The sequence below is a fragment of the uncultured Thermosynechococcus sp. genome (assembly GCF_937958135.1).
Classification (GTDB): Bacteria; Cyanobacteriota; Cyanobacteriia; order Thermosynechococcales; family Thermosynechococcaceae; genus Thermosynechococcus.
In genome coordinates this window covers 1-56,987 of record NZ_CALGOG010000002.1, presented here as the reverse complement: position 1 = coordinate 56,987, position 56,987 = coordinate 1, and the positions used below count along the sequence as shown (strand labels likewise).

The window sequence follows — 56,987 nt, the reverse complement described above, 5'->3', positions numbered from 1 at the left end:
CGAATATTATAACCTTTAGTCGCTTCTAATGTCACTTAGTCACCTGCACAAAGTACCGGCGCCCCGCCGCTTCACCACCCCCCACGCCTGCGGCTATGGGCGGAGCACTGCGACGGATTTTGGTAGCAAACTAGAAAAATAAGGGACAATAGCGAGATACAGCCCTTTTGTATCCATCAATGTCTTGCTGGCAAGTTGATCTTTACCGTCGGCCATTGCGTACCCCCAGCGGTCTTGATCTGTGGGAACTGGTGATTTGCAACCCCGAAGACGATTTTTACTATACGACTTTTTGTCCGGAGCCACTGGTGAGCAGTACATGGCTGGTGACAGAGTTCAAAGGTTGTGGTCAGCCTTTACCGGAGCGAATCCAAGTTTTTCGCCCCCAGAGTTTAGGCTTAGTGGAACTGGCCTGCCAAGAACTGCAGATTCCCCTTGAAGCCACGCGCCGCACTCCTGCCCTCAAGCACTACCTGCGTCGGCGCGCTCAGGAGTATCCAAGCCTGAAAACCTATACGGGGGAAGCCTATGATCCCTTGGCGATTGAGCAGCCCCCCCCACTGCCGCTGCCCGAGGATATTTGGGGAGAGTCCTGGCAATTTGCAGCAATTACCCCCCCCGACTTGGAACAATTAATGCAATATCCGCTGCGGATTCTTGCCTTTGACATGGCCATGTTGCCAGAAGCTCTGGGGCTGACCTCAGAGACCCTGATTCCAGGGATTGTTCTCTACGGCGGTCGCAAGTCCCTCAAGCTTGCCCGTTGGCTTCAAGAGCAGGTGCCCTATCGCTTGGAGTTTGTGCCGGGGCAGCCCTGTGGGGTAGTGTTGCACAGTGGCTTGCGCGATCGCTGGGTTTTTTTGACCTTTGAGAATGCCGAAATGGCCAAAGCAGGAGAACTGTTTCGCGATCGCCTGCGCTCTAGCCAAGGTCTGCACTTTCTGCTCATTCAACCGACCCCCAGTGACGTCACCTACACTGCCCTGTGGTTACTCCAACCCTTGGAATAACTAGCGTCTTAGCTTTAGCTGTTCCTGTTCTAAACGTTCTTGGAGAGCACGGGTTTCATCTAAAACTGTTTCAATGCCTTCAATGTGGGTCTGGCGCACAAAATTAATTTTGACTTCCTCCAGCCACACCACCAGCAGGTCTTGAATTACCTTGCCGATCTCTTCCTCTTGGAGTTCAGCGCTGAGGGTTTGGCCAAATTTTTGGGCCAGTTGACTCACCAGTAATACTCCTTCACGGTGGGAATTACCTTGGTTTTTGCTGGCTTGCTCCAACAGTAGAAAGAGGCGATCGCTCATCTGCTTGGCAAGGGATTGGCGCCAGTGGATGGATAAAGCCTCAAGGGGCGGCATTTCTAGTAAGCGCCGATAGGGGGATGCTTGCCGCAGTAGTTGATCCAAACTGTAGGCTACCAAGGTTTCCACTTCCGGTCGCAGTTGGGGGAGCACACGGTAAATCACCACTTGCCCAACCAAGGCCGCCAACTCCCCTAGTTCGTCTATGTTGTTGAGATGCTGACCGTCTCGGGGGAACCAGCGACTGAATTGGCCGCGACGAATTGCTTTTTGCAGTTGGCTGAGGACTTGCAGGACCACCACTTCCGAAACATCGGTGGCGATCGCTGCTACTAAGCCTTGAGAAGCCTGCCGTTCAAGGCTATCCAAACAAATAATATCCGCTTGATCAAGGCGAATCGTGACCGGGATCAGCCGCAGCCATGCCCAGGTCGGTGCCAACCACCAAAACGGGAAAAAGAGTAAGACATCGTACCAACGCCAGACCATGGCATCTCGCCAACGCACACCGCGATATTGCCGACTCAGCCAGAACGTCCGCCCCAAGAACTCCACAAAAAAGAGGAGATTAAAGGGAACATCGAGGGTACCAAAGCGGTTGATAAAGTCACCATCCTCCCCATAGGCACGCCAGTAGTTGGTCGCCAGCAGGGGGAGAACTTGTCCCTCAAACCATGTGAGGTTCGCCTGCCACGCTTGGGCATTAATGTACTCCCCACTCCAAAAGCGCGCAAAGGACTGTTTTGCGGAGGCATCGCGACGGCCAAAAACCTTCTGCCGCATTAGGTTCTTAATTTGTTCGAGGGTGCCCGTCTTATTGGCCAAGGCAAAGGGGTCAGTGTCCACCATCGTTGTGCTTTGCTGGCGCAACTGAGCCAACAGCTCTTGAGTGGCTGGGGCGTCCACACCTTGCTCAGCGATCGTTTGCCGTAGCTTGGCGACGGTTGCAATGTAGGCTTGGGTGGTGCGGTGGGGTTCAATGCCCTTGATGGGATCGTAGAGGGAAGTAATGGGTAAGGGTTGAGGCAAATAGATGATCCGCTGAATTAGGGGAATACGCACCTTACCCAACAGCCAAAAATCCCGCAGGGGAATATAGGTAAGGTCAAAAAGCACCAAGAGGAAATTGAGGCTGGCGATCGCCACCATGATCCGTTCATAGGTTCGATTGAGGGGCTTGTCAAACATTACCCCCCCAAACGGAGGCGAACGTAGCCCGCCTGTTCAATCAGTAATTGGCCTTGATCGCTCAGCAATAAATTGGCATAGGCTCGGCCGGCTTGGGCATCCAGCGTGTTATCGTCCTTGGCAATCACAAAGAGACGGCGGGTAATGGGGTACGTCCCATCTTGAAATGCTCTGTGGTTGAGAACATTGCGCTGCCCTGGGCATTGGCTGGGATCAACATAGGGTTCGCGATAAGGGGGGATGTACTGATTGGGCTGCCGCCCCAAAGGTAAAGGGCGAATTGTACACTGACCAACAATTTCCGGCGCCGATCCATAGTAGATTCCTCCCAAGGTAGTGGACACACGCCGTAGGCCATCGGTGGTATCGCGCACAAGAGTGACATTGGCACCTAAGGGCTGGCCGCCTAAGACTTCCTGGATAAAATACTCCACGGTGCCGCCGTCCTCAGGGCGACGGGAAAATGCCGCAATCGCCAGATTCGGACCTCCCAGTTGGCTCCAATTGGTCAGCTTGCCGGTAAAGATGTCCACCACCTGCTGCACCGTCAATCCGGGGATGTTGAGGCGGGGGTGAACCGCGATCGCCAGTCCGTCAATGGCTACCGGAATTTCCACCAACTTTAGTCCTTTAGCCGCTGCTTCCTGTCGCTCTTGGGAATTTAGAGGCCGCGAGGATTGGGCAAATGCCAACTGACCGTTCAGCAACATGCGGATACCACTTCCCGAACCGGGGGTGCCGCTTGGCGGGTTCGTATAGCGCAACTGAAAATTCGGCCAAACCCGTAGGAAAACGGGATCGACCACCCCTCGAATTGGTGCCCACGTGGTGCTACCACCATAGGCAAATATGCCGTTGGGAACTCCCTTGACCTCGTTAAATGTTTTGGCTGCTGGCTCAGCAGCAACCTCAGGACTAGCAGTGGATGTTGGCGGCGAGGGCTGCGAGCCAATATTATTTAGAAACTGGGGCAAGAGGTTCTGACGACCCAGTAACCGCATCACTAACACCCCACCTACCCCCAGCAGCCCCAATGTAAAAACTAAGGAAACGAACAGGGCAAAAACATTAGAATTGCTGCGTGCCATAGATAACCTTTGGGAATGATCTCGCCCCTAGCCTACCGCAACTTGAGGCTCCCAAGAACAGCATCTAGGTGCCATAGTGCAGGGTTTTGACCCACTTGAGCCGCTTAGCCCGTAACGCCATGCGCAGCGTGGTCGTACTCACCACCGGTAGCCAATGGAGCATATAGAGCGTCCCCCGTAAACTTTGCCAAAAGAGTTGCCAGATGCTCACTGATTGCGTCTGGGGAATGCCTCGCCACATGCCCACCAGTGAAATTGTAAAGCTCAGCGTTGTAAGGGGAAGAAGCAAGGGGCTGCGGTGGCGCAGCACAGCCATCAGCAAATCGGGAATGGTTGCCGTGGGAATAGCATACTTAATCAAAAACCAGCAGAAAACATCCCAGCTTTTTTGCCAGCCTAAGCGATTGCGCAGTAGGGGCTGCCAGTAGTCGAGATAACTTTGGTAGCCTCCCTCGCTCCAGCGATTGCGTTGGTGCCACAGAGCCATCAATGTGGTTACCCCCTCCTCCTGCACCGCTGGATGCATGAGCAGATCAATCTCCCAACCGTGGAGATGCAGCTTTAGGCTAAGGTCTAGATCATCGGTGATGGTTTCTTCATTCCAGCCGCCACAGCGCTCTAGGGCTTGCCGCCGCACAAATTGGCCATTGCCCCGCAGTTCCCCCATGCCGCCACAGGCAATCCGCTGCTGTTGATAGTAGGCATCGAGGATCATTTCTGCGGCTTGGCCTTGGGTCAGCACGTTGACGTCGGCATTACTGATGGCTTTACGCACTTGGACAGCGCCGACACTGGCCACTTGAAAGCGGTTGACCACCTGTTGCAATAAATCTTGGGGTACTGTGGCATCGGCATCAAAGACGCCGATGATCTCCCCCCGTGTCAGGGGTAGGACTTGATTGAGGGCACCGGATTTGCCGCCCCCCGCCCCGGGCAGTCGTCGCAGCACCTTTAGTTGGGGATACTGTTGTTGAAGTTCTTTCAAGATGTTGGGAGTGCGATCGCTACTGTTATCGTCAATGATCCACACTTCATAGCAGGGATAATCCAAGCAGCAGAGATTCTTGACAAGGCGACCAATGACCGCTTCTTCATCTTTTGCCGCCACCACCAACGACACCATGGGCTGCAGCTTTTCCACCGTCTCTGCGGCGGGGAGAGTTTGTGGCCTAACCCGCCAGTAGCGCAGCGTTTGCACACTCATCAACAGCGTTAAAACATAAATGAGCCAAATGCCGCCCACAATTAGGTGAAGGGCGATTGTACTGCCCCAAATCAGAGATAGCGCTAGGAAAGCCTTGCGGCGGCGACCCTCAGAACGCGGTTGTAATGGAGGACTTTCTGGGGCGTCAACCCACTCCGACAGCAGTTCGTCGAGGGGATCGGCTTCGTTGTAGAAACTGTTTTCGGGCCAGGAATTCTCCGGCATAGGTCACCTGATTGAGAAACCAGTACTTATCCACTCCCATAAAGAAGCTGGGAATGAGATAACACCACACTGTGCAGCCTTCGCAGACGGAGAGTCGGCCTTGGGAGCGGCGATACTCCTCCACCACCTCAGAGGACTTGTACAGTTCGTACAGGCGGCCATTGATGGGGACTCTCTTCTGCGCAAAGTGGTAGCACGGTAGCAGCAACTCATCATTGGGGGAGATGGCAATGACGGCATCCACCGCCTTGCAACGGGGATTTCGGGGATTGTTTCCCCCCGCGCGGATGAGGGCTAATGCTGCTTTATTGTAACCAACATTGTTATACTTCTTCGCGTTTTGTTCAATGCTGTCGGCAATTTCAGGGGTGGGGTTCTTCTTGTTGTTGTAGTTTTCATGGGCAGTGAAAGCGGGGTTCAACCAAACCCGTACCCCTAGACTTTGGGCAAACTCCGCCACCTCACCAATTCGTTCGTAATTTTGGGCGGTGACGGTATGGTTCAGCACCGGATACTCACCCAGCTCAAGGGCAATTTTGACGGACTCCACCAGCGTGTCAAAAATTTTCACGCCCCGCGACTGATCATGGGTGGCGGCATCAGGCCCATCGAGGGAGAAATTCAAGAAATCCACCAAGCCCTGAATTTCTCTAGCACGACGAGGATAGAGAATCGTGTTTGTCGTCATGCTGGTCATGAAACCGAGGCGCTTGGCTTCACGGTAGATGGCCGGAGCATCGGCACGCAGCAGTGGTTCGCCCCCTGTAAAGTCCACATATTTCACCCCCAAACGTTTCAAATCGCGGAGATTGGTTTGGATGGCGCTAAAATCAGCTTCTTTGCCCGGCTCCAATGCCCAAATGTCGCAAAAGTGGCAACGGGCGTTACAGCGGTAGGTCAGGTAGTAGTTAGCAACCAGTGGACTCATTGAGAATCTTCCTTCATGAATTCAAGCAAGGCCAAGATGAGTGGGCAAAAGTAGTAAATAAGTTTATGCAAGCAATTGAAAAGTTTCTAGATAAAACTTCATCGGAGTTTGAGTTGCTCAACAGTCTAGCACTCCGCGGAGCTAGGGAATGGAGATCTCTCCCTTGAACAAGTTGCAAGTTTAGCAATGCTTATTATTGATAAATATTTTTTATATCAAAAATGGATTGCTATTTGCTTAGGTTATCCTTTACCGTGAGGGCATGCCTAATAGTGAGGACAGCTCCATGAATCAACTCCTTGGCCAACGCCTGCTCAGTTCTTTAACGACCAAAATCCGTCAGTGGCTACTGACTTATCCGATTACAACGCCAGCGATCGCCCACCGCATCTGCCGATTGATTCCCGCCCAATGCCCCTTTGCCCGCACCTTCTTCCTATTTGGTCGTCCGGTTCTCACCATTCCCCCCCTCTGTAAACTCAATCCCTTTTACGAAGAGGTCATGATGCTGCGGTTTCGTGCCCTCACCTACCTCAGCGATGTTTGCCAAGAGGACATCGGCCAATACAGCTCTTTTCTAAAAACCATGGGATAGGTAAAGGGATGCAATCCTCCGCCATAGTAACGTTCACGGTTTCGAGCGTGTCCTATCTCTGTGCAAAGGGCTGTAGGTCTAGGCAGCGAGGAACTGGCAGTTGCTATACGATTAAAATGTATAGCTCTGTATCCATGGTACCCGTCGCATGCTGAAAGCCCTATTTGGCGATCCCAATCAGCGCAAGATTAAAAAGTATCAACCCCTTGTGGTGGAGATCAACCTGCTGGAGGAGCAAATTCAGCAGCTAAGCGATAGTGAGCTACAGGCAAAGACGGCCGAGTTTCGGCAGCGACTCGACAATGGTGAGACCCTCGATGACCTGCTGCCAGAGGCCTTTGCCGTGGTGCGCGAAGCCTCACGCCGGGTCTTGGGGATGCGCCACTTTGATGTCCAGCTCATCGGTGGCATGATTCTCCACGAGGGTCAGATTGCCGAAATGAAAACGGGGGAAGGAAAAACCCTGGTGGCCACGCTCCCGGCTTATCTCAACGCCTTGACGGGCAAAGGGGTACACATTGTTACCGTCAACGACTATCTGGCACGGCGGGATGCGGAATGGATGGGGCAGGTGCATCGCTTTTTGGGTCTAACAGTCGGGCTGATTCAGCAGCAAATGGCACCCCAAGAGCGGCAGAAAAGCTATGCCTGCGATATTACCTATGCCACCAACAGCGAAATCGGCTTTGACTACCTGCGGGACAATATGGCCACCTCCATGGCTGAGGTGGTACAGCGACCCTTTAACTACTGCATTATTGACGAGGTGGATTCAGTCCTGATTGATGAAGCCCGCACGCCCCTGATTATTTCGGGTCAAGTGGAGCGTCCCACCGAGAAGTATCTCAAGGCGGCGGAGGTCGCCCGTCTCCTAAAAAAAGACGAGCACTACGAGGTGGATGAAAAAGCCCGCAATGTGCTGATGACCGATGAGGGGTTTATCGAGGCAGAGAAGTTGCTAGGTGTCAGCGATCTCTATGACCCCCAAGACCCTTGGGCGCACTACATTTTCAATGCCATTAAGGCAAAAGAACTCTTTCAGCGGGATGTGAACTACATTGTCCGCAATGGCGAAGTGGTGATTGTGGATGAATTCACGGGACGGGTCATGGTGGGTCGCCGCTGGAGTGATGGCCTGCATCAGGCAATCGAAGCCAAAGAAGGCCTCGAAATTCAAAATGAGTCCCAAACCCTCGCCACGATTACCTACCAAAATCTCTTTTTGCTCTATCCGAAGTTGGCGGGGATGACAGGGACGGCCAAGACCGAAGAGGCAGAATTCGAGAAAATCTACAAGCTAGAAGTGACGGTGGTGCCCACGAATCGCCCCAGTCAACGGCGAGATTTTCCCGATGTGGTTTATAAAACAGAGCGGGGTAAATGGTTGGCGGTAGCTGCTGAATGCGCCGAGGTGCACGCCACAGGGCGGCCAGTGTTGGTGGGGACTACCAGTGTGGAGAAGTCCGAGCTATTGTCACAACTGCTGCGGGAGCAGGGAATTCCCCACAACCTGCTCAATGCCAAGCCGGAAAATGTGGAACGGGAAGCGGAAATCATTGCCCAAGCAGGGCGCAAGGGGGCGGTGACCATCTCAACGAACATGGCAGGCCGCGGTACCGACATTATTTTGGGTGGCAACGCCGACTACATGGCACGCCTCAAGGTGCGGGAATACTTTATGCCTCGCATTGTCATGCCCCCCAGTGATGACCCAATGATGCTCTTGGGGCTGAAAATGGATCGCGGCGGTGGCCAAGGCTTTAGTCAGGCGGCGCAGAAAAACTGGAAGGCTTCGCCGGGACTCTTTCCCTGTGAAATTAGTCAGGAGGCGGAAAAGTTGCTGCGCCAGGCGGTGGAGTTAGCAGTCAAGACCTATGGCGAGCGCAGTCTGCCTGAGTTGCAGGCGGAGGATATGCTGGCGATCGCCTCGGAGAAAGCGCCCACCCAAGACCCCGTGATTCAAGCTCTGCGGAATGCCTTTAACCGTATCCGTGAAGAGTATGAGGTGGTCACCAAAAAAGAACACGAAGAAGTGGTAGCCCTCGGTGGTTTGCACGTGATCGGTACCGAACGCCATGAATCGCGGCGGATTGATAACCAGTTGCGAGGCCGCGCAGGACGCCAAGGCGACCCCGGTTCAACCCGCTTTTTCCTGAGTTTGGAGGATAACCTATTGCGCATCTTCGGGGGCGATCGCATTGCTAGCATCATGAATGCTCTGCGCGTTGATGAGGACATGCCCATTGAATCCAAACTCCTCACCCGCAGCTTAGAAAATGCCCAGCGTAAGGTGGAAACCTACTACTACGACATCCGCAAGCAGGTCTTTGAGTACGACGAAGTGATGAATAACCAGCGGCGAGCCATCTATGCGGAGCGGCGGCGGGTGCTGGAAGGGGAAGACCTTAAGGATCGGGTGCTGGAGTATGCCGAGAAAACCATGGACGACATTATCGCCGCCTACGTCAATCCCGACTTGCCCCCAGAGGAATGGGATTTGGAGGGTCTGGTGGCCAAGGTACAGGAATTTGTCTATTTGCTTGCGGATCTGCGCCCTGAGCATCTGGCCCATCTGAGCGTGCCGGAAATGCAGGCCTTTTTGCATGAGCAAGTGCGCACGGCCTACGAGCAAAAAGAAGCGGAAATTGAGCGCATCCAACCCGGCCTGATGCGGCAGGCGGAACGGTTCTTTATCCTGCAGCAAATTGACCTGCTGTGGCGGGAGCACCTACAACAGATGGATGCCCTGCGGGAGTCGGTGGGCTTGCGTGGTTATGGCCAAGAAGACCCCCTCATTGAGTACAAGCGGGAGGGCTATGAACTGTTCTTGGACATGATGGTGGCCATCCGCCGCAATGTGGTGTACTCCCTCTTCCAGTTCCAGCCCCAAGTGGCACCGCCGCCAGAGGAAGTTTCCTCCCCTTCCGATCAGACCTAGCGGAGGCGGGTTACTGGGGCAACCTTGAGGGGGAGAAAGGCATCTATACTGACCAGTCTCAGTATGGGTGTAGAGGATTGAGCGTGTCTGCAGGATTGGTTTATCGGGCCTGGGGAGGCGGGATTGTTGTTGCGATCGCCAGCACAAGTATTGCTTTGGGGCAGGTGCTAGAGGGCGATCGCCTGAACTTAAATGGCCGCGACTACCCCGTGGCGTGGCAGCAGTGGCGCGATTCCCAAAATCAACTGCGCACGGGCATTAGCGATGGGGGACTTGCCCACCGCTTGGGGGTGCTCCTTGGGGATACCACAGATCCCTTTCAGCAGCCGGTGGCTTGGTTTCAACCGCAATTGAGTCCCTTGGCGGTGCGCTTTAGTGCCAATGGGATGTATCGCTACTTGGACATTACACCGTGGATTGAGCAATACCAGTGGCAGGTGCAACCCCAGGGCAATACGCTCCAAATCAATACTCCCCCAGCGCGCATTCTCCATTGGCGACAGGGACGACAACCTTGGGGCGATCGCTGGGTCTTTGAATTAGACCGCCCTACCCCTTGGCAGGTGAATCGGCTAACATTTAGCCGCAGTGGTCTGACCCCGCGGGATTTTAGCCTGACCATTGAAGCCAGCGGCCAGTTGGCGACAATTCCCAATGTCAAGGTTACCGCTACCCCCAACCGCACCGTCCTAGAAACCCAAATTCCCGGCACAGCTCGCCCGGTGGCCTCAATGCTCCTAAACCCCACCCGTCTGGTGATTGATTTTCGCAGTGATGCGCCTCCACCCCGTACAATTCAATGGGCACCGGGCCTGCGCTGGCAACAACAAACCGTTACCCTCGGCAATCACCAGTTCCCTGTGGATCTGCTGATCATTGACCCCCAGCAGCCAGGGTTGCGTCTGCGCCCCTTGACCCCTCAGCCAACCACCGTAGTAGGACTGGCCACTCTCCCTGAGCTAGCTCAAACATGGGGAGCGGCTGCGGCAATCAATGCCGGCTTCTTTAATCGCGATCGCCAAGCGCCTCTGGGGGCAATTCGCAGTGAGGGCAACTGGCTTGCCGGCCCCATTCTCAATCGCGGTGCCATTGGCTGGGACGATCGCGGCCGAATTACTGTAGGCCGTCTGAGTTTGCAGCAGCGGCTAAGAACACCTGCGGGCACATTCCCCATTGTCACGTTCAATTCTGGCTATGTCCAAGGTGGTCTTGCCCTCTATACCCCCCGCTGGGGCGCAAGTTACCAAGGGAAAACGGCTAGCGAAGTGGTCATTAGCGTGCGCAATCAGCAAGTGGTGGGGCAGGAAGCCATCAAGGTTAATCAAGCGGTTCCTATTCCTCCCGACGGCTTTCTTTTAGTTGTCCGTAACTTTTCTGCTGCCTTGGCCAGCTTTCCTGGGGGGGCTAAGGTGGAACTGGAAACGACTGCTGTGCCCGCTGTTTTTAACACCATCCCCAACATTGTCGGTGCGGGGCCTCTGCTTGTGGATCAGGGGCGCGTGGTCTTGAATGCAGCACTGGAGCAATTTGGTAGGGGGTTGGATGCGCAGGCAGCGCCCCGCAGTGCCATGGGCAATCGCCCCGATGGCAGCATTGTCTGGGTCACGACCCACAATCGGGTGGGCGGCATGGGACCTACCCTTGCCGAATGGGCACAAATTGTCCGCCAGTTGGGCTTGATCAATGCGGTGAATCTAGATGGCGGTAGTTCGACGGCTCTCTACCTGGGCGGGGTCTTGGTGGATCGCCATTCTGTAACAACGACTAGGGTTAACAATGCCATTGGTGTCTTTTGGCAACCCACCCCTTAGAGATAGGCCAAAGGATCAGTGGGTTCACCGTTCAAGCGCACCTCAAAGTGGAGGTGGGGGCCTGTTGAGAGACCCGTAGAGCCAACCTCGGCAATGGGCTGCCCCTGTTGCACAAATTGGCCTTCTCGCACAAGCAATCGCTGGGCATGGGCATAGAGGGTCGTCATGCCGCCGCCATGATCGAGAATGACGGTTTGGCCGTAGCCCCCTGACCAGTCGGCAAAGATCACCCGCCCCGCGGCGGCTGCATAAATGGGGGTGCCAAAGTCAGCGCCAAAGTCCACACCAGTGTGGAAACGCTCTGTGCCCAGAATGGGGTGAATCCGCCAGCCAAAGGGACTGGTTATTGGTGCTTGTACAGGATAGGCAAGCCGGCCACTGCGGTGCAGAGGTGGGAGTCCCCTGGGGACGTAACCGAGGCGCTGGTGAATTAGTTGCTGAATGGCGGCACTATCACGGGTCAGTTGGGCTTCTATGGCGGCAAGGGCTTGGCGATCGCTCCTGAGGCGAGCAATGAGTTGCCGCTGGTTAGCCGCTTCGCGCTCATAAATGGCCCGTTGCTGTTGCAGTTGTTGCCGCAGGGCTTGAATAAAGTGCTGCTGCCTCTGAATCTGCCGCTCCTGCTGCTGAAGCTGCTGGCGATCGCGCACTAGGGCAGCTAAATGCCGGCGATCGCGCGCATACACTTGGCGCAGGCGACCCTGTTGCGTCAGCCAATCGTTGAGGGTTGCCGCCTCAAAGATCAAGGCCCATTGGGGAATTGCGCGGTAGCGCTGTAGCCACCGCAGGCGATCGCGAATCACGGCCACACTGGCTTCGTAGCGGCGGCGAAGAGTCTGCTGCCGAGCCTGAAGCTCCCTGAGCAGGGTGGCTGCTGCCTGTAGGCGATCGCCGGCGGCCATTAACTGCTGGGTTGTCTTGTCCACATTGGCTTCTAAGCTCTCAAGGCGATCGCTGGCCGCTGCCTCAAGGCGTTCCAATTGCTGACGCTGCTCACCCACTGCCTGTTGGTGTTGCCGGTGTTCTTGAATCACCCGCTGCCAATATTCCCAGTTCTGGGAGGGAGCCGTTGCCCAGGCAACCAAAGTTACACTGAGGGTCACTAGCAGTCCCAGGCAAAGGTATAGGCCGTAACGGTATGGCTGCGGCATTGTCCCTCCCCAACGACACCTTGAAAAACTACGCCGCCGTAGGTGGCATTATCCAACCTTTGCTGCCTGCTGGAGAAAGCGAATCGCCCACTGCGGATGGCCGCCCCAATGGAGATGGAGATAACTGGCATGGAGGCGAAGATTACCCCAGCCCTCCGGTTCACCGTTCAATTGCCACAGGGGCATTGCTGGCGGCGCACTCAAGTAAGAATAGTGAAATTCATGGCCTTGAACCGTTTCTCCCGCCTGCATACATACGGTTGTTTGCAAAGCCGTGGCTTGGCGATAGCCCAAGGTGAGTTTTTGACCCATGTAAGCCACCGTGGGCAGATGTCCCACAAAGAAATAGTCATCTCCCTCTGGGGTTTGGAGTCCTTGGCTAAGGTACATAAGGCCACCACACTCGGCATAGACGGCTAAGCCCCCTTGAAGGGCCTGCCGCAGGGATTCAAGAAACCCGTGATTTGCCGCCAGTTCGGGGGCAAACACCTCCGGAAAGCCACCCCCCAAGATCAGACCGTCCAGACCTGTGGGCAAGTGGGGATCGTGGAGGGGGGAGACCGGCACTAGCGTTGCTCCCAGAGCTTGGAGCAGATCAAGCATGTCAGCATAGTAGAAGTGGAAGGCGGCATCTTGGGCAATACCAATGGTGACGGGCGGGAGAGGAGAAACCGCAAAAGGAGGGATTGAGGAGGTCACCCCAGGGGCAAGGAGGGGTGTAAGTCGCTCCCAGTCAAAACAGGTTTGTCCCAAATGGGCAAGGCGATCGCCTAGGCGCGGCAATTCTTGGGATTCGTGAGGTGGAACCAAGCCGAGGTGGCGACTGGGAAGTGCGAGGGTCTGATCGCGATAGATAACGCCGAGAATGGGCACGCCCAAGGGGGCAAGGGCGGCCTCTAGGATTTGCCGATGGCGATCGCTGGCCACTTGATTCAAGACAACGCCCACAATCTGGAGTGAGGGATCATAGTGACAAAAACCATAGACCAAAGCCGCCACCGACGCTGCCTGTTTTTGCACATCCAAGACCAGCAGAATGGGGGCGTTCAAGAGTCGGGCAATATGGGCTGTACTCCCCTCAGAACTGCCCCCCCGTCCATCGAATAGCCCCATCACCCCCTCAATCAGCACCGCATCCATTCCCTGACTGTAGTAGCCGACACAGGTGCGGATATAGTCAGCACTTGTTAGCAGGGCATCGAGATTGCGGCAGGGGCGACCACTGAGGGCGGTATGAAAGAGCGGATCAATGTAGTCTGGACCCACCTTAAACGTTTGTACCCGCTGCCCGCGGGCGGTTAATGCTGCATTCAAGGTGAGGGCAACCGTGGTTTTCCCCACACCACTGCGATCGCCCGCAATCACCAACACCATGGTTAATCCTGTTCCCCAAGAAAAATCAATCTATGGCCAAAGTTGCTGTCCTGTCTGCATTTCAGGGAGATTTGCCACCCTAGCAGCCGTAAGAGCGCTCCCCCGCCCCTGTAAGATAGGAGACTAAGCGTGCAATCAACAGTTGGGTCAGGGTCTATGACAGCGGTAACTTCGGTGCCCAGTTTCTGTGAAGGAATCCAGTATTTTGGCAACGATTGGCCGGACTGGGAGCGCTATGGTCAACCCCCCCTCCTAAATGCCCAACAGAGCGCCCTCACAGACTTAGATGCCCCCGAAGCCGCCTATCAAACCCTCCTTTACGCCGATGCCCTCCGCTATCTAGTTTTACAGATGACCGGCAGTAAGGCTTCAGGTCACCCCGGCGGCTTTGCCAGCCAAGCGGAAGCCTATGCAGCGCTGGTGATGCTCGGGCACAAGAATATCATCACGGAGGTGGGGCACCATGCCCCCGGTTTCTACGCCGCCCTCTTCTTGGATCGTTCCCTAGAGAAAATGGGTATTTATACAGTTCAAGACCTGCGCGATCGCTTCCGTGAAAAACATGGCCTACTGGGTCACCTCTCTGGCTACATCCCCGGCGTGCTTGCCCCCGCTGGCCCCCTTGGACAGGGGCAACATTTTGCCATGGCCGCAGCTTGGCTGCACCGTCAGCTCCTCTTCCCCTTCACGTTGGGGGATGGCGGTCTGGGCGAACCCTACGTCATGAGCAGTATGCTGCACTTCCACACCGCTTTTCCCGAGGTCACCAACTTCCTGCCCGTTCTGGTGTGGAATGGCTTTAGTCAAGAGCACCACAGCATGATTTCCACCAAAAGCAATGAGGCCATGATGGCCTATTGGCACGGCAATGGCTTCCAAGAGGTGGTGCTGGTGGATGCCAAGGACTTTGACGATAGTGGCCAAGAAGGGGACTACGTGGACAGCACCCAGTTTTCCTTTGGTCAGCGCTTGGCCTTTATGCAGGCGGTGCTCAAAGGGGTTCAAGAAGCAGCGCGATCGGCCCTTGCTGGCAAGCTCACAGTCTTTATCCTAAAGCAGCTCAAGGGTGCCGGTGTTCACGCCAAGGGGGCAAAATCCCACAACCTCTATGCGCAGCACACCCTCGATAACCCGGAGATTGTCAATGCCCTCAAAGCCCGCGCTCTTGCCCCTGCCGCCTGGGAATTGGTACGCCAAAACTGTGTTGCTGCGGCTGGCGGGCCGGCGGCAGATGTGGTGGTCACTGAGAAAATTTTAGACTTGCCCCCCTTGGGGGAAATTCCCCTGGAAGCCTATGGGTTGGGGGAAAACAAGGTTGCGACAACGGCGATGGGGCGGCTGGTTGCAGTGGTGGGGCAGCGCGATCGCCGCTATCTCATCACGAATGCCGATGGCAACGAAGCCTCTGGAATTGGCAACATTAACCAAGCCCTAAAGATCATTCACCCGACGCCGGATCCCCTTTACAACCAACTGCCCAATGGTCAAGTTTATGAACCCCTCAGCGAGGATGCCTGTGCGGGTCTAGCGGCTGGGCTATGCTTGATGGGCAGCCGCAGTCTTTGGTGCTCCTACGAATCCTTTGCCATCAATGGTCTTCCCATTTGGCAAACGGTCACCCAAGCCATGGCCGAACTGCGGCGACCAACCCCCAGCACAGTTACCCTCTTTACTGCTGGTGCCCTAGAGCAGGGACGCAATGGTTGGACGCATCAACGCCCAGAAATTGAAGCCTACTACGCTGCCCTATTGCGCAATGGCAATGTTTTTGCTCTCTTTCCCCCCGATGCCAACAGCATTCAAGTCTGCTACCGTTGGGCACTGACGGCTCAAAACAAGGGAATTGCCATCTTTGCCAGTAAAACACCGCTGCCCGTGCGCACCACCTTTGCCCAAACAGAACAAGCCCTTGAGGAGGGGGCGGTGACCCTCTACGAGTCTGCTACTGGTAAAGCCACAGTGGTACTGGCAGTAGTTGGGGACATGATTTTGCAACCCGTCTATAGTGCTCTGCCCCAGTTGGAGGAACTGGGCTATCGGGTACGCATTGTCTCGGTGATCAACCCGCGGCGGCTGTACCGCCCCACAGATGTTGCTTGGCAAACCTGTGCTGAACCCGACGGTGGCTTTGCCGATGAGGCCACGTTCCAGCGGCTCTTTGGCGGCGATGCCCTCTTGGGAGTTACAGGGGGAGCGGCTGCACTCTTCGAGCCGATCCTGCTGCGCGCCACCTGCCCCCGCGATGTCTTGGCGTGGCAACGGGGAGAAACCACAGCTAGTCCCGCTGAACTCATGGCCTACAATAGCCTCACTCCCGAAGCGATTTGCGATCGCGCCCGTTCACTGCTGAAGTAAGCGCCCATGACTGCTGCCCATCACAAAGCCCGTGCCCTCAAGCCCGGTAGCCTCCGCCCCGCCAAGGCGCTGTGCAGTGAGTGTGGCCTCTGCGACACCTACTATATCCACTACGTCAAGGACGCCTGTGCCTTCCTCAATCAGCAGTTTGAGCGCCTCGAGCAGCAAAGTCATGGCCGGACCCGCGATCTTGAGAATTGGGACGAGTGCTACTTTGGCGTGCATCAACAGATGCTGGCTGCTCGTAAAACCGAACCCATTGCGGGGGCGCAGTGGACGGGGATTGTCAGCAGTATTGCCATTGCCCTGTTGGAATCGGGACGAGTGGAGGGCGTTGTCTGTGTTCAAAATAGTGAGCGCGATCGCTTTACCCCCAAGCCCGTGATTGCCCGCAGTCGTGAGGAGATTCTCGCTGCGCGTGTGAATAAACCCACCCTCTCGCCCAATCTTTCCGTGCTGGAGCAGGTGGAGCAATGCGGCCTCAAACGGCTTTTAGTGATTGGCGTGGGCTGTCAAATTCAAGCCCTGCGAGCCATCCAAGACAAACTGGGTCTTGAGAAGCTCTACGTCCTAGGCACGCCCTGTGTGGACAATGTCACCCGTGCCGGTCTGCAAAAATTTCTTGAAACCACGAGCCGCTCCCCTGAAACCGTCATTCACTACGAGTTCATGCAGGACTTTCGGGTACACTTCAAGCACAGCGACGGCTCCACCGAAACGGTGCCCTTTTTTGGCTTGAAAACCAATCAACTGAAGGACATTTTTGCCCCCTCCTGCATGAGTTGCTTTGACTACGTGAATGGCCTTGCCGATTTGGTGGTAGGCTACATGGGTGCTCCCTTTGGTTGGCAGTGGCTGGTGGTGCGCAATGACCTAGGCCAAGAAATGCTGGATTTGGTTTGGGATCAATTGGAAATCCAGCCCGTGACCAGTGGGGGCGATCGCCACGCTGCCGTGCAACAAAGTATTCCTGCCTACGATAAAGGTGTTACGCTCCCCATGTGGGCGGCCAAACTCGTGGGCCTAGTGATTGAGCGCATTGGCCCCAAAGGGCTTGAATATGCTCGCTTTTCCATTGACTCCCACTTTACCCGCAACTATCTCTATGTGCGGCGCCACTACCCCCAAAAACTAGCGACGCACGTGCCCCCCTTTGCCCAAAAAATTGTGGATCAGTATCAATTGCCCTCCCAGTAATGCAACAAAAACCGCCCCTGAGGGCAGGAGCGGCTGCGTAAAAGTTCAGCAAATGAGCGTTGCTTAGCCGTTGATGCTCGGAGCAATCATGGCTACCGGCGCCGACTCGCCACCGGCCAAGTCGAGGGGGAAGTTGTGGGCATTCCGCTCGTGCATCACTTCCATCCCCAAGTTGGCACGGTTGATGATGTCAGCCCAAGTGTTGATCACGTTGCCTTTGGCGTCAATGACCGAATGGTTGAAGTTGAAGCCATTCAGGTTAAAGGCCATGGTGCTAATGCCAAGGGCAGCAAACCAGACGCCCACCACGGGCCAAGCGGCGAGGAAGAAGTGCAGCGAGCGGCTGTTGTTGAAGCTGGCATATTGGAAGATCAAGCGACCGAAGTAACCGTGGGCCGCCACGATGTTGTAGGTCTCTTCTTCCTGACCAAACTTGTAGCCGTAGTTGGCAGACTCGGTTTCGGTGGTTTCACGGATCAAGCTAGAAGTCACGAGAGAACCGTGCATGGCGCAGAACAGCGCACCCCCGAAGACACCGGCCACACCCAGTTGGTGGAAGGGGTGCATGAGAATGTTGTGCTCCGCTTGGAACACAATCATGAAGTTGAAGGTACCGGAGATACCGAGGGGCATGCCATCGGAGAAGCTGCCTTGACCAATGGGATAGATCAAGAACACCGCAAAGGCAGAGGCCAAGGGAGCAGAGTAGGCCACGCAAATCCAAGGCCGCATCCCAAGGCGGTAGCTGAGTTCCCACTGGCGCCCCATGTAGCAGGAGGCTCCCAACAGGAAGTGGAAGATGATTAGTTGGTAAGGGCCACCGTTGTAGAGCCACTCATCGAGGGAAGCCGCTTCCCAAATGGGATAGAAGTGCAAGCCAATGGCGTTGCTGGAGGGGACAACCGCACCGGTAATGATGTTGTTGCCATAGAGCAAGGAGCCAGAAACCGGCTCACGGATGCCATCAATGTCCACAGGGGGAGCAGCGATGAAGGCAATCACAAAGCAGATGGTTGCGGCTAACAGGGTAGGGATCATGATTACACCAAACCAGCCCACATAGAGGCGGTTATCGGTGCTGGTTACCCAGTTACAAAACCGCTCCCACAAATTCGCGCTTTCGCGACGTTGGAGAGTCGTAGTCATAGGCGTGATAAGTCCAGATATATCTTTTCTTTCCATTTACAAACCCTTGAAAGCAGTTGCAAACTGCAAGGGCTTAAGCATTAAGTTAATATTTGCCCTAAGGGATTGGGGAAGGTCTAAATTATTGTTAGTAAAGCTAAATAGGTAGTTATGTTTATTTATTTTTCTTGATGTTTTTATCTCCATTCATTGCCGGCGATCGCCCCCCTGAGGGCAAGCTCAAGGGTTAAGATATATTAAGCAACCGTGTTTAGGGCAGAGCTTTCCCATGCGTGTAATTTTAATGACTGGCAAAGGTGGCGTTGGTAAAACTTCAGTGGCAGCAGCAACGGGGTTACGCTGTGCAGAATTGGGGTATAAAACGCTGGTCCTGAGCACGGATCCTGCCCACTCCCTTGCCGATAGTTTTGACCTCGAATTGGGGCATGTCCCTGTTCCCGTCGCCAAAAATCTTTGGGGGGCAGAACTGGATGCCCTGATGGAGTTGGAAGACAACTGGGGAGCTGTCAAGCGCTACATTACCCAAGTCTTACAGGCCCGCGGCTTAGAAGGGGTTCAAGCTGAGGAATTGGCAATCTTACCGGGGATGGATGAGATCTTTGCCCTTGTGCGCATGAAACGCCACTATGACGAAGGCCTGTACGATGTTCTTATCATTGACTCTGCCCCCACCGGCACGGCATTGCGGTTGTTGAGTCTACCGGAAGTGAGCGGTTGGTATATGCGCCGCTTCTATAAGCCGTTGCAGCGGATGTCCATGGCCCTACGCCCCATTGTGGAGCCAATTTTCAAACCCTTGGCGGGGTTTTCTTTGCCCGATCAAGAGGTGATGGATGCGCCCTATGAATTTTATGAGCAGATTGAAGCCCTGGAAAAAGTCCTCACCGACAACACCCAAACTTCTGTGCGCTTGGTAACCAATCCCGAAAAGATGGTGATCAAGGAATCCCTGCGCGCCCATGCCTATCTCAGCCTCTACAATGTGGCCACGGATTTAGTGGTGGCCAACCGCATTCTCCCCGAGAGTGTTCATGATCCTTTCTTTACCCGCTGGAGAGAAACCCAGCAACGGTATCGGCAAGAGATTCACGATAATTTTCGTCCCCTCCCCGTTAAGGAAGTGCCTCTCTTTGCGGAGGAACTCTGTGGTTTAGCGGCACTGCATCGCCTCAAGGAAACCCTCTATGCCGATGAGGATCCGGCTCAAGTTTATTACCAAGAGCAAACGATTCGGGTAGTGCCCAGGGATGGCCAGTACAGCCTTGAACTCTATTTACCGGGGGTGCCCAAGGAAAAAATTGAACTCAATAAAACCGCTGATGAGTTGAACATTCGCATTGGCAACCATCGTCGCAATATGGTGCTGCCCCAAGGCTTGGCGGCACTGCAACCGGTAGGCGCGAAAATGGAGGCGGACTATCTAAAAATCCGTTTTGCCAGCGTCACCAATAGTTAACAACAAGTATGATGAGATTTTCCTGTGTGACCTCAACTGAGCTGGCGATCGCCACTACAAACCTAACCAAGGTTTATCATTCTGGCCATCAGGAGACATCGGTTCTTCAGGGAATTAACCTGAAAATCGAGCGCGGCCATATCCATCTGCTGATGGGACCTTCGGGGTCGGGTAAAACCACACTACTCTCGATTTTAGCCGGCATTCTTGCCCCTACCAGTGGTCAAGTGGTTGTCTTAGGCGAAGAGATTACCCGACTCTCCAAGGCCGCACTGGCAAAGTTTCGTCTGCAAAATATTGGCTTTATCTTTCAGAGCTTTAATCTTTTCCCCGCCTTGACAGCATTGGAGAATGTCGAAATTGCTCTCAATCTCAAGGGCATTAAAGGTAAAAAAGCAAAGGAACAGGCGGCAGCTCTTTTAGCGGCAGTTGGTTTAGGCGATCGCCTCGACTTTGTGCCCGCCCACCTCTCTGGGGGGCAGAAACAACGGGTTGCCATTGCCCGTGCCCTCGCGGGTGAACCGAAAATTATTTTTGCCGATGAACCCACTGCTTCCCTCGATTCTCAAAACGGCCAACAGGTGATTACTATTCTCAAAAAGCTGGCAAAGCAAAATGGCTGCACCGTCATGATTGTGACCCACGATCCACGAATTATGGCCATTGCCGATCGCATCACCAAGATCGAGGATGGCAAGGTCAGCGAGGGCTAACTCTGCTCACCCTGCACCCAGCGTTCCCAGAGGAGTTGCAGTGTCAGTGCCACTAGACCTAGCGCAATAATGCTAAAGACACCCGTTGCCAAGGTACATAGACCCACCACGAGGGTGCGCACAGCCACTGCCAAGCTATAGACCAGTTGATTGTGGTAGCTCACCGCGTGGGTAGCAAAGACATAGGCGATCGCCCCTGTGAGCCGATGTAGAAGAATTCCAAGTGTGCCAGCAATTAGCGCACCGGTTAAACAGCGCAATGGATTGGTTTGCGGGGGGAGAACCGTCATGGAAAGCACTAACCTTTATGAGCCGATGATTCCAGAATACGGTAGCCAATGTCACGACGATAGTAGCAATCGGCAAATTGAATGGCTTTCACGCCGGCATAGGCTTTGGCTTGAGCAGTGGCAAAATCAGGAGCCAAGGCGGTGATATTCAGTACGCGCCCCCCATTGGTGTACCACTGCCCGTCTTGCCAGTGCGTTCCCGCATGGAAAACGAGTACCCCTTGGGCGATTGCGTCGGGAATCCCCTGAATCACATCCCCTTTACGGTAACTCCCCGGATACCCCCCCGCCGCCATTACGACCGATAGCGCCACTTCATGGCGCCATTGCAACGCTCCCAAACGAGCCAACCGCCCCTCGACACAGGCCAAGAGCACCTCAATCAGGGGGGTCTCCAAAAGGGGCAGCACCACTTGGGTTTCCGGATCGCCAAAGCGACAGTTAAATTCCACCACGTAGGGATCGCCTGCAGGCGTGATCATCAGACCGGCATAGAGTACCCCACAGTAGTGAATCCCCCGCTCCTGTAAGGCTCTGAGGGTAGGTTCGAGAATTGTTTTTTGAATCCGTTCCATCAATTCTGACGTTACCCAAGGAACTGGGGCATACGCTCCCATTCCCCCAGTATTTGGACCGGTATCCCCTTCGCCAACGCGCTTGTGGTCTTGGGCAGGCAAGAGCGGCACAATTGTTTGACCATCCGTAACGGCGAGTACCGAGACCTCCTGCCCCTCCAGTACCGATTCAATGACCACCCGTTGACCGGCGGCGCCAAATTCACCCCCAAAAATCCGCTCTAGGGCAGCAATTGCCTCTGCTACTGTGGCTGCAACTGTTACCCCTTTACCCGCCGCTAGACCATCCGCCTTAATGACAATGGGTGCCCCTTGGGTTTGAACGTAGCGAGAAGCTGCTTCATAATTCTCAAACACAGCCGCCTTGGCTGTAGGAATCTCAGCCGACTCCATCAGCGCCTTTGCCCAGGCTTTACTGGCTTCAATCTGTGCCCCTGCTTGGGTTGGGCCAAAGACGGGAATGTCTAGCGTTTGGAGGTAATCGGCCAAACCCGCAGCAAGGGGTGCTTCTGGCCCAACAACCACTAAATCAACGTGATTCTCTTTGGCAAAGTCCCCAATGCCGGTGAGGTCGGTGGCTGCAATGGCAACATTTTCACACCGCTCTAGGCAAGCTGTTCCGCCATTACCGGGGAGACAATAGACTTGGCTCACCTGGGGAGAATCCAGTAATTTCCAAGCGATCGCGTGCTCCCGACCACCACTGCCAATGACAACGACCTTCACAGATGCGCTCCAAAAAGATAGGCGATCATTTTTGAAATCAATCTTCAGGAGCTTATCAAGTTTACCGGTTAAGTAGCAATGGTCTCTCCAAAGGCAACGAGAAACGACAGGCGGCGATCGCCTGGCAAGACATGAGTTCCCTAGTTGACAGGGCCATGATTTTCCTGATACTCTAAGGATCGGTCAAAAATTGGGACTGTAGTTCAATCGGTTAGAGCACCGCCCTGTCACGGCGGAAGTTGCGGGTTCGAGCCCCGTCAGTCCCGCTAATCCTTAACGCTGGGCTTGGCTGCCGTACATCGCCTGGAGAACCACGGCCGGATTGACGAGTTGCCCTCGGTGGCGGAGCGTCCAGTGAAGATGAGGCCCTGTAGTGCGCCCTGTCATGCCCACGCGACCAATACGCGCCCCTGTAGGCACCCGCTGCCCCTCCAGGATCACAATGCCGCCAGCGCGATCAACCATAGCTCGTCCTTGGGGGGTCTGCTCAACCCGCCCCATCATGTGGCAGTAAACGTGTTCCCAAGCTCCCGATTGAATCCGTACCAGTGTGCCACAGGCGGTGTGATCGGAAACTTCAATCACCTGACCGGCCCACCAATTGCGGATGTAGCTCCCCTGGGGGGCGGCAAAATCAAGGCCGTTGTGAAATTCAGTTGTAGGTTCGCCCGTGGGCGATCGCCGGTAGCCAAAGGGAGAAGTATAGCCCTGAAAATTTTCCACAGGAAACGAAGCGTCGCTCCAGCGAAGCGTCCTTGCACCTGTATTTTGGGAGGGTTGACTCAGTTGGGGAATGGCGACTGTGCTACCGCAGGCGATCGCCAGTGCCAGACTGATGCGCTGCCAATGCATATCCAACTCCTCACATCTTTTTTGCCTACGGCCTTCGACCGTTATTGAGATACACCGTTCCCTATTGTAGGGACGTAGGATATTTTCAGGTGATAAGAAAATCCAGATGGCTGCTAACAACCCCAAGGAACAGGCTGAAGTGACTCAACCTACCCTACGCGATCGCCTCCAAGCCGAAGCAAAAGCACCCTACCGAGGACTACGGCGTGTTTTTTATGCTGTTTTTGCTGCTTCCGGCCTCATGGGTGCCTTTATCCTTGGCCTCAAGGGATTGGCGGGCACCGCAGGTGACGATTTGGCGCAGAATCTGGCGTTGCAAATTGGGGTGGTTGTCCTGATGATTACCCTCTGGCGTTGGGATCGCGGCTAAATTCGTTGCGCAAGCAAAAAGCGATCGTGGCCACTGAGATCCCTAAGGATCTCCACCCGTTCATAGGCTTGGGTTGCCATTGCCAGCGCCGCCACCGCCGCCCCTTGGGTCGCCATTAATTCGATAAAGAGCCAGCCCTGGGGCTGAAGATATTTTGGCGCCGTCTGCACAATCTGGCGAATTGCCTGCAGGCCATCCGCACCCCCATCGAGGGCCAAGCGGGGTTCGTGGTACTGCACTTCGGGCTGGAGAGTGGCCACAAGGCCGGTGGGAATATAGGGGGGATTACTGACAATGCCCTGTACCTGTCCTTGAAGATGCGCTATGGGGGCAAACCAATTCCCAACGTAGCACTGTACGCGATCGCCCAAACGGTGCTTTTCAATATTGAGGTGCGCTATCTCTAGGGCTTCAGGACTGCAATCCACAGCATGCACAAAAGCGGCAGGAAATAACCGCGCCAAGCCGATGGCGATCGCCCCACTACCCGTGCCCAAATCCAGCCAATGACCCTGTTGTTGCCCAGGGGGCACCGTTGCCGCCACCACTTCTAGTAACTCCTCCGTTTCTGGCCGAGGAATCAGCACACCGGGGGCAACAACTAATTCCAGATCGTGCCAGTGAACCGTACCAATCAGATATTGTAGGGGGACTCGCTCTTGCCAGCGGCGTTGCCAACGCTCTTGGAGTTCTGCAAGGGAAAGTTTTAGGCAAATCTGGGCTGGGAATCGGCGCAATGTGAGTTCAAGGGGACTCAGTGCGGTGAAGGCACCGAGAAATTGTTTTAACTCCCGTAGGCCACTCTCGCGCTCAGGGGCAGGAATGATTCCCTGTGCCCAGTGCCACCATGCTTGGAGTGCCTCACCACTCACGCATATATCTTGACCCTTGTTTTCTGAAGATACTCGTATCAAAATAGCCCTAGAATTCCTAGCTGTGCCTTCTCCACTGTGGCAGATTTTCAGGAACAGCTTCAACGTCTGCAAGAGCAACTGCAACGGGCACAGGCGCGAGCGAATGAACTGCCGCCCTTGGTTCCTGAACCGCCGCCGCCTGTGGAGACCGCAGCGCCGCCAGAGCTGGATGAACGGGCACGCATTGAAGCCCGTGTGCGCAGCGAAACCTCAGTTGCAGAACTTCAGGCTCAATTGATTGAGGCTCTCCTAGAGAATGCACGGCTGCGGCGCGCCCTCGAAGAAGAACGCCAGAACCATGCCCGTACCCGGGAGGGACTCATTACGGCCTTGGGAGATGCTTTGGAGGCCCTCAGACAGCGGCGGCGATCGCCCAAATCACCCTAGGCACTGGGCCACAGTGCCACGCTTAGACCCACGAGCACAAGACTCCCCCCTGTGATCACCGCAGTTGTCGGCACCTCGCCAAAGAGCAGGAAAGCAAAGAGACTCGCAGCAAGGGGTTCAGCCAACACCAGCAGGGTAACCCCTGTGGGAGAGAGCCAACGCACCCCCCAATTGAGACTGGTGTGCCCCACCAACTGGGGAAGCAACGCCAATAGGAGAATGGCAGCATAGAGCTTCGGTGGCCAACCCGTATAGCCCAGCCCAAGGAGGGGCGGTAGGGGTAGGAGAACCAATGCGGCAGTGGCATAGGCAATAAAGGCGTAGTGGTGAATCGAAAGACCCGCTTTTTGAGCCGCTTGACCACAAATAAAGTAGGCACTGACCGCCCACGCCGCAGCGATCGCTAAGGTATTTCCCAACAGCGGTTGCGTGGCCACCCCACTCCTCAGCTCCCCCGTTCCAATCAGGACACTTCCCCCAAGGGCGATCGCCATGCCTAGCCAAGTACGGGGCTTGAGGGATTGTTGCTGCCAAAGGTAACCCACAAGGGCTGACCAGATCGGGGTGGTGGTCACCAATGTCGTCGAGGCTGCCACCGACGTGTAATTCAGGGAGGTAAACCAGAGACTAAAGTGCGCCGCTAGGGCAACCCCAGCAGCCACTGCCCAGCGCAGATTTTGTCGGGTCACCTCTGGCCATGGCCAAGTGCACAGTTGCGGTACCAAAAAGAGGGCAGCTAAACTCAGCCGACCACTGGCTAGGAAAATGCTCAATCCCACGGTTGTTCCCAGGGAATGGTTGGGTAAACCAGCAACTCCCCAGCGCACTAGCACAGCCGCCGTGGAAACCGCCAGGACACCCACCCCGAGCACAAAGGCGATTTGCCAAGGGGACGGTCTATTTGCCGACATCGGGAATGACAACGGGGGTCTCTCCATCGAGACCAAAGGCCGTATGCACCGCCTGCAGTGCCCGCACCCCTTCTGATTCTGCCACCACACAACTAACGCGAATTTCCGAGGTGGCAATCATCTGAATGTTGATATTCTCGCGGGCAAGGGCAGCAAACATGCGAGCGGCAATCCCCGGCCGCTGGATCATCCCTACCCCGACAATGCTCACTTTGGCGATCGCCGTATCCACAAGGAGATCACCGTAGCCCAATTTGGCCTGAACCCCCTTGAGAAGTTCCATAGCTTGCTCAGCATCGGCAGAGGCCACTGTAAAAGCAATATCCCGGGTGATTACCCCCCCCAAGGAGCGCGATCGCTGCGATTGGATAATCATATCTACGCTAATGGCTGCATCGGCAAGGGTCTGAAAAATTGCTGCCGCCATGCCGGGGCGATCGGGCACATCCCGAATTGCAATCCGCGCCTGCTTTGCATCCAAGGCAACACCCCGCACCGGTGGGGAGTCAGGGGCCGCTTGGGGGACTGCGGCGGTTGCTTCCACATCAAAGGTTTGGGAGAGGACGGCGATCGCGCGGCCTGCATCTGCTGCGGCCACTGTACAACTGACATTTACTTCCGATGTGGAGATCATTTGCAGGTTAATCCCCGCCGCCGCCAAAGCTGAAAACATCTGAGCCGCTACCCCCGGTCGGCCAATCATCCCTGCCCCTGTGATACTCACCTTGGCAATATCGGCATCTACGAGCACCTCCGTTTCTTCGACCCGTGGATGCAAACGGGGATAAAAGGCCACGGCAACGGCTTCGGCTTGCTTGAGAACACTCTTTTGCACCGTGAAGGCAATATCATTTGTTTGCCCTTCGTGAATGGATTGGATAATCAAATCCACGTCTAGGTTTTGCCGCGCCAGTTCGCCAAAAAGCTGTGCCGCAATGCCGGGGCGATCGGCCACCCGCAGCAGTGCCACCTTTGCCTGATCGGTGTCCAGCGCCACACCATCCACGGGTTTACCTAGTTCAAGATTTTCCACAGGACGCGGTGGCCGAGCTGGTGCAATGACTCGTGTGCCAGGCTCATCCGTCCAACTGGAGCGCACCACTAAGTCCACACCATAGTTGCGGGCAATCTCTACCGCCCGCGGGTGCAAAACCTTTGCCCCTAGGCTAGCCAACTCCAGCATTTCATCGCAGGTAATTTCGCTCATCAGTTGGGCATGGGGCACCAGGCGTGGATCGGCAGTCAAAATGCCGGGGACATCGGTGTAGATCTCACAGCAATCTGCCCGCAGCGCCGCCGCTATGGCCACCGCCGAGGTATCGGAACCCCCACGCCCAAGGGTGGTCACTTCAAAGTCGGCAGCGGCAGTAATCCCCTGAAAGCCCGCTACAACCACCACTTGGCCTTCTTTGAGGTGCCGTTCGAGGCGCTGAGTCTCAATGTGGAGAATGCGGGCACGGGTGTGGGCAGGTTCAGTGACAATCCCCACTTGTGCGCCAGTGAGGGAGATGGCAGGTTCCCCCAAGGCATGCAGCGCCATTGTCAACAGGGCGATCGCGACCTGCTCCCCCGTCGAAAGCAGCATATCCATTTCCCGCTGACTGGGGCGATCGCTAATGGCATAGGCCAGTTGCACCAAGCTATCTGTGGTTTTACCCATGGCTGAAACCACCACCACCACCTGATGTCCCGCTGCCACCGTTGCTTTGACCCTGCGGGCTACGGCTTGGATGCGCTCGACACTGCCGACGGAGGTACCACCGTACTTTTGTACAATCAGTCCCATGGACGCTCTAAAGAGAATGCTGTCCTATTTTATATTCGGGGGGATGATTCTTGGCCGTGTCTTATCTACTAGGCTAAGGAACTAAAAAAATCGCTGTTAAACTGGAAATCAGAACTAAATTTCGGAAACGGCTGCCGATGAAATACGCTCAACGCCTTTCCCAACGGCTAAGTCAATTGGCTTTAGTCGTGGGTCTCTCGTTAGCCCCCACAAACATTGGTTTAGCCCAGTCGAGCAATAACACCGTTTCCTACAGTCAATTTCTCAATGCCCTCAAAGCCGGTGAAGTCAGCTCTGTGGAACTCTATCAGGAGCAAGGTCTAGCCAAGTTTCGCCGCAAAGATCAGCCAGAACAATCTCCCCCCCACCAGGTGCGGCTCTTTGATCGCAACCCTGAATTAATTCAACTCCTGCGCCAAGCAAGTTCCCGTCATAACACGGCGGTGCGGGTGGTTCCCTCAGGCAGTGATGGGGCGGTTATCGGCGTCATTTCCAACTTGATCCTGGGCTTTGTGCTACTGATTTTGTTCTTGATGATTTTGCGACGAGTCAGTAATGCCCCCGGCGGCCCTGGGCAGATTCTCAACTTTGGTAAATCGCGTGCCCGCTTCCAGATGGAAGCCAAAACAGGCGTGACATTCGAGGATGTGGCCGGGATTGAAGAGGCCAAGGAAGAGCTGCAAGAAGTGGTAACTTTCTTGAAAAACTCAGAGAAATTTACCGCCATTGGGGCGCGTATTCCCAAAGGGGTGCTCCTGATTGGCCCCCCAGGGACGGGGAAAACGCTCCTAGCCAAGGCGATCGCCGGCGAAGCGGGGGTTCCCTTCTTTTCGATTTCTGGTTCTGAATTTGTGGAAATGTTTGTGGGCGTCGGTGCCTCCCGCGTGCGGGATTTGTTCAAAAAGGCCAAGGAAAATGCGCCCTGTTTGGTGTTTATTGATGAAATTGATGCGGTCGGCCGCCAACGGGGTACTGGCATTGGCGGTGGGAATGACGAGCGAGAACAAACCCTCAACCAACTGCTCACAGAAATGGATGGTTTTGAGGGGAATACAGGGATCATTGTGATTGCCGCAACCAACCGCCCCGATGTCTTGGATGCTGCTCTCCTGCGCCCCGGCCGCTTTGACCGTCAAATTACCGTTGATTTGCCCAGTTACAAGGGGCGCTTGCAAATTCTCCAAGTGCATGCCCGTGACAAAAAAATTGCACCCGAAGTGTCCTTGGAGGCGATCGCCCGCCGTACCCCTGGTTTTTCCGGGGCTGAATTGGCCAACCTACTCAATGAAGCCGCAATCCTCACCGTTCGGCGCCGCAAACCCGCCATTACCAATACTGAAATTGAGGATGCGATTGATCGGGTAACCATTGGCATGACCCTCACTCCCCTCCTCGATAGCAAGAAAAAGTGGCTCATTGCCTACCACGAAGTGGGTCACGCCCTGTTGATGACCCTCTTGAAACACGCAGATCCTCTCAATAAAGTGACCATTATTCCCCGCTCCGGTGGCGTTGGCGGTTTTGCTCAGCAGATTTTTGATGAGGAACGGGTAGATAGTGGCCTTTATACCCGTGCCTGGCTCCTAGATGAAATCACGATTCTATTGGGGGGACGGGCTGCCGAGGTGGAGATTTTTGGCGATGCCGAAGTCACTGTTGGTGCCAGTAGTGACTTGCAAGCGGTGGCCAATCTGGCGCGGGAAATGGTTACCCGTTACGGCATGTCAGATTTGGGACACTTAGCCCTTGAAACACCAAGCAACGAGGTCTTTCTCGGTCGGGATTTGGTGCCCCGCGCTGAATATTCCGAAGCAGTGGCCGTGCAAATTGACCGCCAGGTTCGCGAGATTGTGATGCACTGCTATGAAACCGCTCGCAAACTCATCCGCGAGCATCGGGCAGCCATTGATAAGCTGGTGGAACTCATCCTAGAAAAGGAAACCATTGACGGGGACGAGTTTCGCGCCTTGGTGCGGCAATATACCACCTTGCCCATCAAAGAACCCGCGTGGAAGGCAACAGCTACACCGGCGGTGTCCCAACCGTCCTAGGCAAGGAGGCGATGGTGAGCCATGAGCGGCAGGAAGTCCGTCACCTCTTAGTCCTCGAAGACAGTGAGGGACGGCGACCCATTTTGCTAGAAGCAGCCACCTACTCCATCGGTCGTGATCCCACAAACTCAATTGTGCTGCACTCCAAGACGGTCTCCCGGCAGCACGGGATTTTGTTGCGGGTGACGAGTCCGGAGACCAATAGTCATCTTTTTCGCCTTATTGATGGCAATTTGCAGGGCAAGCGGAGTACCAACGGCATTCTCGTCAATGGGCAGCGGATTGTTGCCCATGATTTGCGCAGTGGCGACATGATTGTCTTTGGGGGGGAGGTGCGGGCCCGCTACCTAACCCTGACCAACATGACCGATGAGGAGTTTGAGGATTTTTGCCGCAGCACCGATGTGCTGGGATTTCTCTCCAAAAGCACGAATCCCTTTGCGACGCTGGTGCCCCCTGGCGAGACCAATCTTGAGAATTTTAGTGAAGCGGCCTTAGTGCGCTTGGCCTCCTATCCTGAGTTGACGCCCAACCCGATTTTAGAAGTGGATCTCGAGGGGAAGGTGACGTATCTCAATCCAGCCGCACTGATGCAGTTTCGCGATCTACAGCAGCAGAAATTGACTCATCCTCTGTTGTTGGGATTGCCGGAACTGGCACGCTACATGAAGCAAACCCAAGAAAAAGTCCATGTGCGGGAGGTGGAGTACCAAGGGCGCATCTACGAGCAATCCATTCACTACATCTATGAAAGTGAACTCATCCGCAGCTATGTTATGGATGTTACAGATCGCAAGCGAGCTGAGGAACAACTGCGCAACCAAGCCCGCCGCGAAGCCATCATTAACCGCATTATTCAGGCCATGCGCACTACCATGGTGGCAGCAGAAGTCCTGCAAATTACCGCCGACTTGCTGCTAGAAGCCCTGGGTTCAACCCTGTGCCTCATTACCCAAACAGCAGCACCCGATACGCTCACCTACGCCACCCGTCCCCAAGTCCTCCATCTACCTGAGTCTTTAATTACCCTCAACCAGCGGGCGATCGCCTTCTTTGAACCAGCCCTCAGCAACGGCGAACAGGTGGTTTTGGCTACCAGTTGTCCCGATTTACCGCAGCCACTGCAAACAGATCTGAGAATCTTAGACGTGAATGCCTTGGTGATCACCCCTTTGATTTACCTTGGCCAACTCCTAGGACAAATTAGCCTTTTAGATTGCGAATGGGAGCCGACTGAAGCAACATCCATTTCGCCAAATCATCCCCAGCTCTTCCGGCAAACCCTGCCCAAATCATGGACAGCCGAGGATTTAAGCCTTGTGAAAACCATTGCCGATCAGTGTGCCCTTGCCATTCATCAAGCCCAGCTTTACCAGCAGGTACAAGAACTCAATGCCGATTTAGAGCGACAGGTGCGTGCCCGTACGGCTGAACTGGAGCAGAAAATGCAGGAACTGGAGCGCCTCAATGCCATTAAAGACGATTTCTTGAGCACTGTTTCCCACGAATTGCGCACGCCCATGGCCAATATGAAAATGGCCATCTATATGCTAAAGCAATTTGCCACCGACGATCGCCAGAAACGCTACCTTGATATTCTCGCCCATGAGTGCAACCGCGAAACGGAACTGATCAATGATTTGCTGGATCTGCAACGCCTAGAGGCAGGGCGCAGCCAGATTCAACAGGAGGTGATTGATCTCGACAGTTGGCTGCCCTCAGCCCTCGAACCCTTCCATAACCGCATGCAACAGCGGCAGCAATCCCTTGAGATTGTGCGCCCTCCCACTTTGCCACCTCTCCTCTCCAACCGCCATGCTTTAGCCCGCATCTTGGCAGAGTTACTCAACAATGCCTGTAAGTACAGCCCTGCTGGAGCGCAGATTGTTGTCCGTTTTGAGCCAATTGGGGGCGATCGCCTGCAAATTCAAGTGAGTAATCCCTCAGAGATTCCCGGTGAGGAACTGCCGCGCATCTTTGAAAAGTTTTATCGCATTCCCAATGCGGATCCGTGGCAACAGGGGGGCACAGGTTTAGGCCTCGCCCTCACCCAAAAACTCGTGGAGCAATTGCAGGGTGAAATTAGCGCCAGCAGTGAAGCGGGCATGACCACCTTTACCCTCAGCCTACCCACTGCGTCAGGTGATCCCGCTGCCTGATAAAATAGGGTGCTAACGTTCTTAGGGTGCTATGACCCTTTCGCGAGTCGCTTTAAGTAGCCTACAGCAAGATCTGGATCAGTTAATTCGTCGCTTAGACAGTGTGCCCCACGGCGACGTAATTTACCAAGCCCTGCAACTGTTTCTCGATATTGCCGACGAGGAACTCGAACGACTGGATTGGAAGATTTTGCGTTCCTGCCTGCGGGACATGCACCAAGCCCTACGGGTCTTTGCCCCCTATCGCCATACCCGCAAAATTTCGATCTTTGGCTCCGCCCGAACTCCCTCCACGTCGCCAGTCTATGAAATGGCGGTGCACTTTGCCCAAGCGGCGAGTGCCATGGGGTTTATGATTATCACGGGTGCCGGGGGCGGCATTATGGAGGCGGGGAATAAAGGGGCGGGTCCCAATCAATCCTTTGGCCTCAACATTGAACTGCCCTTTGAACAGGGTGCTAATCCCTATATTGAAGGCGATCCGCGCCTGATTCACTTTAAGTACTTCTTTACGCGCAAGCTCTTTTTGCTCAAAGAAACCGATGCCATTGCCGTTTTCCCCGGTGGCTTTGGCACCCAAGATGAAGCCTTTGAATGCTTGACCCTCTGCCAAACGGGCAAAGCTCCCCCCAAACCCCTGGTCTTGATGGATGTTCCCGGTAGCAGCTACTGGCAGCATTGGGATCGGTTTATTCGCGAAGAACTGGTGGCCAGGGGATTGATTAACGCCGAAGATCAGGAACTCTATCGCATCTGCACCAGTGTAGAAGAAGGCTTAGCCCACCTGAGTGGCTTCTATCGTGTCTATCACTCTAGCCGCTATGTGGGCGATCGCTTGGTGCTGCGGTTGAATCAAGACATTAGTGAGGCTGCTTTGACAGAACTCAATCGCGATTTTCAAGATATTCTTGTGTCGGGGCAGATTGAACGCACAGAACCCCTGCCGCGGGAAGTGGAAGACGAGCAACCCATTAACCGCCCTGCCCTGACGCACACGCTCCATTTGCCGCGATTGATCATGCACTTTAATCAGCGGGATTATAGTCGCCTCTACCAACTGATTTATCGCCTCAATGGCTTTGCCACAGCGGAGGCGACATACCATCCTGAGCGCAAGTAGGCGATCGCCATTCGATTGCATTAGATTGCAGTTTTTCATCACCTTTAGTCAAGATACACGCCCATGATCGAACGCTATACCCTTGCCCCCATGGGGAATCTTTGGACCGATGCCTACAAATTCAAAACATGGCTGGATGTTGAGATTGCAGTTTGCGAGGCCCAAGCGGAACTGGGGCATATTCCCCCTGAGGCAGTGGCCGAAATCAAAGCTAAAGCCAAGTTTGACCCCCAACGGGTGGCTGAGATTGAAGCGGAGGTAAAGCACGATGTCATTGCCTTCCTCACCAATGTCAACGAGAATGTGGGTGATGCCGGGCGCTACATTCACCTTGGGCTAACCAGTTCCGATGTTTTAGACACCGGTTTGGCGCTGCAATTGGTGGCCAGTCTGACCTTGATTCAAGAACAGTTGGAGTATCTCATTCAGGCGGTGCGCCACCGCGCCCAAGAACATCGCTATACGGTGATGGTGGGACGCAGTCATGGAATTCACGCCGAGCCAATTACATTTGGTTTCAAGCTGGCGGGTTGGCTGGCGGAGCTGCTGCGCCATCGCGATCGCCTGTGTCAATTGCAGCGAACCGTGGCGGTGGGCAAAATTTCGGGCGCTGTGGGCACCTATGCCAATGTGGATCCGCGCGTAGAGGCGATCGCCTGCCAAAAACTGGGACTGCAACCGGATACCGCTTCAACCCAGGTCATTTCCCGCGATCGCCATGCCGACTATGCCCAGACCCTTGCCCTGTTGGGGGCAACTCTTGAGCGCTTTGCCGTTGAGATTCGCAATCTGCAGCGCACCGATGTTCTAGAAGTGGAGGAATTTTTCTCTAAAGGACAAAAAGGCTCCTCCGCCATGCCCCACAAACGCAATCCCATTCGGTCTGAACGGCTGACGGGGTTGGCGCGGGTACTGCGGGGCAATGCCTTGGCGGCTCTGGAAAATGTTGCCCTCTGGCATGAGCGGGATATTTCCCACAGTGCCGTGGAGCGGGTGATTTTGCCCGACAGCTCGATTCTTGCCCACTTTATGTTGGTGGAAATGACGGACTTGGTGCAAACCCTACAGGTCTATCCGGAGAATATGCGCCGCAATATGAATTGCTACGGCGGTGTGATCTTTAGTCAGCGGGTGCTCTTGGCACTGGTGGAGAAGGGTCTAAGTCGCGAAGCCGCCTACGCCTTGGTGCAAAAACACGCCCACGCCGCGTGGAATCAACCCAATGGGGATTTTGCCGCCAACCTCAAAGGGGATCCAGAAATTCGGCGCTACCTTACACCAGAGGAACTCGAAGCTTGCTTTAACCCTGAACATCACCTCAAGCACCTAGAGGAAATCTACCAGCGGTTGGGGATTTAATTGAGCCGAATTGAGATAGGCTGCAAGGTCACTAACTCGAAAAAGCGATCGCAGGGGTACCCCCTGAGCCGTCAAGGCGGCTTCCCCGCCCGCCTGGCGATCCACAATGGCAAGGACTTCATTAACAACGTAACCCGCCTCTTGAAGACGTAAAACGGCCTTGAGGGCAGAGCCGCCGCTGGTGATCACATCCTCCAGCACCGTGACTACCGCCCCTTGGGGCAAGGGGGGGCCTTCAATAAAGCTCATCGTGCCGTGGCCTTTGGCTTCCTTGCGTACAATCAGCGCCGCCCGATCCTGCCCCTGCAAATTGGAGAGCACGCTCACGGCCACCACCAAGGGGTCTGCCCCAAGGGTAAGACCCGCCACTGCCACTGCTTCCGGAGCTAATTGCTCCAAGAAGAGTCGCCCCACAAGGTAAGCGCCCCGCGCCGAGAGGGTCACAGGTTTGCAGTTAATGTAGTATTGGCTTTTTTGGCCAGAGGCAAGGATAAAGTCACCGCTGCGGTAAGCATCGCGGCAAAGAAGCGCCAAGAGTTCCTGACGCAGCTCAGGCAGAGACTCGTTCATGATTGACTCCAAATTCAAGAGGTTAAGCCAGCGGGTATGCGGAACCAATGGGTGGTGCCATCCTTTTGATCCACGAGTTTGACCCCTCGAGCCAACAGCAGATCCCGCAGGCGATCGCTCTCGGCATAGTTCTTGGCTTGACGGGCAGCAGTACGAGCCGCAACTAACTCTTGAATTTCCTCATCGGTTAGTCCTATTGTCTGCGAAGCTTTTGACTCCTCTTTGACCTCTAAACCCAACACCTGAGCAAGGGTCACCAAAGTGTGCCAATCGCGACTCACCTCAGTGAGCGATCGCCCCAAGTCTCCCCCATGGAGATAGCGATGCTGCTCGCGATTGAGGGTTTTCGCCAGTTCAAAGATCACTGCCAAAGCAGCGGCAGTGTTCAAGTCGTCATCCATGGCCTGACAAAAGGCTTGGCCACTGGGGTGGCTTTTCGCGTCTTGCGGCGGCGCGGGGGGGAGGGGAATCTGCCGATTCAAGCGCAGGGCTTCCGCCAAGGTTTGCCAGCCCTTGGTAGCGGCGGTAAGTGCCTCCGGTGTAAAGTCCAAAGGTTTGCGGTATTGAGCCTGCAACACCAACAGGCGTAACGCCATTGGATCAACCCCCTGGGCCAGCAAATCGCGAATAGTGGTGAAGTTGCCCAATGACTTCGACATTTTCTCGGCATTAACGGTCACAAAGCCGTTGTGCAGCCAAAACCGTGCAAGGGGCTGTTGCGTCACCGCCTCTGATTGGGCAATTTCATTTTCGTGGTGAGGGAAAATTAAATCCATGCCCCCGCAGTGAATGTCAATGGTTGGCCCTAAGACCTGTTGCACCATGGCTGAACATTCAATGTGCCAGCCGGGGCGGCCTTTGCCCCAAGGCGCTTCCCACGGTTCATACACTTGGGTTTCTTCTGGTTTGGCAGCTTTCCAAAGGGCAAAATCTAGGGGGTGATGTTTGCGCTGCTCTTCCCCTTCCTCAACCCGACCGCTGGCACCGGCGACCAATTGAGAAAGTTGGCGCCCAGAGAGCTTGCCGTAGTTGGGAAACCGCTCCACCGCATAGTACACATCTGCGTCCACCACATAGGCATAGCCGCGCTCAATGAGACTTTGAATAAGGTCAAGGATGGCCGGAATGGCCGCTGTGGCGCGGGGATAGGCATTGGCCGGCAAAATGTTCAGGCGAGCCATATCCTCGTGGTAGGCCGCAATGTAGCGATCGCTGACCGCCGCCATGGTTTCTCCCTGTTCAAGGGCGCGCCGAATAATTTTGTCGTCAACATCGGTAAAATTCTGGACGTAGTACACGGAGTAGCCCAAGAACGTGAGATAGCGGCGCAGTACATCCCACGCTACGTAGGAACGGGCATGTCCTAGATGGCAGTAGTCATACACCGTGACCCCACAGGCATAAATGGTCACCCGCTCTGGGTGCAGGGCGGAAAAGGGTTCAAGGCGGCGAGACAGTGTGTTGTACAGATGTAAGGGCACAGGAATACCCCGCAAGGATCAACAGTTGCAGCGGCAAATCGCTCTTTGATACGATATAGGATACCAAATTCACCATTATCGAGGACAAACACACCCCCATGGCCAAAAAAAGCATGATCGAACGGGAGAAAAAGCGGCAACGGCTCGTTGCTAAATACGCCAGTAAACGCCAAGAACTCAAGGCCAAACTGGCCAGTGCCGAAACCCCAGAAGAGATCATGAGCATCCATCGTCAACTGCAACGCTTGCCCCGCAACAGTGCCCCTTCACGGCTGCGGAATCGCTGCTGGCTGACGGGTCGCCCGCGGGGCTATTACCGGGATTTTGGCCTCTGCCGCAATGCCCTGCGGGAAATGGCACACCAAGGGCTACTGCCGGGGGTAGTCAAGGCCAGTTGGTAAGTTAGCTTTGCTACCCTAGAACGAAGGGATTGAGGCAAAACCATGGCAGAGCGATTATCCCAAGCCGAGATTGAGGGGCAGCTAGCCAGCTTACCCGGCTGGAAACTGGTGGGCGATCGCCTTGAACAAACCTTTACCTTCAAAGACTTCCTAGGTTCGATTGCTTTTGTCAATCGCCTTGTGGATCCCGCTGAACAGGCGGGACACCACCCAGATTTAACCATTTCTTGGAATCGGGTGACAGTCTGCCTCACCACCCATGATGCGGGTGGGATTACCCAAAAGGACATTGACCTGGCCAAAGTGATCTCTGATCTGGCAGCAGGATAACTTTCGGCTGAATTATGAAATGCCTTGAAAATGAGAGCTTTGCCGTCAAAGCGCAGAAGTTAATCCATAACCTACGCCAAGTGATGGGGTCATCAGGCATTGTTACTATTCCAACTCTTAAAACGGCTTTAGGGGAGTCTGTCCCCCGCATTATTGATGTTTCCGTGGACTACGGCGAGAATCTACGCTTTAATTAACGCCTTGGGGAACTGAGCTGCGAAACCTAGGCCACATGCTCTACCCGTATCCAGGGGGCATAGGGGTTCACGAAGCCTGTAACCGTAATCGGCTGCCCATCTCTATAGGTTTGCAGGCGCTCGTTCACAGTGGGGTGGAGCGTCACCAAGGGCCACAACCGCCGATCAGTATGCAGTTGATAGGCTTGCTCTCCTAATTTCACAAATTCGCCCCTGAGAGTTTGCATTCCTGCGGTCACAGTCATCGGCGTGGGGTGGGCGATCGCCACCGTCCAAGGCAGGGGAAGGGTAGGATCAAAGGTCTCTAACGTTCGGAGTTGCCAAGCTTCCCATTCTGGATGTTGCAATGGCAGGTTAAAGAAGGGAAAAATGCCCTGCTGGCACGCCTGAATTAAAGGCCTCAGATCAAGGGCACCCACCAGCTCTTGAGGAGATTTCCCTTGGCGAATGGCTGTGGCAGCTAACCACCCTGCCCCCTGCCCAATGCCCATGACCAAAGGTTGCAAGCGGGTGGCACCATTGGCAATGTGGGTCACGGAGATATTTTTCTCTGCAACTAAAAAGCCTTCTACCCGCTGGGGGATTAAGGAGGTATAGGGAACTACAAAGGGCGTCCCTGTCCAGCGACCGCCCCAACGGATAGACTTAGGCATCAGGGGGAGTTCCATCCCTGGATAGTGGTGATCGTTCGGGTAGTTGCCAATAGCAATCCCCGTGTAGTGACCTTGAGCATCAACGGGGGGTGGAGCATTGGGGAGAATGTCCTGCTCTTGAATCGTGGTAAGGCCGATCAGACGGCGACTTTCCCGGTAGTAGGGATGGAGGGCATAGGCACCGCCCCCCAAGCTAGCGGGGAATCGGGGAAAGGTCTCCTCCGCTAGACCATAGCGGCGCCCAAGGTGGCGTTGAATGTAGCAGGCAAAATCCTGGGCGTGCCAGCGCGCTTCTTGACAAAAGGCCTGGCGAGCTTGGGGAGAACCCACCAGGCGCTCCAGACCCACGCCATAGTCATTTCCCTGCTGTGGCCAGTTAAGCATAAAGCGATTTCCCGGCAGGCGGCCATAGTTGAGAAAGTGCTGCGGGTCGTAGCCAGCCCAAGCGCCGCTAAATTTGCGCTCCTCCCACAGCGGCGAAGGGAGAATCTCCGGGGCAGTGGCTCCCTCCCCATAGTCCTGCAACACCACAACCCATGTGGGGGCTTGAACGGGATAGGTCTGCGTCAGAGGGGTGGGGGCTACAGGTGCAGAGGGTTCTTGGGTTTCCGCCTGCCACTCCCACCCCCAGCGATGGGGAATCTGCCCCAAGGCAAGGAGATCCCCCAGTTCTGTGGCGTCAATGGTGATTTGGGCATGGATGGTGAGGCCGGTAAATTCTACACCGAGGATGCGATCGCCTTGGCGCAAAACCGCTTGGGGAAGATCGCCGACAATCCACGTCAGGTGAGGGGTTGCCTTGACCCACTCGGCAAACAGATCAGCGGCCACCTTTGGCTCAAAGGTAAAGAAACTCACCCAAGCATGATCTAGCCCCCCCGGCTGTCGCTGGGCGATCGCCCGCAGAAATTGACCCCACAGTCCTGTTTGCCAAGCCATGAGTTCATTGCCATCGGGCGCAGCTACCCCCGCACTGGTGAGCATGCCGCCAAGCCAAGGGGTTTCACTGACCAGCACCGTTTGCGCACCGGCACGAGCCGCCGTTAAGGCAGCAGCTACCCCCCCCGTACCACCGCCAACCACCAGTACTTCAGTGCGCAGCGTTTGCCTCACTGTTGCGGTGCCATGGGATTCGTAATCAGCCCCCAGCGATCGGGGGGCCAAAAACGAATTGCCGCCCGACCAATAATGTAATTGCGGGGTACCACCCCCCAGCAGCGACCGTCAAAGCTGTTATTGCGGTTATCTCCCAAAACCAAGTAACTATTGGGGGGAATGACTTGCGGTTGTGCCAAATAGGGCTGTATGCCGGCACAGGTATCCACCGACGTAAAAGATGAAGGCGCAAGATAGGGTTCAGGTAGGGGTTGATTGTTAACATAGACTCGCCCTTGACGCAGCTCCACGCGATCGCCGGGCAAGCCCACTACCCGTTTGATGAAGGCATCGCGAAAGCCCGCCTGCTGGAGCGCTGGGGTTGGATTAAAAACGATAATGTCGCCACGGTGGGGGGAGTGAAAATAGTAACTGATTTTTTCAATAATCAGGCGATCGTTAATCAGCAGGGTTTCTTCCATTGAGCCGGTGGGGATATAGCGGGCCTCCGCCACAAATGTACGAATACCAATAGCAAGAACAGCCGCTAATCCTAGGGTTTTGGCCATTTCCAGCCACCAAGGTTCTGTCGCCTTGTTGGTCTTGGCTGCAATAGATTCGGTCGTAGAAGCATTCGTGGGTGGCACTTTGCCATCGGACATAGGAGGGAATCTCGCAAACAAATTGAAGCTATGCACTCCACGATACTACAGCGACATCAGGCTAGAGGTTACTGTTTAATCTTCGGGTGCTTTGGAAAGCATTCTGTTCCACGGGATAAGCTAGAACCTGACTCAGAGGGATCGTAGGATCTGCTCAATCATGTACTGAGCTTGGGCAGCATAACTACCGCCAAAAAGATTGAAGTGATTGAGAATGTGGTACAGGTTGTAAACGGTTTTCCGTTGTGCATAGGCGGCGGGTAGGGGATAGGTGGCGTTATAGCCCTGATAAAAAGCATCAGGAAACCCCCCAAAGAGTTCACTCATTGCTAAGTCCACTTCGCGATCGCCATAGTAACTGGCAGGGTCAAAAATCACAGGTTCCCCTGTGCGGCAAAAGGCAGCATTCCCCGACCAGAGATCGCCGTGAACTAGGGTAGGGGCTGGCTCATGATTCAGGAGTTCCGGAATGGCTGCCAGTAACTTCTCAGCTTTGGGAAAGTGCCCACCCCGACGGCGAGCCAGATCAAACTGATAACGCAGCCGAGCATCGCGGAAAAATTCGCCCCAGTTGTCTGACCAAGGGTTGATTTGGGGGGTGGCACCAATGGTGTTATTTTCTGGCCAACCGTAGCGATCGCCTGTGCCCTGGAGATGCAACCGCGCTAGCTGTGCCCCCATTTGCCACCAATCCCCTGAACTGGTCAGCGGCAGGTATTCTAACACTAGAAAACTAGCGTCCGCCACACTTCCCCACAGCAGGGGCAAGGGAACACGAATTGCCTGAACCTTGGCGATCGCCCGCAAGGCATTGGCTTCGGCAGCAAACATAGATTGCCGTTCAGGGCGATTAAATTTGATAAAAAGCGTTTGCTGCGGATGCTGCCACACATAGGTGGTGTTAATACTGCCACCCCCCACTGCAAGGGCTTGACCATCGTGGAGCCGCTGACCCGTCGCTGCGGCAAATTGATCCCACAACTGTTGCCAGCGACCCACAGCCTCAACCCTTAGTCGTCGTAGATGCGACACTCAGCAGCATCAGGGTTATCATCGCAGTACTGCTGAAAGGAGGTTTTGTGATCTTGCTGTTCAGCGCGCTGATGGGCAGCTTCCGCTTGCAGTTCCTCAAGGGCGTCCCAAGCAGCGGCGCATTGTCCAGAGGTTGCCCCTTCGGTATCACAGATTTGATGGGCTTCCTCGCGAGCTTGTTCGATTTGTTTCTCAAGATTACTCATAGAGCCTGTATTGAATCACCGTATTCAGTTTACAGCCCTTTTCTAGGATATGGAGACAACAGAAGAGATGGATTGCTCTTCTATCTTAGTTTTCACAGGGCGAAGCACGTACTATCTTTGGGAAAAGGGCTGGATGCAATCTGCCCAAGGGCAGGAATGCTGTTACTCCACTCTAGCTAATGAATGCCTTGACCTGCCAGTTGGCAAACCTGCATCCCCCTCCCTAAAGCCCTACAGGGTACTGTTGGCAACTGCTGCCTCACTCAGCAAACTGGGAGCAAATTGCGTTAATTGAGCATACAGGGGCAGATGGTGTTGCGCCACCGCAGGGAGGGCGGCATGGACGTGAGTGGCGATCGCCGTTGTGGTCACGTCGTAGGTCTGGGTAGCCAGTTTGGGATACATCCCCACAGCAATAATCGGTAACAGGAGGGAGAGGGCAATAAAAGTTTCACGGGGATTGATGTCCAAAAGCAGTTTGTCGAATATATCGCCCGCTTGTTTGCCCGTAAAGACACGGCGCAGCATCGAGAGCAGATAGACGGGCGTGATAATCACCCCCACCGCCGCAAGGAACATCACCCCCACTTTGAAGGTGGTGGAGTAGGCATCGCTGTTGGTTAAGCCCAAAAAGACGGTGAGTTCACTGACAAAGCCACTCATGCCGGGCAGTGCCAAAGAGGCCATGGCGGCGGCGGTAAAGAGGGCAAAGGTTTTCGGCATGGATTGAGCAATGCCGCTCATTTTTTCCATGGCCAAGGTGTGGGTGCGATCATAGGTCACCCCCGCCAAGAAGAAGAGGGCAGCCGCAATCAAACCGTGGGAGAGCATTTGGAGCATCGCCCCATTGAGACCAATGCCGTTGAGGGCACCAATCCCCAAGAGCACAAAACCCATGTGGGAAATTGAGGAGTAGGCCAGTCGCCGCTTTAGATTTTCTTGGCCAAAGGCAGTCAGGGCACCATAGACAATATTCACCACGCCTAGGGCAATGAGGACAGGGGCAAAGTAGATGTGGGCATCGGGGAGCATTTGCAGGTTGAAGCGAATTAGACCATAGCCCCCCATTTTCAAAAGCACTCCTGCCAACACCATCGAGACCGGCGCAGAGGCTTCCCCATGGGCATCGGGCAACCAAGTGTGTAGTGGGAAAATCGGCAGCTTGACCCCAAAGGCAATCAGGAAGCCACTGTAAGCAAGGAGTTCCAGCGCCAAGGGATAGTCCTTCAGGCCTAAAGCCATCATGCTGAGGGTAAAGTCACCGCCATAGAAGGCCATCGCTAGGCCAGCAATGAGGATAAAGAGGGAACCAACGGCAGTGTAGAGAATGAATTTGGTTGCAGCGTATTGGCGTTTGGCGCCGCCCCAGATAGAAATCAGCAAATAGACAGGGACCAGTTCCAGTTCCCACAGCAAAAAGAAAAGAATCAGGTCTTGGGCAGCAAAGACGCCAATTTGGGCACTGTAGAGTGCCAGCATCAGGAAATAAAATAAACGCGGCTTTTGCTTCACTTGCCAAGCCGCAAAGATTGCCACTGTATTCACCAGACCCGTCAGTAAAATCAGGGGGACGGCAAGGCCATCAACCGCTAGAGACCAGTTCAGGCCAATTTGCGGGAGCCAAGGCACAGTTTCCACTATTTGCATCTGGGCAGATTGGGCATCGTAGTGCTGCCAGAAAACCATTGCCGAAAGGCCAAATTCGAGGAGTGCGATCGCCAGGGCATACCAGCGGACTGTCTTCCCCTCGCGGTCGGGCAACACGGGAATCAAGAAGGCTGCCCCTAAAGGCAGCAGCGTTACTACAGTCAGCCAAGGAAATTGGACATTCATCAGACAACCCCCCAAGGGACGAGTCCAGTGATCTGTTTAAGTATCTAAAGTACCTCAATAAGAATATATACCTATTCGCCAAATGTTGCAAATTGTTAAGCACTTTTCTAAATTATAAAGTTCATGGCATAGCTATTGACAAAAACCTATTTAATAGAAAACTAACATTGATCTGAATAAAGTTAAGATGGGGTTTAACGTGCTTAAGGAGGCCGGCAGGTTCCCCACCGTTGGCTACGGCGGTGCAGTTCTACCGCAAAAAACTGCACCCCAAAGGAAAGAGGGAATGTTAAAGTCTGTTCTAAATATCAGGGTGTCTGCGGGTTAAAGTCATGATTTTCTTGCAAGCAAGCGTTTTTGTCACTATCCTCGTTGGTTTTTTAGCCACGATTGTCAAGAAAAATCTACTCATGAAGATTGTGACAATGGATGTCATGAGCACCGGCGTGGTGGCTTTGTTTGTGGTGATTGCTACCCACAGTGGCTTTGTTACACCTATTGCGCGTGGGGGGGTCTTTGATACTGCCTATGCGGATCCGCTGCCCCAAGCGGTGATTTTAACCGCGATCGTGATTGGTCTTTCAATTCAAACGCTGATGCTGGTGGCGGCAATGAAGCTAGCGCGGGATAACCCAACTTTGGAAACGCCAGAAATTGATCAAAAGTATCTGTAGGAAGTGGCAATGACAGAGCTGGCGATCGCTTGGATTTTGTTGCCATTTGTGGCCGGTTTAATGCTTTATCTACTGCCCCCCTTGGCGCGGGGTCTAACGCTGGCGATCGCCTTGGTTTCCCTCTGTGTCGGCTTAGGCATCATCATCCACCAAATCAACACTTCCTTTATCCTGCTGGATAGCTTTGGCGTTTCCTTGAGCATTGACCCCCTCAGTGGCTACTTTATTGTCACCAATGCCCTCGTCATTTTGGCAGCACTGTTACATACGTGGCAGGAGGGCTATAGGGCGTTCTTTCATGTTCTGCTGTGTCTGCTCCACGGCTGTGCCAACACCGTCTTTATTTCAGCGGATTTCCTCAGTCTCTACGTCAATATTGAGGTGCTGGGGATTGTCGTCTTTCTATTGATTGCCTATCCCCCCAGCGATCGTTCTCTTTGGATTGCCCTGCGCTACCTGATGGTGAGCAATGTGGCCATGCTCTTCTATCTCATAGGGGTAGCTCTTGTTTATCGGACAAACTATACCTTTGCCTTTAGTGCTCTGATGCCAGCACCGCCAGAAGCTGTGGCTCTGATTTTGGTGGCATTGTTGGCAAAGGGCGCCATTTTCGTCAGTGGGCTTTGGTTACCCCAAACGAATGTTGTTGCCGCTCCTGTTGTTGCTGCTCTCCTAGCCGGCGTTGTCGAAAATGCGGGAGTTTTTAGTCTAGCTCGCCTCAGTCTCCTGTATAGCGAGATGGCCGACATTGTGCAGCTTTTTGCCCTCGCCTCGATCTTGTTTGGAGCAGTGTTTGCCTTGGTGGCCGAGGATGTGCGGCGGATGCTCAGCTTCAGTACCCTTGGCCAACTGGGATGGGTGATCATTGCCCCAGCAGCGGCAGGTTTGTATGCCCTTATGCACGGTTTAGCAAAGGCCAGTCTTTTTCTGAGTGTGGGGGAACTGCGTCACTATCGTCTTAGTGAATTGCGCCAAGAGGGTTTGCCGCGCCCGGTGGCGATCGCCCTGATAATTGCCGGTTATGGCATTGTCGGTGTGCCCTTCCTTGCCGGATTTCCCGCTAAGGTCTTGACCCTGAGTTACCTTGAGCCGTGGCAGCAGGGACTGCTCTATGGCGCTGGCTGTTTAACGGCCACAATTTACAGCAAATTCCTCTTTTTGCCCCACTATCCCGGCAAGACCCCTCTGCCCGTGGGCTACAGTACCGCCACCATGGTGCTCTTGGGTGGGCTATTTCTTGCCAATGCCGGCTACATGGAAGCCTACAGGAGTGGCATGGGTTTGTTACGCGCTTTTTTGCTGCCCTTGGTGGGGTGTGGTCTGGTGGCCTTGGGGGTCTCCCGCTGGGAATCCCCTTGGCGGGGGGCTTGGGAGCGCCTAGAGCATCTTCTAGGGGTGATGCTATTACTGTTACTTGGCTTGGTGGGATTAGCCCTATGAATTATTTGATCTTTGCCCTGCGCCTGATGATTTGGCTGCTGCTGACGGCGGACTTTGGTTTGGTCAATCTGGCGATTGGTATTCTGGTTTCGCTCCTGCTGCCTCAAGGCCGAAGGGGTAGGGCAACACTATGGCAGTGGCTGAGTACCCTAGGAAAAGTGGTGATGGCTGTTCCCCGTGCCTATATTCAAGCGATTGAAATGATAGTGCGTCCCCATCCCCATGAAGCGATTGTCCGTGAACCCGTTGACCCTACCCGTGCCCCTGGGTTGATTTTTCTGGATATTTTTACGATCACCTTCACGCCCAAGACGATTGTACTGCACTACAACGAGGAGGGCTGGTTTGAAGTCCATCAACTCGTGGAGCACAGACCCGAAAAATGACGGCCTTTTTAGTCATCATGCTGCTGATTCTGGGTATTCCCCTCTATGCTGCTTGGAAAGGGGAGCACATCTGGTCGAAGATGTTGGCTTTTGCCAGTATTGCCACAAAAGCAGCAATTATGATCTTGCTGGTGTCGGTGCAGCGGGATGATTGGATGATTGGCATTGTGGGCATCATCATTCTCAGTGTGGGCAATGGTGCCTTGATGCTCCTTGCGCAGATTCTGCGACGACTGCGGGATGTCGCCAATCTTTAGGGAGGGGGTAAAGTGATCCTACAGTGGCTTAGTAATGCCTGCATCAGCTTTGGTCTATTTCTCTGGTTGTGGGGCACATGGCCACTGGTGGGTCGGCGATCGCCCCTCTATAAACTGCATTTTTTGTCGGTCTCAGATACCTTGGGTTCGATGGCTATCATGATCGGCGTGTTACTGCGCATTCCCCGCGAATGGCCGCTTCTCGTCTTGGCGCTCATTTCCCTTGCCCTTTGGAACACCATTTTGGGCTATGTGCTGGCCTACTGCTCCCAAGGGGAGGACAGTGATGGATAGCTGGATGATTGGGGTAACAGCACTCCTACCGCTTACCGCCTTAATGTTGGTATTTCAGGATAATCCCTACCATGTCTTGGTCATTCGGGGCATTGTGGGTGCTGTAGCCGCCTTGATCTACGCAATTCTGGGTGCTGCTGATGTGGCATTGACCGAGGCCCTTGTGGGAACCATGCTCTCAATTATGCTCTACGCAGTTGCCGTGCGCTCCTCCCTTGTGTTGCGGTTGGGCATCCTGGCTTCAGCTCTCTCCACCGATAGCTTGGATCGTTTACTGGAAGCCATTCGTGAAGCCGTTGCCCCCTATCATTTGCGTGTTGAATTGATCATTTATCCTACGTTTGAGCAACTTAAAATAGCACTCCGCGATCGCGAGATCCACGCCCTCTGTGCTGAAGAAACCACTCAATTATTAACGATGACCCGAGTTCCACGTCTCTATACCCTCCTCAAGCCCCACCTCACCAATCTCACAGAACTGGTGTATTACCCTTTGCCTACTGAAAAGGAGTCAAGGGCATGATTTGGCTTTATGGGATTGCGGCAGTGCTGCTGCTGGGGAAAATGCTGATGATCCCCACCCCACCTACAGTACCGACGATTCCCATTGTCGAAACCCTTGTTCACCAAAGTGCAATTCCCAATGCCGTTACTGCCGTGATTTTGCGCAATCGCTTGTACGACACCATTTTTGAGGTGGTGGTATTCACCCTTGCCATCATGGGGGCGCAGTATTTACTCAGCAATGAAAAACCCCTTGGCCACGTTAGCCGCTTTAACGATCAACCTTCCATTGTTTTGGCAAGATTTGGCGCCACCATTTGCTCCCTTGTGTGTCTTGAATTGGCCCTGCGGGGGCACCTGAGTCCGGGGGGTGGATTTGCTGCTGGCGTCGCTGGCGGGACGGCGATTGGCCTTGTGGCCATTACTTCCGCTCCAGAGTGGTTAGAGAGCATTTATCGGCGTTTCCATGCCGCCACCTGGGAAAAAATCTCTGTGATTGTTTTCATACTCTGCGGTGCCAGCCTATTGATAGGAGTGGCCTTGCCTGCGGGTCAGTTTGGCACGCTCCTCAGTGGCGGTTGGATTCCTGGGCTGAATATTCTCATTGCCCTTAAGGTGGCCTTGGGGTCGTGGGCAGCAGTGTTGACGTTTATTCGCTATCGCGGCCTGCTTTAGGCCAATAGTCCTGGACAAATTCACCAAGCCGCAACTGAGCCAGTGGGCATCATTTAACGTTACCCAGCCACGCCACACCAGATAGCGGCAGCCCAAAAGAATCACAATGAGGCGGCTGACATTATTGCTGGGAATAAAGTTGAGGGCGATCGCCACCCCTGCTGCAAGAACCACAGGCCACCAGACCCTTAGGTCATCCGCCGGCAGTTGCAAGAAATTCGGTAATGGCCGTAGCTGATCCGGATTCACCAGATCAATGGGAAAGAGTATCGGTTACCACACCGTTGCCAATAGCACGCCTATGAGGAATAGGAGGCTAAAAACAAAGAAGCCCCATCTCCCCGCAGAAACCAGTTGCCGAGGTGAAGCAACCTTTGGTGGCTTTTGGGTCATGTCATACCCCTAGGGGCGAAAGCAGGCAATGCTAGGCAATGGTGGGCATTTGGAGGCGAGCAAAAATCATGCGACCTGCCGCGGTTTGCAGGGCACCCGTGACGACCACCGACAGCTGATCGCCGATGTGATCAACCCCCTCTTCAACAACCACCATCGTGCCATCCTCAAGATAGCCCACCCCTTGGGCAGGCTCTTTCCCTTCCTTGAGAATTTTCAACTCCAGCGTATCGCCGGGAAGATAAATGGGACGGAGAGCTTGCGCTACCTCGTTGACGTTAAAGACATCCACTTTTTGGAAGCGGGCAACTTTGTTCAGGTTCAAATCATTGGTGACAAGGGTGCCGTTAATTTCTTGGCACAGCCGTACTAGCTTAGCATCCACCGTTGTTAGTTCTGGATAGTCTGCCGAGTGAATGACAATGCGATCGCCCAAACTTGCTTGAAGACGGTTTAAGACATCCAGCCCCCGCCGGCCGCGGATCCGTTTTTGCTCATTCCCCGCATCGGCAATCAGTTGCAACTCCTGAAGCACAAACTGGGGCACAATAATCTGGCCTTCCAGTACTCCTAAATTCAAGAGTGCCTCAATGCGACCATCAATAATGCAACTGGTATCCAGTACCTTGGCACGGGCGGGTTTAAGCGTCCCCTCTGCTAAGAGACTACTGGCCACAGCGTTGGGGTTAATCAGACGCAGAAGGGCAGCGCCGTGACTATCCGCCAATGTGGTGCCCGAGTAGGCAAAGAGAATGCTGGTAAGAACGGCAATCAGTGGCTTAATAAACGAAAAGTCCTTGGGAATGGGTAACAGAAAAATCGGTGCCAGCACCAAATTGGCGAGAAGCAATCCCACCACAAGACCCACTGCTCGCGACAAGAGTGTTTCTGGCGGTAATTGACGGATATTGCGCTCAAGACGATGGTAAAAGGATTGCAACAATAGACCAAAGGCAATACCTAAAATGGCACCAAACCCTGCCGTGACCCACTGCAATCCACGAACGTTAGCTACTTGATCTAGAACGGTTGCCGGGAGTAGGTCAATGCTGTTGAAGCCAACGGCAATTCCCATCACGACGACAATGAGGAGTAAGATGGTATCGAGCATTAGTTCGCTCCTGTCGCGCTGGACATCTCCAGAGGCCACTACCTTAGAATTATACTTTCTTCTTTCTTACTGCGGTGTTGGACTGTTGCAGATCCAGATGACGACTAATTTGAGTGCCAGCGCGGACACCCGCTGCTTCAGCCGAAAAACCGAGGAGCGTCCGTGCTCTCATCCCGCCGAGGGCGGCCAACAGCATTTTCTTGGTGAAGGTCTGAGCGGTTTTTAGCCACCACTCTAAAAAAAGGTCAGGGATGGGGGAGGAGGTTCCTCAGGGGATGGTTCTACCAACCGTCGGCCGAGATCTTCCCCTAGTTGAGTTTTGTCTAAAATTGCAGGGGTTGGCTAAGGGGGAAGCGGCATCGCCTGCACCACTATCTAGAAAGTGAATTCAGGGGCAATCTGGGAATTGGCTCGCACCGCATATCCGAGATGAACCAAAACATCCTCCACCGCATTCATCCTGTGCCGGAGTTCATCAAATCCGTGCGCTGTAATCCCCTGGCGATTCTGCAACTTGTTCAGTTCACCTAGAGGGTGCCGAATGGGGGCAAGTTACGTTTATCAGCCACCCTCTCCACCGTGTCTGGGAGTTCCCCTTGGGCGATGTGCTGGCTATGCCCAGAAGGCAAAAATTTTTTCAGGTTGCTGTTGTGACGCTCCGCCAAGATACCCCTGCCTTCATCGCACTCAGGACGCCAATGGCTTCGGCATAGGACTGGCAAGGAATTGTCTCTATCCCTAGATCGGCACCTGTAACATTGAGGGTTGTGGTATTGTTGGCTACCGTTAGGATAGGAACGCCCTGATGGGCAAAGGCCAGAACTCCCCGTCCACCAAGGGCAGTGGCGGGTACAATCACGGCATCTACATCCTGTTGCCACAACGCCTGTGGGGTGGTTCGGCTGTAGCGAGGAGCACAACTCAATCCCACCAACACCGACGGCAAAAAGGTGTAGCCAATTTCTTCGGCAAGGGCGCGGGGATGCACGGTCTCCTCTAGGGGCAATGGTTGCAAGGCTGGGGCATGGGCCGCTGGAATCTCAAAGTGCTGGACAACCAAGTGACTAATGACTGCTTCTGCCCCTGCTAGGGGATCCACGCCATGGCCACTGCGATAATGGTGCAATGCTGCTGTGCCTAGATCGTCTGGAAAGCGGCTGACAATGGCGATCGCCTCCGCCTTAGCCGCTTGCATCAGCTTTTCTACCCCCCGCAATAAACTGGCAGGGTTTGCCAAGGTGCCCCATGTTGCGCCGGAAGCAGCGGTTTGTAATTGCACTCCCAAAGGCTCATCTGTAATCACCGGTTCAGTAATGGTTAAACCCAAGGTGGCAGAACAGGCCGCCGCCGCTTGACGATGGCGAAGTTGCAGCTCCGGTTCAATGGCTGCATCTAGCAAAAGGCCAATGCGATTTGGACGCGGTGGCAATAACCCCCAACGGCCCACAGCAAATTCATCAAGGGCATAGCCTTCGACATACCACACATTGGGCAGTGGCCAATAGAGCATCGCCCCGTTGAGAACATTGGGATGGGTAACTAGGCGATCGCACACCTGCGCCAAGGCACGGACAACAGGAATCGCATCGCCCGCATAGCCGCCAATGGCAGCGCCAATTCCCGTTGGAATAATTAGCACTGCGGTCAGCACGTTAGCGACTGGCTTGGGCAGGGAGGGGAGCCGGCTGCACAGCCACAGTTAGGGTTTGACCGTTTCGGCTGACTTCCAGTTGCATTGTGCGACCAATACCGGTGTTTTCCACCATTTGCTGCACTTGATCTGCTTTGGTGATGGTTTGGCCATTGATGCGACGGATCACATCCCCCGCTCGCAAACCGGCACGGGCTGCGGGTGAATTAGGGAGCACTTGAACAATCACTACCCCCACACTGTCTTGAAGGCGGATCGGGCTACGGGGATTGGCATTGAGGCGTTGCTGTATTTCAGGACTGAGAGTGGCCATGCGAATGCCAAGGAAGGGGTGATCTACGCGGCCATTGGCAATCAGTTGCTTAGCAATCCGCTGAGCTGTATTAATGGGAATGGCAAACCCTAACCCTTGAGCGCCGCCAATGATGGCGGTGTTGATGCCGATAACCTCCCCCCGCTGGTTTAATAGCGGCCCACCGGAGTTACCGGGGTTAATGGCCGCATCGGTTTGAATGAAACCTACCCGCTTATCGGGCACACCAATATCGCCGCTAGAGCGGCCGGTGGCACTAATAATTCCCGCCGTCACTGTATTATCCAGACCTAGGGGGTTACCGATGGCGATCGCCCACTCGCCGGGTCGCAAATTATCAGAATTGCCAAGGCGCACCACTGGTAAATTGTTGGCATTCACTTTGACCACGGCCACATCAGTCAAACGATCTTGGCCGAGGACTTGACCCTCAAAGGTGCGGCCATCCTTAAGGGTTACTCGCACGCGGTTGGCACCCTCCACCACGTGGGCATTGGTGAGAATCAAGCCATCACTGCTAATAATGAAACCTGATCCTACCCCCCGTTCTTCGCGACTGGGGGGAGGCATCATTGGCCCAAAAAATTCTTGAAAGAAGGGGTCATTAAAAATGGCCGGTACACGGGTTTGTACCGTACGGGAAGCATCAATCCGTACCACCGCAGGTCCTACTTGCTCAACAGCACGGGCAATAAAATTAATGTCATTTCCCGCCGGTAGCGGTGCCGGCAGCTGCGCCAAGCTGGGGGTCACTAAGGGGGTTGACGCCGGCATCAAGTGGGTGGCAAACATTGCAGCGGCTGCCCCCAATGCCATGAACGACAGGTAAGTGACCGATTTACCAAGACGCACTGTCATAGGTGATTGCCCTTTTGCTGACACTGGTTCCTGATGTATGGACGGCAATTGAGGGAAGCAAGTTCCAGCTTCTAGCCTACCACTTCAAGAGGTTGAATTTCTCCATGTCAACCGTGTCGCGATTGCGATAAATGGCCAAAATAATCGCTAAACCCACAGCCGCTTCTGCCGCTGCCACAGTAATCACAAACACCGCAAAGACCTGCCCCTTAATTTGCTGGCCATCCAGATAGTTGGCAAAACCAATCAGGTTGAGGTTAACAGCATTTAGAAGCAACTCAATGGACATTAGCACGCGGACGGCATTGCGACTGGTAACCAAGCCATAGATGCCAATACAAAATAGCAGTGCCGCCAAGATTAAAACATAGGTTAACTGCATTGTCTTCCTCTACTTTTCAGACAAAGCCACAGGTTCACGCGGACGTTCCGGTAACTCCAAGGGGGGAACCACCTCTTCCCCTAAGATGGGTTCAGGTTCCAACACCAGTTCGCGACGTGCCAGAACCACTGCGCCGATCAGAGCCATCAGCAGCAAGACGGAAGCCAATTCAAAGGGCAAGAGAAAGTCACTAAAAAAGTGCCGGCCAATTGTTTTGATACTGTCGGGGGTGGGGGGCAGAGCACTAATTTTCCAAGGGGTTTGCAAAATCATCTTTGTCAGCAGCGCAAAGACCCCAAGGGAGACCACTGCCGCGCCCCCCTGACGCAGCCAACGACCCGGCACGGGTGTATAGGCTTCTCGTTTATTGACGAGCATGATTGCAAAGAGGATAAGAACATTCACCGCGCCGACATAGATGAGAATTTGTGCTGCTGAAACAAAGTCTGCATTCATGAGGATGTACAGTCCAGAGATACTCAAGAACACACCCCCCAGCAAAAAGGCAGAATAGACCACGTTGTCGAGCAGCACAACGCCAAGGGCAGCAAAGAGGACTGCCCCTGCAAGGGCAAAGAAGGTAACCGTTTGGGTTAGGGTGGCTAAGTCCACAGCAGCAACTCCTAGTTCTCAGATGTTTCAGAGGTCTTGGTCATATTGGCGATCGCCTCCGGACGCTCTCCCGCCCGTTGGGCACCTGGGGGCAACTCATGGCCAGACATGACCCCTGCCGGCAGGTAAGCAAATTCGCGAATCGGCGTTACCATCGGGTCTTGAGTTACCTTGTAGGGAATGCGCCCCATTGCCACACTGTCGTAGTTCAGCTCATGGCGATCGTAGGTGGCCAGTTCGTACTCCTCTGTTACTGAGAGGCAATTGGTGGGGCAGTACTCGACGCAGTTGGCACAGAAAATGCACACCCCAAAGTCAATGCTATAGTGCCTGAGTTCTTTCTTTTTAATCTCTTTGTTAAAGACCCAATCTACCACCGGCAGATTAATGGGGCAGACGCGCACGCACACTTCACAGGCAATGCACTTGTCAAATTCAAAGTGAATCCGCCCCCGAAATCGTTCTGAAGGAATGAGTTTTTCGTAGGGGTACTGTACGGTAATGGGTCGCCGTCGCATGTGATCAAAGGTCACCGATAGGCCTTGACCAATATACTTGGCAGACTGCACTGCCTCTTTGGCATAGTTGGTAATCTGATGGAGGAATTTCATGGGTCACCTCATGGAAATAGGGAGTTTCTTAACCGCCAAAGGCAAGGGGAAAGGCAAGCTTCAAGCCTGCTGTGAGCAACAAGTTCACCAGACCCACTGGGAGTAGAAATTTCCAGCCTAGGTCTAGGAGTTGGTCAATGCGCACACGGGGAACCGTCCACCGCAGCAGAATTGCCAAAAACACGAAGAAGTAGGCCTTTACTAAGGTCATTGTGATGCCCAGCACCGCAAAGGCAATCTGCAAAAAGGGATTAGTTTCGGGAATGCCAAGGAGATGGGCTATCGTTTCTAAGGGAATTGGGAAGCTCCACCCTCCGAAGTACAAGACACTCACCAGAAGCGCTGAAAGCACAAGGTTGACGTAGGCCCCTAGGTAAAAGAGGGCAAATTTCATGCCGGCGTACTCCGTTTGGTAGCCCGCCACAAGCTCCTCCTCTGCTTCCGGCAGGTCAAAGGGGAGACGCTCGCACTCGGCCAAAGCCGCAATCCAAAAGATCAAAAAGCCAATGGGTTGCCGCCAAACATTCCAACTGAGGATGCCATAGGCCGACTGCTGCTCGACAATTTCCACGGTGCTCAAGCCATTGGACATCATGGCCACCGCCAACACCGCTAAGGCAAGGGGAATCTCATAGCTAATAGATTGGGCAGCTGCCCGCAGACCCCCCAACAGGGAGTATTTGTTGTTGGAAGCATAGCCCGACATCAGCAGGCCAATGGGGGCAATACTGGAAAGGGCAATCCAGAGGAAAACGCCCATCGCCAAGTTGGAGATCAGTAGGTTTTGACCAAAGGGGACAATAATGTAGGACAAAAAGACGGGAATGACCACCACCGCCGGACCAAGGGTAAAGAGCCAGCGATCGCTATTCGCAGGGAGAACGTCTTCTTTGAAAATTAGTTTGAGGCCGTCGGCCAAGGGGGCCAAAATCCCCAAGGGGCCGATGTATTCAGGGCCAATACGCTGTTGCACCGCAGCAGAAATTTTCCGTTCGAGCCAAACTGCAACCAGCACGCCCACTGTAGCCACAATCAGCATCATTAACATTGGCAGGGGGAGCCATAGCAGTTTGGCCAAATCATGGGACAGGCCAAAGGATTCTAATGCACTGATGAATTGCCCCTGTAAGTCAATACCCGATTCCATAGCGATTTGATCGCGCCCCAGCTACAGACACGCTCTACAGTATAAAGGTTTTATTTCCGTTAAGAAGATAGATCTGAGACAAGTTTTTGTCGCAGTAGCTATTACAGATGTTTATAGTTTACAATTCTCTCCACAGTCCTCAAGTCTGACCGGTCGGTAAGACAGGGTAAAAAGTAAGTTTCAAAGGATTTTCTAGGAGAGCAGGGTGGCGATCGCGATTCAAAATGCGGTGATTTGTACCCCAGAGGGAGAACTGCGGCAACAACAGGTGCGCCTTGAGGGCAATCGCATTGCGGAGGTGGCCGAAACCGTCACCGTGAATCCCGGCGATACAGTAATTGATGCAACGGGTTTAACCCTGCTGCCTGGGGTGATTGACCCCCAAGTGCATTTTCGCGAACCGGGCTTAGAGCACAAAGAGGATCTGTTCACCGCCAGTTGTGCCTGTGCCAAGGGGGGGGTCACCAGCTTTTTGGAAATGCCTAATACCCGTCCCCCAACGATTGATCAGGCCACCCTAGACGATAAACTGGCCCGCGCCGCCGCCAAATGTGTGGTGAACTATGGCTTTTTCATCGGTGCCACCAAGGACAACCTGGCTGTGCTCAACACCGTTCACCCCGTCTGTGGCATCAAGATTTTCATGGGGTCAATGCACGGCCCCCTCTTGGTGGATGAGGAGCCAATTTTAGACCGCATTTTCGGTGAGGGCAACCGCCTCATTGCCGTCCATGCCGAAGATCAAGGGCGGATCCGTGCCCGTCGCAAACAGTTTGCCGGCATCACCGATGTGGCGGTTCATTCGCAAATTCAAGATGAGATGGCTGCCCTCAACGCCACCCAGCTCGCGATTCAGCTCTCCCGCAAGTATGAGCGCCGCCTGCACATTCTCCATCTTTCCACCGGCATTGAAGTGGACTTTCTGCGCCAGCACAAGCTCCCGTGGGTCACAGTGGAAGTCACTCCCCAGCACTTGCTGCTGACCACGGAGGCCTACGCCAAAATTGGCTCCCTTGCCCAAATGAACCCGCCCCTGCGGACAGAGGAGGATAACAAGAAACTTTGGCAGGGACTATTGGAGGGGATAATTGATTTTATTGCCACGGATCATGCCCCCCACACCCTGGAGGAAAAGGCGCAGCCCTATCCCCAAAGTCCCTCCGGGATGCCAGGGGTAGAAACCGCTTTGCCGCTGATGTTGACCCAAGCTATGGCCGGTCGTTGTACGGTACCGCAGGTGGTGCGTTGGATGTCCACTGCGGTTGCGGCAGCCTACGAAATTCCCAATAAAGGCAAAATTGCCCCCGGCTATGATGCGGATCTTGTCCTGGTGGATTTGCAGACCTATCGCCCTGTGCGTCGTGAAGAACTGCTGACCAAGTGCGGTTGGAGTCCCTTTGAGGGCTGGGTATTGACAGGGTGGCCTGTTTACACCTTTGTCAATGGGGAGATTGTCTTTAGCCAAGGAACCGTGAATACTGCGGTGCGGGGACAGGCTCTTAAATTTGGTTTGGGCTAGGCGATCGCCCCCTAAAATCAGAGATTGCCGGCTTCCTGTGAACTCGTGTGAACTCGTGCTAATCTGAGGCAAGGGTATAGCATTTAGACAACACCAGACAACACAATGCGCATTCTGGTTACTGGGGGGGCTGGGTTTATTGGTTCCCATCTGGTCGATCGATTAATGGAAGCTGGTCACGAGGTGGTTTGCCTCGATAACTACTTCACAGGCACAAAGCGCAATCTACTGCGTTGGCTGGGGCACCCGAATTTTGAGCTTATCCGCCACGACATCACTGACCCCATTCGCCTTGAAGTGGATCAAATCTATCACTTGGCCTGCCCGGCCTCCCCCGTTCACTACCAGTACAACCCCGTTAAGACCATTAAAACCAATGTCATGGGCACCCTCCACATGCTGGGGTTGGCCAAACGCGTGAAGGCGCGGTTTCTTCTTGCCTCCACCTCAGAAGTCTATGGCAACCCGCTGGTGCATCCCCAAGTGGAATCCTACTGGGGTCATGTCAACCCCATTGGCATTCGAGCCTGCTATGACGAAGGCAAACGCGTTGCCGAAACCCTTACGTTTGACTACCACCGCCAGAATAATGTGGATGTTCGGGTGGCACGGATTTTCAATACCTATGGCCCGCGGATGCAGGTCAATGATGGCCGAGTGGTAAGCAATTTTATTGTCCAAGCGTTACAGGGTGTTCCCCTCACCGTCTATGGGGATGGCTCCCAAACCCGCAGTTTTTGCTATGTCAGCGATTTGGTCGAAGGCTTGATTCGGCTGATGAATAGCGATTACATTGGCCCTGTGAACCTTGGCAACCCCGATGAGTACACCGTGCTGGAGCTGGCGCAAAAAATCCAAGCCCTGATTAATCCGGGGGTGGAAATTCAGTTCAAGCCCCTGCCCAGTGATGACCCCCAGCGTCGTCGTCCCGACATTACCCTTGCCCGCACGGTGTTGAACTGGCAGCCAACCGTTCCCCTCCTAGAGGGGCTGCAGCGCACAATTCCTGACTTCGCCGAGCGGTTGGGCGTACCCTACACCCCTATGATGGTAGAGGTTTAGGGAGGTGACCAAGAATGCGGGTTTGTGTCATTGGCACCGGCTATGTGGGTCTGGTGACGGGGGTATGTTTGGCACATATCGGCCATGAGGTGCTGTGCATAGACAACAACATTGATAAAGTTAAGCTACTGCAACGGGGGGAATCTCCAATTTACGAACCCGGCTTGACGGAGTTGCTCCGTGGTTGCATTGCCAGTGGCCGCATCAGCTTCAGTAGTGATCTTGGCGCTGGAGTGGAGTTTGGTGAAGTGCTCTTTATTGCCGTCGGCACACCGGCTCTGCCGAATGGCGAAACGGATACCCGCTATGTGGAAGCCGTTGCGCGGGGCATTGGAGCCCATTTGTCTTTGGGATACAAGGTCATTGTCAATAAATCCACCGTGCCGATTGGCTCAGGGGACTGGGTGCGGATGATCATTTTGGATGGTGTTGTGGAGCGAGAACCGGCGTTAGCCGATGCGATTA

Annotated in this window: 53 protein-coding genes, 1 tRNA gene and 1 pseudogene; 28 read left to right on the top strand and 27 right to left on the bottom strand. The window is 54.4% G+C overall.

Translation table 11 applies throughout. The features are described 5' to 3' along the window. Window positions 1-179 precede the first annotated feature (179 nt). Window positions 180-1,010 (top strand): Tab2/Atab2 family RNA-binding protein, encoded by an 831-nt coding sequence (locus tag Q0711_RS00300; RefSeq protein ID WP_298613848.1) that lies wholly within the window; start codon window positions 180-182, stop codon window positions 1,008-1,010. Here the strand turns inward: Q0711_RS00300 and Q0711_RS00295 are convergent, their stop codons facing one another. The 4 genes from Q0711_RS00295 to Q0711_RS00280 form a co-directional block, all read right to left on the bottom strand. Then, window positions 1,011-2,492 carry a hypothetical protein gene (locus Q0711_RS00295; protein ID WP_298617341.1) on the bottom strand — a complete coding sequence of 494 codons (1,482 nt, stop codon included), beginning with the start codon at window positions 2,490-2,492 and terminating at the stop codon, window positions 1,011-1,013. Next, a complete protein-coding gene (locus Q0711_RS00290; protein WP_298613852.1) occupies window positions 2,492-3,580 on the bottom strand; it encodes a PstS family phosphate ABC transporter substrate-binding protein in 1,089 nt (362 codons plus the stop codon). Before Q0711_RS00290 ends, Q0711_RS00295 begins: the two co-directional genes overlap by 1 nt. 64 nt (window positions 3,581-3,644) lie before the next feature. Beyond that, window positions 3,645-5,009 (bottom strand): glycosyltransferase family 2 protein, encoded by a 1,365-nt coding sequence (locus Q0711_RS00285; protein ID WP_298613854.1) that lies wholly within the window; start codon window positions 5,007-5,009, stop codon window positions 3,645-3,647. Next, on the bottom strand, window positions 4,930-5,937 hold the full coding sequence (locus Q0711_RS00280; protein ID WP_298613856.1) for a radical SAM protein: 1,008 nt from the start codon (window positions 5,935-5,937) through the stop codon (window positions 4,930-4,932). The genes Q0711_RS00285 and Q0711_RS00280 overlap by 80 nt, the downstream gene beginning before the upstream one ends. Before the next feature lie 286 nt (window positions 5,938-6,223). Between Q0711_RS00280 and Q0711_RS00275 the strand changes: the two genes are divergently transcribed. The 3 genes from Q0711_RS00275 to Q0711_RS00265 all read left to right on the top strand — a co-directional run bounded on the left by Q0711_RS00275 (window position 6,224) and on the right by Q0711_RS00265 (window position 11,281). Next, window positions 6,224-6,532 (top strand): Mo-dependent nitrogenase C-terminal domain-containing protein, encoded by a 309-nt coding sequence (locus tag Q0711_RS00275; RefSeq protein ID WP_298613858.1) that lies wholly within the window; start codon window positions 6,224-6,226, stop codon window positions 6,530-6,532. A 148-nt stretch (window positions 6,533-6,680) separates the two neighbouring features. Beyond that, window positions 6,681-9,470, top strand: a complete 2,790-nt coding sequence (secA, locus tag Q0711_RS00270; protein ID WP_298613860.1) for a preprotein translocase subunit SecA — start codon at window positions 6,681-6,683, stop codon at window positions 9,468-9,470. Between the two features lie 83 nt (window positions 9,471-9,553). Beyond that, window positions 9,554-11,281, top strand: coding sequence for a phosphodiester glycosidase family protein (locus Q0711_RS00265; RefSeq protein ID WP_298976801.1), 1,728 nt, complete (start codon window positions 9,554-9,556; stop codon window positions 11,279-11,281). Here Q0711_RS00265 and Q0711_RS00260 read toward each other — a convergent pair. Together Q0711_RS00260 and Q0711_RS00255 are read right to left on the bottom strand one after the other, a co-directional pair. After that, a complete protein-coding gene (locus Q0711_RS00260) occupies window positions 11,278-12,432 on the bottom strand; it encodes a M23 family metallopeptidase (protein ID WP_298614396.1) in 1,155 nt (384 codons plus the stop codon). The two genes, Q0711_RS00265 and Q0711_RS00260, sit on opposite strands and share 4 nt — an antisense overlap. A 48-nt stretch (window positions 12,433-12,480) precedes the next feature. Then, entirely contained in the window at window positions 12,481-13,806 is a 1,326-nt protein-coding gene (locus tag Q0711_RS00255; protein ID WP_298614398.1) for a cobyrinate a,c-diamide synthase, read from the bottom strand. 156 nt (window positions 13,807-13,962) lie between these two features. Between Q0711_RS00255 and Q0711_RS00250 the strand changes: the two genes are divergently transcribed. After that, window positions 13,963-16,161 carry a phosphoketolase gene (locus tag Q0711_RS00250; protein WP_298614400.1) on the top strand — a complete coding sequence of 733 codons (2,199 nt, stop codon included), beginning with the start codon at window positions 13,963-13,965 and terminating at the stop codon, window positions 16,159-16,161. Between the two features lie 6 nt (window positions 16,162-16,167). Further along, window positions 16,168-17,358, top strand: coding sequence for a Coenzyme F420 hydrogenase/dehydrogenase, beta subunit C-terminal domain (locus tag Q0711_RS00245; protein WP_299041235.1), 1,191 nt, complete (start codon window positions 16,168-16,170; stop codon window positions 17,356-17,358). Window positions 17,359-17,421: 63 nt separating this feature from the next. Here the strand turns inward: Q0711_RS00245 and psbA are convergent, their stop codons facing one another. After that, the gene (gene psbA, locus Q0711_RS00240) at window positions 17,422-18,504 is read right to left on the bottom strand and encodes a photosystem II q(b) protein (RefSeq protein WP_299041233.1); all 1,083 of its coding nucleotides are present in this window, start codon (window positions 18,502-18,504) and stop codon (window positions 17,422-17,424) included. 268 nt (window positions 18,505-18,772) lie between these two features. On the opposite strand from psbA, the gene Q0711_RS00235 reads away from it, so the two are divergent. Both Q0711_RS00235 and Q0711_RS00230 read left to right on the top strand, forming a co-directional pair. Beyond that, complete coding sequence (locus tag Q0711_RS00235; protein WP_298611987.1) at window positions 18,773-19,960, top strand: TRC40/GET3/ArsA family transport-energizing ATPase; 1,188 nt, start codon at window positions 18,773-18,775, stop codon at window positions 19,958-19,960. Between the two features lie 26 nt (window positions 19,961-19,986). Then, the gene (locus Q0711_RS00230; RefSeq protein WP_298611985.1) at window positions 19,987-20,673 is read left to right on the top strand and encodes an ABC transporter ATP-binding protein; all 687 of its coding nucleotides are present in this window, start codon (window positions 19,987-19,989) and stop codon (window positions 20,671-20,673) included. Here the strand turns inward: Q0711_RS00230 and Q0711_RS00225 are convergent. Next, window positions 20,670-20,963: a DUF3082 domain-containing protein gene (locus Q0711_RS00225; protein ID WP_298611983.1), complete on the bottom strand. Its 294-nt coding sequence runs from the start codon at window positions 20,961-20,963 to the stop codon at window positions 20,670-20,672. The genes Q0711_RS00230 and Q0711_RS00225 overlap by 4 nt on opposite strands. A gap of 8 nt (window positions 20,964-20,971) precedes the next feature. After that, window positions 20,972-22,264 (bottom strand): phosphoribosylamine--glycine ligase, encoded by a 1,293-nt coding sequence (purD, locus tag Q0711_RS00220; protein ID WP_298611981.1) that lies wholly within the window; start codon window positions 22,262-22,264, stop codon window positions 20,972-20,974. Window positions 22,265-22,456: 192 nt separating this feature from the next. Here purD and Q0711_RS00215 point away from each other — a divergent pair. Then, window positions 22,457-22,530 (top strand) — tRNA-Asp (locus Q0711_RS00215). Between the two features lie 7 nt (window positions 22,531-22,537). Here Q0711_RS00215 and Q0711_RS00210 read toward each other — a convergent pair. Further along, window positions 22,538-23,116 (bottom strand): M23 family metallopeptidase, encoded by a 579-nt coding sequence (locus Q0711_RS00210; protein WP_298611978.1) that lies wholly within the window; start codon window positions 23,114-23,116, stop codon window positions 22,538-22,540. Between the two features lie 106 nt (window positions 23,117-23,222). On the opposite strand from Q0711_RS00210, the gene Q0711_RS00205 reads away from it, so the two are divergent. After that, window positions 23,223-23,486 carry a DUF3493 domain-containing protein gene (locus tag Q0711_RS00205; protein ID WP_298611975.1) on the top strand — a complete coding sequence of 88 codons (264 nt, stop codon included), beginning with the start codon at window positions 23,223-23,225 and terminating at the stop codon, window positions 23,484-23,486. On the opposite strand, the gene prmC is transcribed toward Q0711_RS00205, so the two are convergent. Further along, on the bottom strand, window positions 23,483-24,358 hold the full coding sequence (prmC, locus tag Q0711_RS00200; RefSeq protein WP_298611973.1) for a peptide chain release factor N(5)-glutamine methyltransferase: 876 nt from the start codon (window positions 24,356-24,358) through the stop codon (window positions 23,483-23,485). The genes Q0711_RS00205 and prmC overlap by 4 nt on opposite strands. Before the next feature lie 78 nt (window positions 24,359-24,436). On the opposite strand from prmC, the gene Q0711_RS00195 reads away from it, so the two are divergent. Further along, window positions 24,437-24,787 carry a hypothetical protein gene (locus Q0711_RS00195; protein ID WP_298611971.1) on the top strand — a complete coding sequence of 117 codons (351 nt, stop codon included), beginning with the start codon at window positions 24,437-24,439 and terminating at the stop codon, window positions 24,785-24,787. Here Q0711_RS00195 and Q0711_RS00190 read toward each other — a convergent pair. Then, entirely contained in the window at window positions 24,784-25,698 is a 915-nt protein-coding gene (locus Q0711_RS00190; protein WP_298611968.1) for a DMT family transporter, read from the bottom strand. The genes Q0711_RS00195 and Q0711_RS00190 overlap by 4 nt on opposite strands. Beyond that, the gene (locus Q0711_RS00185; protein ID WP_298611966.1) at window positions 25,685-27,484 is read right to left on the bottom strand and encodes an aspartate kinase; all 1,800 of its coding nucleotides are present in this window, start codon (window positions 27,482-27,484) and stop codon (window positions 25,685-25,687) included. The genes Q0711_RS00190 and Q0711_RS00185 overlap by 14 nt, the downstream gene beginning before the upstream one ends. A 137-nt stretch (window positions 27,485-27,621) precedes the next feature. Between Q0711_RS00185 and ftsH the strand changes: the two genes are divergently transcribed. The 4 genes from ftsH to purB all read left to right on the top strand — a co-directional run bounded on the left by ftsH (window position 27,622) and on the right by purB (window position 34,173). Continuing rightward, window positions 27,622-29,535 (top strand): ATP-dependent zinc metalloprotease FtsH, encoded by a 1,914-nt coding sequence (gene ftsH, locus Q0711_RS00180; RefSeq protein WP_298611963.1) that lies wholly within the window; start codon window positions 27,622-27,624, stop codon window positions 29,533-29,535. After that, window positions 29,493-31,694 carry an ATP-binding protein gene (locus Q0711_RS00175; RefSeq protein ID WP_298611961.1) on the top strand — a complete coding sequence of 734 codons (2,202 nt, stop codon included), beginning with the start codon at window positions 29,493-29,495 and terminating at the stop codon, window positions 31,692-31,694. Before ftsH ends, Q0711_RS00175 begins: the two co-directional genes overlap by 43 nt. 31 nt (window positions 31,695-31,725) lie before the next feature. After that, entirely contained in the window at window positions 31,726-32,814 is a 1,089-nt protein-coding gene (locus tag Q0711_RS00170) for an LOG family protein (protein WP_298611958.1), read from the top strand. A gap of 63 nt (window positions 32,815-32,877) precedes the next feature. Next, window positions 32,878-34,173 carry an adenylosuccinate lyase gene (purB, locus tag Q0711_RS00165; protein WP_298976553.1) on the top strand — a complete coding sequence of 432 codons (1,296 nt, stop codon included), beginning with the start codon at window positions 32,878-32,880 and terminating at the stop codon, window positions 34,171-34,173. Here purB and pyrE read toward each other — a convergent pair. Next, window positions 34,141-34,743, bottom strand: a complete 603-nt coding sequence (pyrE, locus tag Q0711_RS00160; RefSeq protein ID WP_298611952.1) for an orotate phosphoribosyltransferase — start codon at window positions 34,741-34,743, stop codon at window positions 34,141-34,143. The two genes, purB and pyrE, sit on opposite strands and share 33 nt — an antisense overlap. Window positions 34,744-34,757: 14 nt before the next feature. Next, window positions 34,758-36,224: a cysteine--tRNA ligase gene (cysS, locus tag Q0711_RS00155; protein ID WP_298611949.1), complete on the bottom strand. Its 1,467-nt coding sequence runs from the start codon at window positions 36,222-36,224 to the stop codon at window positions 34,758-34,760. A 98-nt stretch (window positions 36,225-36,322) separates the two neighbouring features. Between cysS and rpsN the strand changes: the two genes are divergently transcribed. Genes rpsN through Q0711_RS00140 form a run of 3 tightly spaced genes read left to right on the top strand, consistent with a single transcriptional unit; the run spans window position 36,323 to window position 37,152 of the window. Continuing rightward, a complete protein-coding gene (rpsN, locus tag Q0711_RS00150) occupies window positions 36,323-36,625 on the top strand; it encodes a 30S ribosomal protein S14 (protein ID WP_298611946.1) in 303 nt (100 codons plus the stop codon). Window positions 36,626-36,667: 42 nt separating this feature from the next. After that, window positions 36,668-36,955 carry a 4a-hydroxytetrahydrobiopterin dehydratase gene (locus tag Q0711_RS00145; RefSeq protein ID WP_298611944.1) on the top strand — a complete coding sequence of 96 codons (288 nt, stop codon included), beginning with the start codon at window positions 36,668-36,670 and terminating at the stop codon, window positions 36,953-36,955. A 14-nt stretch (window positions 36,956-36,969) separates the two neighbouring features. Next, window positions 36,970-37,152 (top strand): hypothetical protein, encoded by a 183-nt coding sequence (locus tag Q0711_RS00140; protein WP_298611942.1) that lies wholly within the window; start codon window positions 36,970-36,972, stop codon window positions 37,150-37,152. Between the two features lie 26 nt (window positions 37,153-37,178). On the opposite strand, the gene Q0711_RS00135 is transcribed toward Q0711_RS00140, so the two are convergent. The 5 genes from Q0711_RS00135 to Q0711_RS00115 all read right to left on the bottom strand — a co-directional run bounded on the left by Q0711_RS00135 (window position 37,179) and on the right by Q0711_RS00115 (window position 42,633). Then, a complete protein-coding gene (locus Q0711_RS00135) occupies window positions 37,179-38,918 on the bottom strand; it encodes an FAD-dependent oxidoreductase (protein ID WP_366142494.1) in 1,740 nt (579 codons plus the stop codon). Then, window positions 38,915-39,562: a signal peptidase I gene (gene lepB, locus Q0711_RS00130; RefSeq protein WP_298611936.1), complete on the bottom strand. Its 648-nt coding sequence runs from the start codon at window positions 39,560-39,562 to the stop codon at window positions 38,915-38,917. The genes Q0711_RS00135 and lepB overlap by 4 nt, the downstream gene beginning before the upstream one ends. Window positions 39,563-39,694: 132 nt before the next feature. Beyond that, on the bottom strand, window positions 39,695-40,561 hold the full coding sequence (locus Q0711_RS00125) for a fructosamine kinase family protein (RefSeq protein ID WP_298611933.1): 867 nt from the start codon (window positions 40,559-40,561) through the stop codon (window positions 39,695-39,697). Between the two features lie 11 nt (window positions 40,562-40,572). Further along, window positions 40,573-40,800: a Calvin cycle protein CP12 gene (locus tag Q0711_RS00120; protein WP_298611930.1), complete on the bottom strand. Its 228-nt coding sequence runs from the start codon at window positions 40,798-40,800 to the stop codon at window positions 40,573-40,575. Between the two features lie 231 nt (window positions 40,801-41,031). Next, window positions 41,032-42,633, bottom strand: coding sequence for an NAD(P)H-quinone oxidoreductase subunit 4 (locus Q0711_RS00115; RefSeq protein ID WP_298611928.1), 1,602 nt, complete (start codon window positions 42,631-42,633; stop codon window positions 41,032-41,034). A gap of 332 nt (window positions 42,634-42,965) precedes the next feature. Between Q0711_RS00115 and Q0711_RS00110 the strand changes: the two genes are divergently transcribed. Genes Q0711_RS00110 through Q0711_RS00080 form a run of 7 tightly spaced genes read left to right on the top strand, consistent with a single transcriptional unit; the run spans window position 42,966 to window position 46,863 of the window. After that, entirely contained in the window at window positions 42,966-43,307 is a 342-nt protein-coding gene (locus Q0711_RS00110) for an NADH-quinone oxidoreductase subunit K (protein ID WP_298611925.1), read from the top strand. A gap of 9 nt (window positions 43,308-43,316) precedes the next feature. Beyond that, entirely contained in the window at window positions 43,317-44,747 is a 1,431-nt protein-coding gene (locus Q0711_RS00105; protein ID WP_299041244.1) for a cation:proton antiporter, read from the top strand. Continuing rightward, window positions 44,744-45,133 carry a Na+/H+ antiporter subunit E gene (locus tag Q0711_RS00100; RefSeq protein ID WP_298611922.1) on the top strand — a complete coding sequence of 130 codons (390 nt, stop codon included), beginning with the start codon at window positions 44,744-44,746 and terminating at the stop codon, window positions 45,131-45,133. The genes Q0711_RS00105 and Q0711_RS00100 overlap by 4 nt, the downstream gene beginning before the upstream one ends. Beyond that, window positions 45,130-45,390 (top strand): hypothetical protein, encoded by a 261-nt coding sequence (locus tag Q0711_RS00095; protein ID WP_298611919.1) that lies wholly within the window; start codon window positions 45,130-45,132, stop codon window positions 45,388-45,390. The genes Q0711_RS00100 and Q0711_RS00095 overlap by 4 nt, the downstream gene beginning before the upstream one ends. Window positions 45,391-45,405: 15 nt before the next feature. Further along, window positions 45,406-45,684, top strand: a complete 279-nt coding sequence (locus tag Q0711_RS00090) for a monovalent cation/H(+) antiporter subunit G (RefSeq protein WP_366142495.1) — start codon at window positions 45,406-45,408, stop codon at window positions 45,682-45,684. Next, entirely contained in the window at window positions 45,677-46,207 is a 531-nt protein-coding gene (locus Q0711_RS00085) for a DUF4040 domain-containing protein (RefSeq protein ID WP_298611914.1), read from the top strand. Before Q0711_RS00090 ends, Q0711_RS00085 begins: the two co-directional genes overlap by 8 nt. Beyond that, window positions 46,204-46,863 carry a Na(+)/H(+) antiporter subunit B gene (locus Q0711_RS00080; RefSeq protein ID WP_298611910.1) on the top strand — a complete coding sequence of 220 codons (660 nt, stop codon included), beginning with the start codon at window positions 46,204-46,206 and terminating at the stop codon, window positions 46,861-46,863. The genes Q0711_RS00085 and Q0711_RS00080 overlap by 4 nt, the downstream gene beginning before the upstream one ends. Window positions 46,864-47,287: 424 nt before the next feature. Here Q0711_RS00080 and Q0711_RS00075 read toward each other — a convergent pair whose 3' ends face one another. From Q0711_RS00075 to nuoH, 7 genes are all read right to left on the bottom strand, one after another. Continuing rightward, window positions 47,288-48,367 carry a PIN/TRAM domain-containing protein gene (locus Q0711_RS00075; RefSeq protein WP_298611907.1) on the bottom strand — a complete coding sequence of 360 codons (1,080 nt, stop codon included), beginning with the start codon at window positions 48,365-48,367 and terminating at the stop codon, window positions 47,288-47,290. A 637-nt stretch (window positions 48,368-49,004) separates the two neighbouring features. Further along, window positions 49,005-50,018, bottom strand: a complete 1,014-nt coding sequence (locus tag Q0711_RS00070; RefSeq protein ID WP_298611904.1) for a DUF3326 domain-containing protein — start codon at window positions 50,016-50,018, stop codon at window positions 49,005-49,007. A gap of 1 nt (window position 50,019) precedes the next feature. After that, window positions 50,020-51,189 carry an HhoA/HhoB/HtrA family serine endopeptidase gene (locus Q0711_RS00065; protein ID WP_298611901.1) on the bottom strand — a complete coding sequence of 390 codons (1,170 nt, stop codon included), beginning with the start codon at window positions 51,187-51,189 and terminating at the stop codon, window positions 50,020-50,022. A 76-nt stretch (window positions 51,190-51,265) separates the two neighbouring features. Then, window positions 51,266-51,571, bottom strand: a complete 306-nt coding sequence (gene nuoK, locus Q0711_RS00060; protein ID WP_011056517.1) for an NADH-quinone oxidoreductase subunit NuoK — start codon at window positions 51,569-51,571, stop codon at window positions 51,266-51,268. 9 nt (window positions 51,572-51,580) lie between these two features. Then, window positions 51,581-52,183, bottom strand: a complete 603-nt coding sequence (locus tag Q0711_RS00055) for an NADH-quinone oxidoreductase subunit J (protein ID WP_298611893.1) — start codon at window positions 52,181-52,183, stop codon at window positions 51,581-51,583. An 11-nt stretch (window positions 52,184-52,194) separates the two neighbouring features. Next, a complete protein-coding gene (ndhI, locus tag Q0711_RS00050) occupies window positions 52,195-52,794 on the bottom strand; it encodes an NAD(P)H-quinone oxidoreductase subunit I (protein ID WP_298611888.1) in 600 nt (199 codons plus the stop codon). A 28-nt stretch (window positions 52,795-52,822) separates the two neighbouring features. Further along, on the bottom strand, window positions 52,823-53,941 hold the full coding sequence (nuoH, locus tag Q0711_RS00045) for an NADH-quinone oxidoreductase subunit NuoH (protein WP_298611885.1): 1,119 nt from the start codon (window positions 53,939-53,941) through the stop codon (window positions 52,823-52,825). Between the two features lie 205 nt (window positions 53,942-54,146). Between nuoH and Q0711_RS00040 the strand changes: the two genes are divergently transcribed. The 3 genes and pseudogenes from Q0711_RS00040 to Q0711_RS00030 form a co-directional block, all read left to right on the top strand. After that, window positions 54,147-55,460, top strand: coding sequence for a dihydroorotase (locus Q0711_RS00040; protein ID WP_298611882.1), 1,314 nt, complete (start codon window positions 54,147-54,149; stop codon window positions 55,458-55,460). A 105-nt stretch (window positions 55,461-55,565) separates the two neighbouring features. After that, window positions 55,566-56,522 (top strand): UDP-glucuronic acid decarboxylase family protein, encoded by a 957-nt coding sequence (locus tag Q0711_RS00035; protein WP_298611879.1) that lies wholly within the window; start codon window positions 55,566-55,568, stop codon window positions 56,520-56,522. Window positions 56,523-56,536: 14 nt separating this feature from the next. Beyond that, a pseudogene (locus tag Q0711_RS00030) lies at window positions 56,537-56,987 on the top strand (UDP-glucose 6-dehydrogenase); the annotation flags it as partial.

What these genes read in the sequence shown, in the direction of transcription:
- Q0711_RS00300 (WP_298613848.1), top strand. Translation starts at nt 180, where the DNA reads ATGTCTTGCTGGCAAGTTGATCTTTACCGTCGGCCATTGCGTACCCCC.
- Q0711_RS00295 (WP_298617341.1), bottom strand. Translation starts at nt 2,492, where the DNA reads ATGTTTGACAAGCCCCTCAATCGAACCTATGAACGGATCATGGTGGCG.
- Q0711_RS00290 (WP_298613852.1), bottom strand. Translation starts at nt 3,580, where the DNA reads ATGGCACGCAGCAATTCTAATGTTTTTGCCCTGTTCGTTTCCTTAGTT.
- Q0711_RS00285 (WP_298613854.1), bottom strand. Translation starts at nt 5,009, where the DNA reads ATGCCGGAGAATTCCTGGCCCGAAAACAGTTTCTACAACGAAGCCGAT.
- Q0711_RS00280 (WP_298613856.1), bottom strand. Translation starts at nt 5,937, where the DNA reads ATGAGTCCACTGGTTGCTAACTACTACCTGACCTACCGCTGTAACGCC.
- Q0711_RS00275 (WP_298613858.1), top strand. Translation starts at nt 6,224, where the DNA reads ATGAATCAACTCCTTGGCCAACGCCTGCTCAGTTCTTTAACGACCAAA.
- secA (WP_298613860.1), top strand. Translation starts at nt 6,681, where the DNA reads ATGCTGAAAGCCCTATTTGGCGATCCCAATCAGCGCAAGATTAAAAAG.
- Q0711_RS00260 (WP_298614396.1), bottom strand. Translation starts at nt 12,432, where the DNA reads ATGCCGCAGCCATACCGTTACGGCCTATACCTTTGCCTGGGACTGCTA.
- Q0711_RS00255 (WP_298614398.1), bottom strand. Translation starts at nt 13,806, where the DNA reads ATGGTGTTGGTGATTGCGGGCGATCGCAGTGGTGTGGGGAAAACCACG.
- Q0711_RS00250 (WP_298614400.1), top strand. Translation starts at nt 13,963, where the DNA reads ATGACAGCGGTAACTTCGGTGCCCAGTTTCTGTGAAGGAATCCAGTAT.
- Q0711_RS00245 (WP_299041235.1), top strand. Translation starts at nt 16,168, where the DNA reads ATGACTGCTGCCCATCACAAAGCCCGTGCCCTCAAGCCCGGTAGCCTC.
- psbA (WP_299041233.1), bottom strand. Translation starts at nt 18,504, where the DNA reads ATGACTACGACTCTCCAACGTCGCGAAAGCGCGAATTTGTGGGAGCGG.
- Q0711_RS00235 (WP_298611987.1), top strand. Translation starts at nt 18,773, where the DNA reads ATGCGTGTAATTTTAATGACTGGCAAAGGTGGCGTTGGTAAAACTTCA.
- Q0711_RS00225 (WP_298611983.1), bottom strand. Translation starts at nt 20,963, where the DNA reads ATGACGGTTCTCCCCCCGCAAACCAATCCATTGCGCTGTTTAACCGGT.
- Q0711_RS00210 (WP_298611978.1), bottom strand. Translation starts at nt 23,116, where the DNA reads ATGCATTGGCAGCGCATCAGTCTGGCACTGGCGATCGCCTGCGGTAGC.
- Q0711_RS00205 (WP_298611975.1), top strand. Translation starts at nt 23,223, where the DNA reads ATGGCTGCTAACAACCCCAAGGAACAGGCTGAAGTGACTCAACCTACC.
- Q0711_RS00190 (WP_298611968.1), bottom strand. Translation starts at nt 25,698, where the DNA reads ATGTCGGCAAATAGACCGTCCCCTTGGCAAATCGCCTTTGTGCTCGGG.
- Q0711_RS00185 (WP_298611966.1), bottom strand. Translation starts at nt 27,484, where the DNA reads ATGGGACTGATTGTACAAAAGTACGGTGGTACCTCCGTCGGCAGTGTC.
- ftsH (WP_298611963.1), top strand. Translation starts at nt 27,622, where the DNA reads ATGAAATACGCTCAACGCCTTTCCCAACGGCTAAGTCAATTGGCTTTA.
- Q0711_RS00170 (WP_298611958.1), top strand. Translation starts at nt 31,726, where the DNA reads ATGACCCTTTCGCGAGTCGCTTTAAGTAGCCTACAGCAAGATCTGGAT.
- purB (WP_298976553.1), top strand. Translation starts at nt 32,878, where the DNA reads ATGATCGAACGCTATACCCTTGCCCCCATGGGGAATCTTTGGACCGAT.
- pyrE (WP_298611952.1), bottom strand. Translation starts at nt 34,743, where the DNA reads ATGAACGAGTCTCTGCCTGAGCTGCGTCAGGAACTCTTGGCGCTTCTT.
- rpsN (WP_298611946.1), top strand. Translation starts at nt 36,323, where the DNA reads ATGGCCAAAAAAAGCATGATCGAACGGGAGAAAAAGCGGCAACGGCTC.
- Q0711_RS00145 (WP_298611944.1), top strand. Translation starts at nt 36,668, where the DNA reads ATGGCAGAGCGATTATCCCAAGCCGAGATTGAGGGGCAGCTAGCCAGC.
- Q0711_RS00140 (WP_298611942.1), top strand. Translation starts at nt 36,970, where the DNA reads ATGAAATGCCTTGAAAATGAGAGCTTTGCCGTCAAAGCGCAGAAGTTA.
- lepB (WP_298611936.1), bottom strand. Translation starts at nt 39,562, where the DNA reads ATGTCCGATGGCAAAGTGCCACCCACGAATGCTTCTACGACCGAATCT.
- Q0711_RS00120 (WP_298611930.1), bottom strand. Translation starts at nt 40,800, where the DNA reads ATGAGTAATCTTGAGAAACAAATCGAACAAGCTCGCGAGGAAGCCCAT.
- Q0711_RS00115 (WP_298611928.1), bottom strand. Translation starts at nt 42,633, where the DNA reads ATGAATGTCCAATTTCCTTGGCTGACTGTAGTAACGCTGCTGCCTTTA.
- Q0711_RS00110 (WP_298611925.1), top strand. Translation starts at nt 42,966, where the DNA reads ATGATTTTCTTGCAAGCAAGCGTTTTTGTCACTATCCTCGTTGGTTTT.
- Q0711_RS00105 (WP_299041244.1), top strand. Translation starts at nt 43,317, where the DNA reads ATGACAGAGCTGGCGATCGCTTGGATTTTGTTGCCATTTGTGGCCGGT.
- Q0711_RS00100 (WP_298611922.1), top strand. Translation starts at nt 44,744, where the DNA reads ATGAATTATTTGATCTTTGCCCTGCGCCTGATGATTTGGCTGCTGCTG.
- Q0711_RS00095 (WP_298611919.1), top strand. Translation starts at nt 45,130, where the DNA reads ATGACGGCCTTTTTAGTCATCATGCTGCTGATTCTGGGTATTCCCCTC.
- Q0711_RS00085 (WP_298611914.1), top strand. Translation starts at nt 45,677, where the DNA reads ATGGATAGCTGGATGATTGGGGTAACAGCACTCCTACCGCTTACCGCC.
- Q0711_RS00080 (WP_298611910.1), top strand. Translation starts at nt 46,204, where the DNA reads ATGATTTGGCTTTATGGGATTGCGGCAGTGCTGCTGCTGGGGAAAATG.
- Q0711_RS00075 (WP_298611907.1), bottom strand. Translation starts at nt 48,367, where the DNA reads ATGCTCGATACCATCTTACTCCTCATTGTCGTCGTGATGGGAATTGCC.
- Q0711_RS00065 (WP_298611901.1), bottom strand. Translation starts at nt 51,189, where the DNA reads ATGACAGTGCGTCTTGGTAAATCGGTCACTTACCTGTCGTTCATGGCA.
- nuoK (WP_011056517.1), bottom strand. Translation starts at nt 51,571, where the DNA reads ATGCAGTTAACCTATGTTTTAATCTTGGCGGCACTGCTATTTTGTATT.
- ndhI (WP_298611888.1), bottom strand. Translation starts at nt 52,794, where the DNA reads ATGAAATTCCTCCATCAGATTACCAACTATGCCAAAGAGGCAGTGCAG.
- nuoH (WP_298611885.1), bottom strand. Translation starts at nt 53,941, where the DNA reads ATGGAATCGGGTATTGACTTACAGGGGCAATTCATCAGTGCATTAGAA.
- Q0711_RS00035 (WP_298611879.1), top strand. Translation starts at nt 55,566, where the DNA reads ATGCGCATTCTGGTTACTGGGGGGGCTGGGTTTATTGGTTCCCATCTG.